This is a genomic window from Pantoea sp. 1.19 (assembly GCF_001922585.1).
GTDB lineage: Bacteria > Pseudomonadota > Gammaproteobacteria > Enterobacterales > Enterobacteriaceae > 1-19.
Map to the genome: position 1 here is coordinate 1 of NZ_MRBS01000007.1, position 57,671 is coordinate 57,671.

Annotated in this window: 46 protein-coding genes, 4 pseudogenes and 1 riboswitch (1 of these 51 running past the window's edge); of the genes and pseudogenes, 22 read left to right on the forward strand and 28 right to left on the reverse strand. The window is 59.0% G+C overall.

From position 1 onward, the window contains the following. Positions 1–111 precede the first annotated feature (111 nt). Positions 112–327, reverse strand: a complete 216-nt coding sequence (locus BS626_RS12960) for a hypothetical protein (RefSeq protein WP_075182821.1) — start codon at positions 325–327, stop codon at positions 112–114. Between the two features lie 328 nt (positions 328–655). On the opposite strand from BS626_RS12960, the gene BS626_RS12965 reads away from it, so the two are divergent. The 5 genes from BS626_RS12965 (at position 656) to aceK (ending at position 7,898) form a co-directional block, all read left to right on the forward strand. Continuing rightward, complete coding sequence (locus BS626_RS12965) at positions 656–1,810, forward strand: porin (protein ID WP_075182822.1); 1,155 nt, start codon at positions 656–658, stop codon at positions 1,808–1,810. Between the two features lie 150 nt (positions 1,811–1,960). Continuing rightward, the gene (gene metA / locus BS626_RS12970) at positions 1,961–2,890 is read left to right on the forward strand and encodes a homoserine O-succinyltransferase (RefSeq protein WP_075182823.1); all 930 of its coding nucleotides are present in this window, start codon (positions 1,961–1,963) and stop codon (positions 2,888–2,890) included. 261 nt (positions 2,891–3,151) lie between these two features. Next, positions 3,152–4,747: a malate synthase A gene (aceB, locus tag BS626_RS12975; protein WP_075182824.1), complete on the forward strand. Its 1,596-nt coding sequence runs from the start codon at positions 3,152–3,154 to the stop codon at positions 4,745–4,747. A 16-nt stretch (positions 4,748–4,763) separates the two neighbouring features. Then, on the forward strand, positions 4,764–6,068 hold the full coding sequence (gene aceA, locus BS626_RS12980; RefSeq protein ID WP_075182825.1) for an isocitrate lyase: 1,305 nt from the start codon (positions 4,764–4,766) through the stop codon (positions 6,066–6,068). 84 nt (positions 6,069–6,152) lie between these two features. Then, a complete protein-coding gene (gene aceK / locus BS626_RS12985) occupies positions 6,153–7,898 on the forward strand; it encodes a bifunctional isocitrate dehydrogenase kinase/phosphatase (protein WP_075182826.1) in 1,746 nt (581 codons plus the stop codon). Here the strand turns inward: aceK and iclR are convergent. Beyond that, a complete protein-coding gene (gene iclR / locus BS626_RS12990; RefSeq protein WP_075182827.1) occupies positions 7,895–8,728 on the reverse strand; it encodes a glyoxylate bypass operon transcriptional repressor IclR in 834 nt (277 codons plus the stop codon). The genes aceK and iclR overlap by 4 nt on opposite strands. 194 nt (positions 8,729–8,922) lie before the next feature. Between iclR and metH the strand changes: the two genes are divergently transcribed. Next, a complete protein-coding gene (gene metH / locus BS626_RS12995; RefSeq protein ID WP_075182828.1) occupies positions 8,923–12,606 on the forward strand; it encodes a methionine synthase in 3,684 nt (1,227 codons plus the stop codon). Positions 12,607–12,609: 3 nt separating this feature from the next. Here the strand turns inward: metH and BS626_RS13000 are convergent, their stop codons facing one another. Further along, complete coding sequence (locus BS626_RS13000) at positions 12,610–13,539, reverse strand: fimbrial protein (RefSeq protein WP_170870465.1); 930 nt, start codon at positions 13,537–13,539, stop codon at positions 12,610–12,612. A 912-nt stretch (positions 13,540–14,451) separates the two neighbouring features. Between BS626_RS13000 and BS626_RS13005 the strand changes: the two genes are divergently transcribed. Beyond that, positions 14,452–16,083: a Na/Pi cotransporter family protein gene (locus BS626_RS13005; RefSeq protein ID WP_075182830.1), complete on the forward strand. Its 1,632-nt coding sequence runs from the start codon at positions 14,452–14,454 to the stop codon at positions 16,081–16,083. Positions 16,084–16,104: 21 nt separating this feature from the next. Here the strand turns inward: BS626_RS13005 and BS626_RS13010 are convergent, their stop codons facing one another. The 8 genes from BS626_RS13010 to BS626_RS13045 all read right to left on the reverse strand — a co-directional run bounded on the left by BS626_RS13010 (position 16,105) and on the right by BS626_RS13045 (position 26,079). Further along, positions 16,105–16,701, reverse strand: coding sequence for a fimbrial protein (locus tag BS626_RS13010; RefSeq protein WP_075182831.1), 597 nt, complete (start codon positions 16,699–16,701; stop codon positions 16,105–16,107). Continuing rightward, entirely contained in the window at positions 16,698–17,150 is a 453-nt protein-coding gene (locus BS626_RS13015) for a hypothetical protein (protein ID WP_075182832.1), read from the reverse strand. The genes BS626_RS13010 and BS626_RS13015 overlap by 4 nt, the downstream gene beginning before the upstream one ends. Beyond that, on the reverse strand, positions 17,150–19,648 hold the full coding sequence (locus BS626_RS13020; RefSeq protein WP_075182833.1) for a fimbria/pilus outer membrane usher protein: 2,499 nt from the start codon (positions 19,646–19,648) through the stop codon (positions 17,150–17,152). Before BS626_RS13020 ends, BS626_RS13015 begins: the two co-directional genes overlap by 1 nt. A 22-nt stretch (positions 19,649–19,670) precedes the next feature. Continuing rightward, positions 19,671–20,402, reverse strand: a complete 732-nt coding sequence (locus tag BS626_RS13025) for a molecular chaperone (protein ID WP_075182834.1) — start codon at positions 20,400–20,402, stop codon at positions 19,671–19,673. A gap of 105 nt (positions 20,403–20,507) precedes the next feature. Next, the gene (locus BS626_RS13030) at positions 20,508–21,059 is read right to left on the reverse strand and encodes a fimbrial protein (protein WP_075182835.1); all 552 of its coding nucleotides are present in this window, start codon (positions 21,057–21,059) and stop codon (positions 20,508–20,510) included. 359 nt (positions 21,060–21,418) lie between these two features. Beyond that, positions 21,419–22,336: a ketopantoate/pantoate/pantothenate transporter PanS gene (gene panS, locus BS626_RS13035; protein WP_075182836.1), complete on the reverse strand. Its 918-nt coding sequence runs from the start codon at positions 22,334–22,336 to the stop codon at positions 21,419–21,421. A 175-nt stretch (positions 22,337–22,511) separates the two neighbouring features. Beyond that, positions 22,512–23,867, reverse strand: coding sequence for a lysine-sensitive aspartokinase 3 (gene lysC, locus BS626_RS13040; RefSeq protein ID WP_075182837.1), 1,356 nt, complete (start codon positions 23,865–23,867; stop codon positions 22,512–22,514). A gap of 127 nt (positions 23,868–23,994) precedes the next feature. Next, positions 23,995–24,190, reverse strand: a riboswitch (Lysine riboswitch). A gap of 29 nt (positions 24,191–24,219) precedes the next feature. Next, the gene (locus BS626_RS13045; protein WP_083615966.1) at positions 24,220–26,079 is read right to left on the reverse strand and encodes a sodium:proton antiporter; all 1,860 of its coding nucleotides are present in this window, start codon (positions 26,077–26,079) and stop codon (positions 24,220–24,222) included. 205 nt (positions 26,080–26,284) lie between these two features. On the opposite strand from BS626_RS13045, the gene pgi reads away from it, so the two are divergent. Beyond that, on the forward strand, positions 26,285–27,931 hold the full coding sequence (pgi, locus tag BS626_RS13050) for a glucose-6-phosphate isomerase (RefSeq protein WP_075182838.1): 1,647 nt from the start codon (positions 26,285–26,287) through the stop codon (positions 27,929–27,931). Positions 27,932–27,987: 56 nt separating this feature from the next. Here pgi and pitA read toward each other — a convergent pair whose 3' ends face one another. Next, complete coding sequence (gene pitA, locus BS626_RS13055; protein ID WP_075182839.1) at positions 27,988–29,493, reverse strand: inorganic phosphate transporter PitA; 1,506 nt, start codon at positions 29,491–29,493, stop codon at positions 27,988–27,990. A gap of 239 nt (positions 29,494–29,732) precedes the next feature. Here pitA and BS626_RS13060 point away from each other — a divergent pair, with 239 nt between their 5' ends. The 6 genes from BS626_RS13060 (at position 29,733) to BS626_RS13085 (ending at position 34,476) form a co-directional block, all read left to right on the forward strand. After that, positions 29,733–30,917, forward strand: a complete 1,185-nt coding sequence (locus BS626_RS13060) for an NAD(P)/FAD-dependent oxidoreductase (protein ID WP_075183031.1) — start codon at positions 29,733–29,735, stop codon at positions 30,915–30,917. A gap of 648 nt (positions 30,918–31,565) precedes the next feature. After that, positions 31,566–32,207: a LuxR C-terminal-related transcriptional regulator gene (locus tag BS626_RS13065; RefSeq protein WP_083615967.1), complete on the forward strand. Its 642-nt coding sequence runs from the start codon at positions 31,566–31,568 to the stop codon at positions 32,205–32,207. Positions 32,208–32,564: 357 nt separating this feature from the next. Continuing rightward, on the forward strand, positions 32,565–32,747 hold the full coding sequence (locus BS626_RS13070) for a hypothetical protein (RefSeq protein WP_139308831.1): 183 nt from the start codon (positions 32,565–32,567) through the stop codon (positions 32,745–32,747). A gap of 45 nt (positions 32,748–32,792) precedes the next feature. Further along, a complete protein-coding gene (locus BS626_RS13075; protein ID WP_075182842.1) occupies positions 32,793–33,695 on the forward strand; it encodes a hypothetical protein in 903 nt (300 codons plus the stop codon). Beyond that, positions 33,674–34,219: a methyl-accepting chemotaxis protein gene (locus BS626_RS19020; protein WP_075182843.1), complete on the forward strand. Its 546-nt coding sequence runs from the start codon at positions 33,674–33,676 to the stop codon at positions 34,217–34,219. The genes BS626_RS13075 and BS626_RS19020 overlap by 22 nt, the downstream gene beginning before the upstream one ends. After that, positions 34,216–34,476, forward strand: coding sequence for a hypothetical protein (locus BS626_RS13085; protein ID WP_075182844.1), 261 nt, complete (start codon positions 34,216–34,218; stop codon positions 34,474–34,476). The genes BS626_RS19020 and BS626_RS13085 overlap by 4 nt, the downstream gene beginning before the upstream one ends. A gap of 25 nt (positions 34,477–34,501) precedes the next feature. Here BS626_RS13085 and BS626_RS13090 read toward each other — a convergent pair whose 3' ends face one another. Beyond that, positions 34,502–36,346: a bifunctional diguanylate cyclase/phosphodiesterase gene (locus tag BS626_RS13090; protein WP_075182845.1), complete on the reverse strand. Its 1,845-nt coding sequence runs from the start codon at positions 36,344–36,346 to the stop codon at positions 34,502–34,504. A 449-nt stretch (positions 36,347–36,795) separates the two neighbouring features. On the opposite strand from BS626_RS13090, the gene BS626_RS13095 reads away from it, so the two are divergent. Further along, the gene (locus tag BS626_RS13095) at positions 36,796–37,011 is read left to right on the forward strand and encodes a hypothetical protein (RefSeq protein WP_075182846.1); all 216 of its coding nucleotides are present in this window, start codon (positions 36,796–36,798) and stop codon (positions 37,009–37,011) included. On the opposite strand, the gene BS626_RS13100 is transcribed toward BS626_RS13095, so the two are convergent. After that, positions 37,012–37,872: a LysR family transcriptional regulator gene (locus tag BS626_RS13100; protein WP_075182847.1), complete on the reverse strand. Its 861-nt coding sequence runs from the start codon at positions 37,870–37,872 to the stop codon at positions 37,012–37,014. A gap of 114 nt (positions 37,873–37,986) precedes the next feature. Between BS626_RS13100 and BS626_RS13105 the strand changes: the two genes are divergently transcribed. Continuing rightward, the gene (locus BS626_RS13105; protein WP_075182848.1) at positions 37,987–39,375 is read left to right on the forward strand and encodes an aldehyde dehydrogenase family protein; all 1,389 of its coding nucleotides are present in this window, start codon (positions 37,987–37,989) and stop codon (positions 39,373–39,375) included. On the opposite strand, the pseudogene BS626_RS13110 reads toward BS626_RS13105, so the two are convergent. Next, positions 39,372–39,799 (reverse strand): annotated as a pseudogene (locus BS626_RS13110) (helix-turn-helix domain-containing protein); the annotation flags it as partial. The gene BS626_RS13105 and the pseudogene BS626_RS13110 overlap by 4 nt on opposite strands. 113 nt (positions 39,800–39,912) lie before the next feature. Between BS626_RS13110 and BS626_RS19070 the strand changes: the two are divergent. Continuing rightward, entirely contained in the window at positions 39,913–40,101 is a 189-nt protein-coding gene (locus tag BS626_RS19070; protein WP_371328501.1) for a cytochrome b562, read from the forward strand. Between the two features lie 27 nt (positions 40,102–40,128). Next, positions 40,129–40,278 (forward strand): annotated as a pseudogene (locus tag BS626_RS19075) (cytochrome b562); the annotation flags it as partial. A 182-nt stretch (positions 40,279–40,460) separates the two neighbouring features. Here BS626_RS19075 and BS626_RS18860 read toward each other — a convergent pair. After that, positions 40,461–40,863: pseudogene (locus BS626_RS18860) on the reverse strand (MFS transporter); the annotation flags it as partial. Here BS626_RS18860 and BS626_RS13125 point away from each other — a divergent pair. Continuing rightward, a pseudogene (locus BS626_RS13125) lies at positions 40,807–41,313 on the forward strand (DUF4311 domain-containing protein); the annotation flags it as partial. The pseudogenes BS626_RS18860 and BS626_RS13125 overlap by 57 nt on opposite strands. A 69-nt stretch (positions 41,314–41,382) precedes the next feature. On the opposite strand, the gene BS626_RS13130 reads toward BS626_RS13125, so the two are convergent. After that, entirely contained in the window at positions 41,383–42,444 is a 1,062-nt protein-coding gene (locus BS626_RS13130) for an acyltransferase (RefSeq protein ID WP_075182851.1), read from the reverse strand. Positions 42,445–42,667: 223 nt separating this feature from the next. Next, positions 42,668–43,570: a LysR family transcriptional regulator gene (locus tag BS626_RS13135; protein WP_075182852.1), complete on the reverse strand. Its 903-nt coding sequence runs from the start codon at positions 43,568–43,570 to the stop codon at positions 42,668–42,670. 201 nt (positions 43,571–43,771) lie between these two features. Between BS626_RS13135 and BS626_RS13140 the strand changes: the two genes are divergently transcribed. Then, on the forward strand, positions 43,772–45,070 hold the full coding sequence (locus tag BS626_RS13140) for an aconitase/3-isopropylmalate dehydratase large subunit family protein (protein WP_075182853.1): 1,299 nt from the start codon (positions 43,772–43,774) through the stop codon (positions 45,068–45,070). Further along, complete coding sequence (locus BS626_RS13145) at positions 45,067–45,603, forward strand: 3-isopropylmalate dehydratase (RefSeq protein ID WP_075182854.1); 537 nt, start codon at positions 45,067–45,069, stop codon at positions 45,601–45,603. Before BS626_RS13140 ends, BS626_RS13145 begins: the two co-directional genes overlap by 4 nt. 7 nt (positions 45,604–45,610) lie before the next feature. On the opposite strand, the gene BS626_RS13150 is transcribed toward BS626_RS13145, so the two are convergent. From BS626_RS13150 to BS626_RS13185, 8 genes are all read right to left on the reverse strand, one after another. After that, positions 45,611–46,435, reverse strand: a complete 825-nt coding sequence (locus BS626_RS13150) for an alpha/beta fold hydrolase (protein ID WP_075182855.1) — start codon at positions 46,433–46,435, stop codon at positions 45,611–45,613. Positions 46,436–46,584: 149 nt separating this feature from the next. Then, a complete protein-coding gene (locus BS626_RS13155; RefSeq protein WP_075182856.1) occupies positions 46,585–47,364 on the reverse strand; it encodes an L-threonylcarbamoyladenylate synthase in 780 nt (259 codons plus the stop codon). 32 nt (positions 47,365–47,396) lie between these two features. Beyond that, positions 47,397–47,882, reverse strand: a complete 486-nt coding sequence (locus BS626_RS13160) for a YbhB/YbcL family Raf kinase inhibitor-like protein (RefSeq protein WP_075182857.1) — start codon at positions 47,880–47,882, stop codon at positions 47,397–47,399. A gap of 125 nt (positions 47,883–48,007) precedes the next feature. Beyond that, on the reverse strand, positions 48,008–48,172 hold the full coding sequence (locus BS626_RS18635) for a hypothetical protein (protein WP_170870466.1): 165 nt from the start codon (positions 48,170–48,172) through the stop codon (positions 48,008–48,010). A 98-nt stretch (positions 48,173–48,270) separates the two neighbouring features. Then, positions 48,271–49,614 carry a carbohydrate porin gene (locus BS626_RS13170; RefSeq protein ID WP_075182859.1) on the reverse strand — a complete coding sequence of 448 codons (1,344 nt, stop codon included), beginning with the start codon at positions 49,612–49,614 and terminating at the stop codon, positions 48,271–48,273. 167 nt (positions 49,615–49,781) lie between these two features. Further along, positions 49,782–50,516 carry a GNAT family N-acetyltransferase gene (locus BS626_RS13175; RefSeq protein ID WP_075182860.1) on the reverse strand — a complete coding sequence of 245 codons (735 nt, stop codon included), beginning with the start codon at positions 50,514–50,516 and terminating at the stop codon, positions 49,782–49,784. Between the two features lie 61 nt (positions 50,517–50,577). After that, positions 50,578–52,167, reverse strand: a complete 1,590-nt coding sequence (locus BS626_RS13180) for an EAL domain-containing protein (RefSeq protein WP_170870467.1) — start codon at positions 52,165–52,167, stop codon at positions 50,578–50,580. Positions 52,168–52,307: 140 nt separating this feature from the next. Then, entirely contained in the window at positions 52,308–53,354 is a 1,047-nt protein-coding gene (locus tag BS626_RS13185; protein ID WP_075182862.1) for an AI-2E family transporter, read from the reverse strand. A gap of 306 nt (positions 53,355–53,660) precedes the next feature. Between BS626_RS13185 and BS626_RS13190 the strand changes: the two genes are divergently transcribed. Further along, positions 53,661–56,063, forward strand: coding sequence for a polysaccharide lyase 8 family protein (locus BS626_RS13190; RefSeq protein ID WP_075182863.1), 2,403 nt, complete (start codon positions 53,661–53,663; stop codon positions 56,061–56,063). 917 nt (positions 56,064–56,980) lie between these two features. Here the strand turns inward: BS626_RS13190 and BS626_RS13200 are convergent. Then, positions 56,981–57,538, reverse strand: a complete 558-nt coding sequence (locus BS626_RS13200) for a DcrB family lipoprotein (RefSeq protein ID WP_075182865.1) — start codon at positions 57,536–57,538, stop codon at positions 56,981–56,983. 91 nt (positions 57,539–57,629) lie between these two features. Next, positions 57,630–57,671, reverse strand: the end of a protein-coding gene (locus BS626_RS13205) for a 7-cyano-7-deazaguanine/7-aminomethyl-7-deazaguanine transporter (protein WP_075182866.1). The gene runs 624 nt beyond the window's last position; 42 of the gene's 666 nt are visible here — the last part of the coding sequence; its start codon lies beyond the right edge, outside the window; its stop codon occupies positions 57,630–57,632.

Here is a 57,671-nt window from a genome sequence, read left to right on the forward strand (position 1 = left end):
AAGACCGGGCCTTTTGTTTTGCGCGCGGTTTGCGGCGGGCGCCCCGGCCCGACGGTCGGGTTTTTTTGCGTTCAGGCGCCCCGCGCGGCCGCCACCCCGACGCGCCGCGCATCAGCGCCCCTCCCCGCTATCCAGCAGCGCCGCGGGCGTATTGATATTGGCAAAAGCGGCGGGCGTATCAAACTCAACCGCCAGCCCTCCGCACTGACTGAAAAAAGCCAGTACGCGCCGTTCGTTGCGCGCCAGAAAGGCGGCCAGCGGTGCGGCCAGCGTGGCGTGCAGCAGGGCGTGGGTCGGGCGATCGCGGCCGCCGGCGCGGGCCCACACGGCGCGTCGATCGCCCCTGGCCCGCTAGAGGTCCCGGGCCAGGGTCAGTGGAATGGCGGGGGCATCGCAGGCGGCAAACAGATACCAGGGGCTGAGCGGATGCTGCAGGGGCGCTAACTATTTCCCTACTTTCCTGCGGTGACGACCTGACTATCTCCAAGCCGTGCAGGATATTTTTCCGCAAATTACGCTTTTTTATACAGCAATAGACTAAAAAAGCGGTTCATGCCTGCTTAGCACAAAAATCCCAGTAATCCCCGCCCGGCTCTTTCAAAATCACCAGCCGCTTAAAAGAACGTAGCTGAACAACTGCATCACGGAGTGAGTAATGGCAAAACAGGGCACAAAGGGAAGAGGGGCGGCGCAGGCTATCGTATGGGGCAGCGTGTTGTGGAGCAGCGCTGCGCTGGCAGAAGTCACCCTGCTGCAGCAGGATCGGGACAATCCCGACTGGCTTAGCCGTTTGAATCTGGCGGTTGGCGGCAGTATTCGCCCGCAATTCAATAACATGACCGGCAGCGGCGATAAAGGATCGTTTAAGCGTAACGGTTTTGATGGCGGCACGCGGTTCCGCTTCAGCGCCGATTACGCCCTGCGCGATGGCGTTAGCTGGATTACCTACTACGAAGTGGGGGTCAATGTCCCTAAAGTGTTTAACTGGGAGCCGCACTACGCGCCGGGTGCCCCTAATACCACAAAACGGATGCTCTATACCGGCCTGAAGGCCGGAGAGATGGGGACACTGACCCTTGGCCAGCAGAACAGCGTTTACTACGATGTGGTGGGGGCGAAAACCGATATCTGGGACGATGATATGCTGGGCCAGGCGCCGGGAAATGGCATCAGCGGTGACTACGACGGTTCTTACCGCGCCCGTAAGCAGATGAAGTTCAAAAACCGCTATGGTCAGACCGAGCTGTACGGGGCCTGGCTGTTTCCCGACAGCGAATACCTGCCCGGTGACGGTACGCGCTATCGGCGTAAGGGCGGCGGATCGCTGGGTGTCGACTATCACTTCTCTCCGGACCTGGTGTGGGGCATTGCGTGGAATGAGACGCGCGCGGAGATCAAGCGGCCCGCTGGCGGCGATGCCAAACGCTACGATCAGCACATTATTGGCACCGCACTGAGCTGGACGCCGGCGCAATGGACCTTTGCTGCCGGCGGCGGCTGGTATAAAAACTTCCTGAAGACGGCCAGTCATCGACCGGACAGCTACTTTGCTGGCGATGCCTGGGGCATTGAATATTTTGCCGGTTATAAGGTGCCTGTGGGGCGGGCGGCGCTGAAAAGCGTACAGCCCTATATCATGGGGGACCGACTGCAATACACCACGGGGCGTGACTATCATCGCATTGATAACGGCCTTGGGATCACCTTTCAGTTCGACTACGGCTTTCGCGTGGATTATGAGCACGTATTTACTTCCAGCAGCGACAACCTCGGCGATATGAATCTGGTGCGTCTGCGCTACGACTTCTGATCGACAAGCGGCCGGCTACAGGCCGGCCGGATCGGCAGCCTGAAACATCTTCATCCATCGCCTCATCACTCGACAGCGCCGGAGATTCGGGGTATCTTCAGGCATCTGGATGTCTAAACGGTTATAGTGTTATGAGTGAGGAAGTGGGCAATGCCAATCAGGGTTCCCGATGATTTACCCGCCGTGAGCTTTTTGCGCAAAGAGAACGTCTTTGTGATGACCAGCTCACGCGCCAGCACGCAGGAGATCCGTCCGCTGAAGGTGCTGGTGCTGAATCTGATGCCAAAAAAAATTGAAACGGAAAATCAGTTTCTACGGCTGCTGTCGAATTCTCCGTTACAGATCGACATCCAGCTGCTGCGCATCGATAGTCGGGAATCACGGAACACCCCCAGCGAACATTTGAACAACTTCTACTGTAACTTCGAAGATATCCAGCATGACAATTACGACGGGCTGATCGTAACCGGCGCACCGCTGGGCCTGGTTGACTTTTGCGACGTTGCTTACTGGCCACAAATTGAAAGGGTGCTGCACTGGGCAAAAGAGCACGTGACCTCGACGCTGTTCGTCTGCTGGGCGGTGCAGGCGGCACTGAATATTCTGTACGGTATCCCCAAACAAACGCGAGAAACCAAACTGTCAGGCGTATTTGAACACACGATAAGTCATCCGCATGCGCTGCTGACGCGGGGCTTTGACGACACCTTCCTGGCACCGCATTCACGCTACGCCGATTTTCCTGCTCACCTGATTCGCCAGTATACCGATCTGGAGATCTTCGCTGAGTCGGCGGAGGGGGACGCCTACCTGTTTGCCAGCCCGGATAAGCGGATAGCCTTCGTTACCGGTCATCCCGAATATGATGCGTTCACGCTGGCGAATGAGTATCTCCGCGATGTTGAGGCCGGACTGGCGCCGCCGGTGCCGGAAAACTACTTTCCGAACGATGATCCCCAGCGACCGCCGCGCGCCAGCTGGCGCAGTCATGGCAATCTCCTGTTCACTAACTGGCTGAACTACTACGTTTATCAGATTACGCCGTACGATCTGCGTCAGATGAATCCAACCCTCGAGTAAAGCGACTCTCCTCCCTGGGGCCGCACTGGCGGCCCTTTTTTTGCCTCTGTTAAATAACAAAATCGAAAACCATTATTTTGATTATAAAAATACTAATTTAATCAGTTAGTTATTTAATTTTGTTCAATTAAATGGAAATAGGTTTTGATTTTAATTTTTCGATCGTTATAGTGAGGATCGACAGGCGAAAAAACAGGCGATAGCGTGTTCCATGACGGATCGCGATCGCAGGGTAAGATCTTCACGATGAGGGCGGCGCCAATGCAGCAGACATTAACCGATGAATTTGTTTTTAATCATGAGGATGGAAAAAAAAACCGGCAAATTCTGACCGATGATGCCGTCGCTTTTCTCCGTGAACTGGTGGTGCGCTTTGCACCAAAACGTACCGCACTGTTGGCGGAACGTACGCTGTGCCAGCGCGAGTATGATGCGGGAAAATGCCCATCTTTCTCTTCGGAAATGGATTCCATTAAAAAAAGTGACTGGACGATACGCGGCATCCCCCGCGATCTGCAGGATCGCCGGGTCGAGATTACCGGGCCGGTGGATCGCAAAATGGTCATTAATGCACTTAATGCTAACGTCAACGTGTTCATGGCTGACTTTGAGGACTCCCTTGCACCGGAATGGGACAAATTGATCGACGGGCAGATTAATTTGCGCGATGCGGTGCGCGGCACAATCAGTTACACCAATGAGGCGGGAAAAATTTATCAGCTACAGCCGAATCCGGCGGTGCTGATCTGTCGCGTGCGCGGCCTGCATCTTCCGGAAAAGCACGTGACCTGGCGCAGTGAACCGATTCCCGGTTGCCTGTTTGACTTCGCCCTGTACTTTTTCCACAACGCGGAAGCGCTGCTGGCGAAGGGTAGCGGTCCCTATTTTTATTTGCCTAAGACGCAATCGTGGCGCGAAGCGGCCTGGTGGAGCGAAGTCTTCAGCTACGCTGAAGACCGCTTTAATATGCCGCGCGGCACCATCAAGGCCACGCTGCTGATTGAAACCCTGCCAGCGGTGTTCCAGATGGACGAGATCCTGTGGAGCCTGCGTGATCATATTGTCGGACTCAATTGTGGGCGCTGGGACTACATCTTTAGCTACATCAAAACGCTCAGGCAGCATCCCGATCGGGTACTGCCAGATCGTCAGTCGGTGACCATGGATAAAGGTTTTCTGGATGCTTACTCACGACTGCTGATCAGAACCTGCCACCGGCGCGGCGCTTTTGCGATGGGGGGAATGGCGGCGTTTATTCCCAGCAAGGATCGCGAACGTAATGCCTGGGTACTGAATAAAGTGCGTGCGGACAAGGAGCGTGAGGCGGCTAACGGCCATGACGGCACCTGGATTGCGCATCCCGGCCTGGCCGATACCGTGCGCGAGGTGTTCGATCAGGCGCTGGGCGAGCGGCACAACCAGCTGGATGTGCGGCGCGATGAAGATGCTCCGATTACGGCCGACATGCTGCTGGCACCCTGTGACGGTGAGCGCACCGAAGCCGGAATGCGGGCCAACATCCGCGTGGCGGTGCAATACATCGAAGCGTGGATTAGCGGAAACGGCTGCGTGCCGATTTACGGATTAATGGAAGATGCCGCCACCGCCGAGATCGCCCGTACCTCGATCTGGCAATGGATACGTCATCAAAAAACCCTGAGCAACGGTGAAGTGGTCACCGTTGCGCTATTCCGGCGCATGCTGGGCGAAGAGCTGCGGGTGATCCAGGAAGAGCTGGGCGATCAGCGGTTTAGTCAGGGACGCTTTGAGGAGGCTACCCGCCTGATGGAGCGCATCACCACCGAATCTGAACTGGTTGAATTCTTAACCCTGCCGGGTTACCGCTTACTGGCCTGATAATAAGGAGCATCCCATGACTTCTCGTACCCAACAAATTGAGCAGCTGCAACAGCAGTGGCGCGATGCGCGCTGGCAGGGCATTACCCGTTCATACACGGCGGAAGAGGTCATCAAGCTGCGGGGGTCGGTCAATCCGGCCTGCACGCTGGCGCAGCGCGGTGCTGAAAAACTGTGGAGCCTGCTCAACGGCGGGGCAAAAAAAGGCTATATCAACAGCCTCGGGGCGTTGACCGGGGGGCAGGCGCTGCAGCAGGCGAAAGCCGGCGTAGAAGCGATTTATTTGTCGGGCTGGCAGGTGGCGGCGGACGCCAACCTGGCCGGCAGCATGTACCCGGATCAGTCGCTCTATCCGGTCAACTCCGTCCCGGCGGTGGTGGATCGGATCAACAACACGTTCCGCCGCGCCGATCAGATCCAGTGGGCCGGCGGTATCGATCGTGACGATCCGCGGTATATCGACTATTTTCTGCCGATCGTCGCGGATGCTGAAGCAGGATTCGGCGGGGTACTTAACGCCTTTGAGCTGATGAAGGCGATGATTACCGCGGGGGCGGCGGCGGTTCACTTTGAAGACCAGCTGGCCGCGGTGAAAAAATGCGGTCATATGGGCGGTAAAGTTCTGGTGCCGACCCAGGAAGCGATTCAAAAGCTGATCGCCGCGCGACTGGCGGCGGACGTAATGGACGTACCGACGGTGCTGATTGCCCGTACCGATGCCGATGCCGCCGATTTGCTGACCTCGGATTGCGACCCCTACGACAGCGCGTTTGTGACCGGCGAACGCACGGCGGAAGGTTTCTTTCGCACCCGCGCCGGGATTGATCAGGCCATTAGCCGCGGTCTGGCCTATGCGCCCTGGGCTGACGTACTGTGGTGCGAAACTTCCACGCCGGACCTGGTGCTGGCGAAACGCTTTGCCGATGCCATTCATGCGCGCTTTCCCGGTAAGCTGCTGGCCTATAACTGCTCACCGTCATTTAACTGGAAGAAAAATCTCGATGACCATACCATCGCGCACTTTCAGCAGTCGCTGGCGGAGATGGGCTATGCCTTTCAGTTCATTACCCTGGCGGGCATCCACAGCATGTGGTTCAACATGTTCGATCTGGCGCACGCTTACGCGCAGGGCGAGGGAATGCGTCACTATGTGGAAAAAGTGCAGCAGCCGGAGTTTGCCGCCCGCGATCGGGGTTATACCTTCTCCGCGCATCAGCAGGAGGTGGGTACCGGCTACTTCGACAGCGTCACGACGATCATTCAGGGTGGCGCCTCATCGGTCACGGCGCTGACCGGGTCGACGGAGGAGCAGCAATTCTGATCGCCCGTCCGGGCCATCCGACCCTCCCGCCGCTATCGGTGGGAGGGCATCCGTCACCGTTGCGTTCGATCGGGAGATTATCCGATGCCCCCTCTGGAATCGCTGATAGCGCACACCATTCTGCAGGGCTTTGACGCCCAGTATGGTCGCTTCCTGGAGATCACCGCCGGGGCGCAGCAACGTTTTGAACAGGCTGACTGGCCGGCAGTGCAGCAGGCGATGAAAGCCCGTATCCATCTCTACGATCATCACGTCGGGCTGGTTGTGGAACAGTTGCGCTGCATGACCGGCGGCCGGCAAACCGATCCGGCGCTGCTGGCGCGGATTAAAAGCCTGTATACCGGGATGCTGGCCGAATACCCGCGCTTCGAAATTGCCGAAAGCTTTTTCAACTCGGTCTACTGCCGGTTATTTAATCATCAGGCTCTCACCCCGGAGCGGCTGTTTATCTTCAGCGCCCAGCCGGAGCGCCGCTTCAAATCGTTCCCTCGTCCGCTGGCGCGGCGCTTTACGCCAGGCGACAAGGGGTGGCCGGCGATGCTCTCCCGGATGCTGACCGAGCTGCCGCTGCGCCTGCCGTGGCAAAACGTCGCGCGCGATGCCGACTACATTTACGCCCACCTGCAGGAAAACTTTGCCGCCGACCAGCTGGCCGCGGGATATTTGCAGGTGGCGAATGAGCTGTTTTATCGGAACAAAGCCGCCTGGCTGGTGGGCAAGCTGTGCCTGCCGTCCGGCGTATTTGCGTTTCTCCTGCCGATCCACCGTAGCGATGAGGGGGAGCTGGTGGTCGATACCTGCCTGACCCGGCGGCGCGAAGCCAGCATTGTCTTCGGCTTTGCCCGCTCCTACTTCATGGTCTATGCTCCGCTGCCGGCGGCGCTGGTCGAGTGGCTACGCGAGATCCTGCCGGGTAAAAGCACTGCCGAGCTGTACATGGCGATCGGCTGTCAAAAGCACGGTAAAACCGAAAGCTATCGCGAATTTCTACACTATATACGCCAGACGGATGAGCCGTATGTCATTGCTCCGGGCGTCAAAGGGATGGTCATGCTGGTGTTCACGCTACCGGGATTCGATCGGGTGTTTAAAGTGATCAAAGATCGTTTTGCGCCGCAGAAAGAGGTGACGGCAGAGCGGGTGCGCGAATGCTATCAGCTGGTCAAAGAGCATGATCGGGTTGGGCGCATGGCCGATACCCAGGAGTTTGAAAACTTTGCGCTGGAAAAGGCGCGAATCAGCCCGGCGCTGCTGGCCGATCTGCTGCGGGAAGTGCCGGAGAAGCTAAGCGAGCGTGACGGTATGCTGATCATCAGCCACCTCTACCTGGAGCGGCGGATGACCCCGCTCAACATCTGGCTGGCCCGGGCGAACGACCGGGAACGGCGTGAGGCGATCGAAGAGTACGGCAACGCCATCCGTCAGCTGGCGGCGGCAAATATTTTTCCCGGCGATATGCTGTACAAAAACTTCGGTGTCACCCGTCACGGGCGGGTGGTGTTTTACGACTACGATGAAATCAGCTATATGACTGAGATGTGCTTTCGCGATATCCCTGCCGCCCGCTATCCGGAGGACGAACTCAGTCACGACCCCTGGTACAGCGTCTCACCGCAGGATGTTTTCCCGGAGGAGTTCCGCCACTACCTGTGCGCCGATCCGGCCATTGCGGCGCTGTTTGATGAGATGCACGGTGAACTGTTTCAGGCCAGCTACTGGCGCGGGCTGCAGCAGCGCATTCGCGATGGACACATTGAAGACGTCTATGCCTACCGGCGGCGGCAGCGCTTCTGCGTACGCTTTGCCGCCGCCACCGCGCGTCCGGCTTAGCGTCCGCCGCCGTATTCGCGGGTGATCTCTTTGGCGGCCTTAATCACCAGCGCCCCCAGCTCGGTTACCCGGTCGTCGGTAATGCGCGACAGCGGGCCGGAGATGGAAATCGCAGCGAAGGGCTGGTGGTGTTCGTCATAAATACAGGCGGCGACGCAGCGCAGGCCGAGGGCGTGCTCCTCATCATCAAATGAAAAGCCTGCCTTGCGGATTTGTGCCAGATTCTCCTTCAGGCCCTGCGGAGCCATCAGCGTTCGTGGCGTGTAGTGATGCAGTCCCTTGCGATGCAGCAGCTCGCTGACCTGCTCATCGTTCAGGTTGGCGAGAAAGGCTTTGCCGGCTCCGGAGGCGTGCATCGGCAGTTTGCCGCCAATCGGCGCCGACATGCGCATCAGCTGGGTACACTGCACCTGATCGATGATCACCGCCTGGTGATCGCTCAAATCCAGCACCGCCAGATTCACCGTTTCGCCAGAATCCTCCATCAGCTTGCGCAGCATCGGGTGCACCATCGCCAGCAGGTTGCGGCTCTGCAGAAAGCTGCTGCCAACCACAAAAGCGTGGGCGCCGATGGTCCAGTAGCCGAGGTCGCCCACCTGACGTACAAAGCCTTGCTGCTGCATGGTGGTCAGCAGACGATGCGTGGTGGAGTTCGGTAAACCAGCCTGCTGGGCCAGCTCGGTCAGCGCCACGCTGCCGTGCGATTCGGCAATCAGCTCCAGCAGCGTCAGGCCGCGGGTCAGCGACTGCACTTGGCCGGTGGGCACGGCGCTTTTATCGGCGGCGGCGCGGGGTTTTTTACCGCGTTTGGCGGGAGCGGGGGTAGCCATACGAACTCCTGTAAATTTCACTATATGGAAATCATTTTCGTTTTATTGGCGCACAATGCAACTGCTGTGAGTCTGGTCGGATCTGTCGGCTAACTGGCCTGAAGATGTCTCAGCATGGTTAGCTTTTACCCACGCAGAAGATATGCCAGTATGTCCTGCTGGCAGCGTGCCAGCGGACGCAGGAAGGGATTGACGTGAGCAACAGAATCGACGCACTGTACCAGCAGCTGGCCAACCGTATCCTGGTGCTGGACGGCGGCATGGGGACGATGATCCAACGCTACCGGCTGGAGGAGCAGGAGTATCGCGGGGCGCGCTTCGCCGACTGGCCGTGCGATCTGAAGGGCAACAACGATCTGCTGGTGCTGACGCAGCCGGCGATCATTCGCGAAATCCATCACGGCTACCTCGAGGCCGGTGCCGATATTCTGGAAACCAACACCTTCAACGCCACGTCAATCGCCATGGCGGATTATCAAATGGGCGCGCTGTCGGCGGAGATGAACCTCGCCGCGGCCAGGCTGGCGCGCGAATGCTGCGATGCCTGGACGGCGCGCACACCCGAGCGGCCACGCTATGTTGCTGGCGTACTGGGCCCTACCAACCGCACCTGTTCTCTCTCGCCGGACGTGAACGATCCCGCCTTTCGTAACATCACCTTTATGGAGCTGGTCGCAGCTTACCGGGAGTCGACCCGCGCGCTGATCGCCGGCGGTGCAGACCTCATTATGATTGAGACGGTGTTCGATACGCTGAACGCCAAGGCGGCCATTTTTGCCGTCCAGACGGAATTTGATGCGCTGGGGGTGACGCTGCCGCTGATGATTTCCGGCACCATCACCGACGCCTCCGGGCGGACCCTCTCCGGGCAAACGACCGAAGCGTTTTACAACTCGCTGCGCCACGCGCAGCCGCTCTCCTTTGGTCTGAACTGCGCACTGGGGCCGGATGAGCTGCGGATGTACGTTGCCGAACTGTCGCGCATTGCCGAAGGCTACGTCACCGCTCACCCTAACGCCGGGCTGCCGAACGCCTTTGGGGAATACGATCTCGATGCCGATGTCATGGCCGGGCAGATTGGCGAATGGGCGCGCGCCGGCTTTTTAAACATTGTCGGCGGCTGCTGCGGTACCACGCCGGCGCACATTGCGGCGATGGTGCGCGCGGTGGAAAACGTACCGCCGCGCCCGCTGCCAACCCTGCCGATCGCCTGCCGGCTCTCCGGGCTGGAACCGCTCAACATCGGTGCAGATACCCTGTTTGTGAACGTCGGGGAACGCACCAACGTTACCGGATCCGCGAAGTTTAAGCGGCTGATTAAAGAAGAAAAGTACAACGAAGCGCTGGAGGTTGCGCTGCAGCAGGTGCAAAGTGGCGCGCAACTCATTGATATCAATATGGATGAGGGCATGCTCGACGCCGAGGCGGCGATGGTGCGCTTCCTCAACCTGATTGCCGGCGAGCCGGATATCGCCCGCGTGCCAATCATGATCGACTCCTCGCGCTGGGAGGTTATCGAGAAAGGGCTGCAGTGTATTCAGGGTAAAGGCATCGTCAACTCGATCTCGATGAAAGAGGGCGAGGCGCAGTTTCTCGATCATGCGCGGCGGATACGCCGCTACGGCGCGGCGGTAGTGGTGATGGCGTTTGATGAGGTCGGCCAGGCCGACACCCGCGCGCGCAAAATTGAGATCTGCCGCCGCGCCTATCGGCTGCTGACTGAAGACGTCGGGTTTCCGCCGGAGGACATCATCTTTGACCCGAACATTTTTGCCGTGGCCACCGGTATTGAAGAGCACAATCACTACGCCATGGATTTTATCGGCGCCTGCGAAGACATTAAGCGCGAACTGCCGCACGCGCTGATTTCCGGCGGTGTTTCCAACGTTTCGTTTTCGTTTCGCGGCAATGATCCGGTGCGCGAAGCGATCCACGCGGTGTTTCTCTACTACGCCATCCGCAACGGGATGGACATGGGCATCGTTAACGCCGGTCAGCTGGCGATCTATGACGATTTACCCGCTGAATTACGCGAGGCCGTGGAGGACGTGATCCTCCATCGTCGCGATGACGGCACCGAGCGGCTGCTGGCGCTGGCAGAACGCTATCGCGGCAGCAAAAACGACGATGACAGCAGCAAGCTGCAGGCCGAGTGGCGAAGCTGGGCGGTCGAAAAACGCCTTGAATATGCGCTGGTTAAGGGCATCACTGAATTTATTGAGGAAGATACGGAAGCCGCGCGGCTGAACGCCAGCCGGCCCATTGAGGTGATTGAAGGTCCGCTCATGGCCGGGATGAATGTGGTCGGCGATCTGTTTGGCGAGGGTAAAATGTTCCTGCCGCAGGTGGTCAAATCGGCGCGGGTCATGAAGCAGGCGGTCGCCTATCTGGAACCGTTTATCAAGGCCAGCAAAGCGCAGGGCAGCAGCAACGGCAAAATCGTGCTGGCCACGGTCAAAGGGGATGTGCACGACATCGGCAAGAATATCGTTGGCGTTGTTTTACAGTGCAACAACTACGAGATCATTGACCTTGGCGTTATGGTGCCCAGCGATAAGATTTTGAAAACTGCCATCGAGCAACAGGCGGATATCATTGGTCTGTCCGGACTGATTACGCCGTCGCTGGATGAGATGGTTAACGTGGCGAAAGAGATGGAACGCCAGGGGTTGACACTGCCGTTGCTGATTGGCGGCGCCACCACCTCGAAGGCACACACGGCGGTAAAAATCGAGCAGCACTACAGCGGTCCGACGGTCTACGTACAAAACGCGTCGCGTACTGTTGGCGTGGTATCGGCGCTGCTGTCAGCCAGCCAGCGCGACGCGTTTGTCGCCCGCACGCGCCGGGAGTATGACACGGTGCGCATCCAGCACGGGCGTAAGAAGCCGCGCACTCCACCGGTGACGCTAAAAACGGCGCGCGATAATGATTTTGCCTGGGACTGGGCGGGCTATACGCCGCCGGTTGCGCACCGCCCCGGCGTCAGCCCGGTGCAGGCCAGCATTGCGACGTTACGCAACTACATCGACTGGACGCCGTTTTTTATGACCTGGTCGCTGGCCGGAAAATATCCGCGCATCCTTGAGGATGACGTGGTGGGTGAAGAAGCGCAGCGGCTGTTTACCGATGCCAATGCGCTGCTCGACAGCCTGGCGGCGGCAGGTTCGCTGACGCCTCGCGGCGTTGTGGGGATTTTTCCGGCTAATCGGGTCGGCGATGACATCGAGATTTACGCCGATGAATCGCGCTCTCAGGTTATTGAAGTAAGTCATCACTTACGTCAGCAGACAGAAAAATCCGGCTTTGCTAACTACTGCCTGGCAGATTTTATCGCGCCCAAAAGCAGTGGTAAGGCCGATTATCTCGGCGCGTTTGCCGTGACCGGCGGGCTGGAAGAAGATGCGCTGGCCGAGGCGTTTGACCGCCAGCATGATGATTACAACAAGATCATGGTGAAAGCGGTGGCTGACCGACTGGCCGAAGCGTTCGCCGAATACCTGCATGAGCGGGTGCGCAAGGTCATCTGGGGCTATGCCGCCCACGAAAATCTCAGTAATGACGAGCTGATCCGCGAAAACTATCAGGGCATTCGCCCGGCTCCGGGCTATCCGGCCTGTCCGGAGCACACGGAAAAAGCGCAAATCTGGCGGCTGCTTGACGTTGAACACCATACCGGTATGCGCCTGACCGAGTCGTTTGCCATGTGGCCGGGCGCGTCGGTTGCCGGCTGGTACTTCAGCCATCCCGAGAGTAAATACTTTGCCGTAGCGCAGCTGCAGCGCGATCAGATTGAGGATTACGCCGTGCGCAAGGGCATGGCGATCGGCGAGGTGGAGCGCTGGCTGGCACCGAATCTGGGCTATGACGCCGACTGAAACTCATTTATAGCTAACGGTAAAATTGACTTTGGCATTGGCGCGGCCAGCTTGCGGACTGTCCGCCGTTTTAATGTAGCGCGCATAAAAGTTCAGTACCGTTTCGCCGCGCGTGATGGCACCCGCCGGCGTGGCGGTACCGAGCGGAAAGGCCGTAACGCCATCCTCCCGCAAGATCTGAACTCCCACGCCCTTCGCCGTAGAGGTGCTGTCCAGGCCTGTGATGCCGTTGACGGCGTCGACTATCGTCGAGCCATTGACGGGCGTGAAGGTGACATTGACGATATTGTTCAGGCTGCTACCGGTTGCGCAATTGGTCAATGGAATTTGAAAGCGCTGCGGTTTACTCGTCGGGTGAAGGGTGCTGATGGAGACATTCCCCATCGGGACCGAGGTGACCGCGCCGGCGTTCGCTACCGTACAACTCTCTGCGGTCAGCGTGATGGAGAAGTCTGAGGTCAGAAAGGTGTTGTTCAGCGTGGTCAGCGACGACTTTCCCTTCACCACGTGCGTACCCGGCTCAATGTCACCGATTTTCACCAGCAGGACGCCGAGGGTAGGCGTATAAGTGTAGCTACCAGCAGGAACCTGCTGATTAAGCGGGAAAAAAAGGGAGTCTTTAATGTTACCGAACGTTTTTATTCGCGTTAAGACGCCCACACCGGGGATGTTAGTCGGAAAGACCCTGCCGGCCGATGTGGGATAGCCGTTAGCGACCACATCCACCGGAGCGGCGGCTGAGGTATTGATGGCCGTAACGATAATCGGATTAGAGTAACAGTATAAGTAGGCGTAGCCACTCCAGTTAATATACAGCGTTTTTTCATCGCCAATAATGCTGCCGATGGGGGCCGATCGCGCCACGCTGATACCGCTGAATGTTCCACTGACATTGATCGTATCATCGTAGATATTCCACGCCGTAGACCACATGCAGGTATGTGATGGCTGTACGACCGTGTTGGCAGAGCGTGCATGCACTGAAAAAAAACAGAGTAGCAGGAACATTAATAATGATGCTGATTTCATTTTTTATTTTCCGGGAAGAATATCCAGTAAGTTATTGTGGTTTTTTCTCACTGCGTCGTTAATCATTTCCGTGATTATAGGCAAGCACCAGGTGGTGACTGCGCCTGTGAATAATGCATGAGGATGCGAAAGCGGCCTGACGCATTGTGATCATTAATGGATAAAGCAGCTTACCGTCCGCGGGCGGAACAGTATTGTCACTCATCCCCGTCAGGGAAAAAGACTGGCGGGTTCTGGCGCTGTTTAAAAGGGTGCCCGATATTGGATTATTCAATGTGGCGTCGCAGAGAACCGCGTGCCAATGACCCGGCTCCGTGACTGCGCCCCGAGCCGGGAATACCGCGACGCACGGTATGACAGGGTTGTACTATGCTGACAAGCCGCAGGGGCACGGCGTGTTGATAACGCACCTAAAATCATACCGTGAAGAAGAATAAAGTGTAAATAATTAGTTAACGCAGCCGATGGGTAAAGTTTTAAGTACCGGATTACAATTTTTTGCGATTAATAGTATCGCTATTTATTTTTTTCTGGGTTTTTTTACGATTATTCACTCTGTATTCCGCATACATATTAACAGCCGGATGCGATCGGCGCGGCAGCGCTTCCCCGCCCGGCAGGGGATCGGGACGTGCCACTCCTCAGGCCGTGAAGGCGGACCACGTGATATCCGTACGGCGACAGGAGGGAAGAGGATACCGGCGCGCGGTCACGATGAACATCGCACCCTGCTCGCCAACATGCTGTTATTATCTACTATTAAGACGGCGCGCCGCGCGCGTTGCCGGTAAGCATTAAGGGCCAGGAGAGATACAGGTGTTAACGCTGCTGAATTTACTGTCTGCCGTCGCCATGCTGGTATGGGGAACCCATATCGTACGCAGCGGCGTCATGCGCGTCTGGGGGGCCGATTTGCGCCGGATACTGAGCCGCAGCGTAGAGCGTAAGCCGATGGCGTTTCTCGCCGGACTGGGCGTGACGGCGCTGGTGCAAAGCAGTAACGCCACGGCGATGCTGGTGACGTCATTCGTGGCTCAGGGACTGATGGGACTCACCCCGGCGCTGGTGATGATTCTGGGGGCCGATGTTGGCACGGCGCTGATGGCGAGGGTGCTGACCTTTGATCTCTCGTGGCTCTCACCGCTGTTTATCTTCTTTGGCGTGATCTTCTTTCTGGGGCGCAAACAGACCCGTGCCGGACAGCTGGGGCGCGCGGCGATTGGGCTGGGGCTGATTCTGCTGGCGCTGCAGCTGATTGTTGCCGCCGCGGCCCCCATCACGCAGGCCTCGGGGGTAAAAGTTATTTTTTCCTCCCTGACCGGTGACATCATGATGGATGCGCTGATTGGGGCGGTCTTTGCCATCATCAGCTATTCAAGCCTCGCGGCGGTACTGATCGCAGCAACGTTAACCGCTACCGGTGTGATCTCCTTTAAGGTTGCTCTCTGTCTGGTGGTAGGGGCCAATCTTGGCAGCGGACTGGTCGCTATGCTAAATACCAGCGCCTCCAACGCCGCAGGTAAACGCGTGGCGCTTGGCAGCCTGCTGTTTAAATTTATCGGCAGTCTCGCAGTACTGCCGTTTATTGATTCGCTGGCATCCTGGCTGGATCGACTGCCGATGAACGACGAAGAGCTGGTGATTTTCTTCCACCTGTTCTACAACCTGATTCGTTGCCTGATCATGGTACCGTTTGCCGCCCCGATGGCGGCGCTGTGTCAGCGGCTGATTGCCGAAGAGCCGGAAACGGAGTCGCGGCTTAAGCCGCGCCATCTGGACAGCAGCGCGCTGGATACACCCACGCTGGCGCTGGCCAACGCCGCGCGTGAGACCCTGCGTATTGGCGACGTGGTGGAACAGATGGTGATGGGGCTGAGCCGCGTGGTGCACGGCGAGCCGCGCGCCGAGCGCGAAGTGCGTAAGCTGGACGACGATGTCGATGTGCTCTATACCGCCATCAAACTCTACCTGGCGCAGATGCCCAAGGAGGATCTGGCGCAGGAGGATTCCCGCCGCTGGGCGGAGATTATCGAAACGGCGATGAACCTCGAGATGGCGGGCGATATCATTGAGCGGATGGGGGGCGATGTGGCAGATAAATCGCTGGCGGCGCGGCGGGCATTTTCTGCCGAGGGGCTTCAGGAGCTGGATACGTTACTTGAACAGCTGCTCGGCAACCTGCGACTCAGCCTGTCGGTGTTTCTCTCGCGTGACATCACCAGTGCCCGACGACTGCGCCGCGCCAAACACCGCTTTCGCATCACCAACCGCCGTTATGCCCACGATCATGTCGAGCGCCTGCATCAGCACAACGTACAAAGCCTGGAAACCAGTTCTCTGCATCTCGGGCTGCTGGGCGATATGAAGCGCTTAAACTCGCTGTTTTGCGCCGTCGCCTACAGCGTGCTGGAGCAGCCCGACGATGACGACAGACGCGGCGGGGAATAATCCACACCGCCTCGCGCGGGGTCATTTATAGCTTAGGGTAAAGTTTACCGCAGCGTTGGCGGAGCCGGAAAGCGTCACCGGCTGGGTTTGTACGTAGCGCGCCTGAAAATCCAGCGTCATCTCTCCCGGCCGCACCGGCGCCGCCGGCGTAAAAACCCCCAGTGGGACAGGCGTGCTGCCGTTTTCGCGTAAAATTTGGATGCCAATTCCCTGCGCGGTGGCACCATTTTTTAGCCCCAGAACGCCCTGTTCAGGCCCAACGCTGGCGGAGCCCGCCGCGCCGTCAAACTTAATGTTAACCATGTTGCTTAAGGCGCTACCGATCGCGCACTGGGTCAGTGGAATGTGGAAGGCGCTTAACGGGGCGCCGGTCACGCCGGGGGGACGGATGGCATCCCTGGCAACATGGCCCATGTTGACCGTTTTACTGCCGGCGTCGGCGGGGACAGTACAGCTGTCGGCCTGAACGGAAAAGGTCATCGAACCGCGCAAAAAAGTATAGCCCCCGGCGCTGAGCTCCATGGTGGTCGTCACCTGATGCGGCCCCGGTTCGACATCCCCCGTTTTAATCAGGAAGACGCCAAAGCCGTAATACTGCGGGGGGAGTGATGCACTCATATTGGCGGCGTCAAACGTTGTCGGAAAAAAAACGCATCGTAGGCGCCCCCGCTCAGCTTAAATTTTACCAGTACGCCGATTCCGGGCACATTCGTGGAATGGACCTTGCCGTCGCTATTGTCGACGCCCGGGACGCGAATATCGGGCAGCAGCGCACCGTTAGTAATACGGCTGATGATTTGGGCGGATTTTCCGCACGTCAGTCCCTCGTAACTGCCAAAATTTACCGGATCGGTGCGCGTTTCGGTTTCAATTACGGTTCCCGGCGTCCAGCTGCGGCGAATATCTTGCGCGCCGAGCGTTCGGGATGCCTGAAGGGTCGCATCACTGTAAGTTTTTATCCCCAGCCACCCCTTGGTGTAATACTGACATTTCGTGGCGGTGGGAGCGGCTCCGGCAGCCGAAGTAAAAAACAATAGCAGGAGAAAAATGGGTTTTATATTGATCATCAGGGCTGTTCACTCACTTGGCCACGACACGCGGCGGTACTGTAATTCAAACCATCAGCGTGTGCAGCACCGTCTACCGTGATGTCAGCTGCGCAGCGCTGCGAAGCGCTTATTCCCCAGCTGGCGGTGATCCGCACGCGCTTTTCCGCTTCGGGCAAATTAATGAGCGCCTGTCCTGCCTGCCCGACTAACGTCAATTCGTTACCTTTTTCATCCGATATTGCGGCACCAAACGGAACATAGCTGCCATCCTGACGTTTGAGCTGGGCCAGCAAACGCTGATTTTTCGTCACCCGATAGCGCAGGGCCACAATCGCGCCTTGTCGTGGATAAACTTGCTGAACGCGTCCATCAATATCGACGCGGTTATCCACATTGCGCGTATCCAGCAGCACGCGGTTAGCGCGATAGGGGCGGAGATAAGGCACCAGCGCATAGCCGCGGCTGTTGGTTACCGCCGTGGGGGCATTTTGTAACCGTACGCCGGGCGTGTGATCGACTTCAACCAGTCCGACGGTGTCGCCCAGGCGCTGGCTGAACTCTACCCCGCCGGCGTGCATCAGTAGCGAACCACTGGCACTCATATTTCCGCTATGGTATTGCGGGCCGCGGGACACGCCGGCGTTAAGCTGCGCCCAGGACGTCAGCCAGCCTCCGGAGGCCGCATATTCCGTGCTCTTTTGCTGCTGCTGGTGCTGCAGGTTCAGGTTGTAGCTGAACTGACTGTGTTGGCCAGCGGAGCCGTTAAGGCCCACATTTTCACTGTAATCTCCGTCGCCATGACGACTCCCCGAAGCGGTAACGTTCATGCGGCCGAGCGGCACTGAAAGCGTCAGCGATAATTCAGTATCCTGTTCCTTCAGATTCTGGCTCTTATGAAATGTCCGGCTGAGGTACATGCCTACGTTCAGGATGCCCAGCATGGTTGTGAATCCAGACTGTATCTGTCGGCTCTTCCGGGCGCTGTGCCACCAGGTCTGTTGATAGACGTTCATATAGAAGGCGCTGCCTTCACCAAGATTCTGCGTCAGTGACACTTCCAGCCGGTTGCGTTCATTGTCCGCCGTGCCGCCCAGCAGATGGAGAGCGTGGCGCTCATTGACCGCTTCAGTAAAAGAGCGATAGCCCTCCGTGGAGTGGCGGTAGCTGGCGAAGCGTACGTTGGTTCCACTGTCAAACGCCTTCCCGTAGCGCAGACTGTAACTTTGACCGGCTTTATGCAGCTCACGATAGTGTGTCCGTGACCAGGCCGTTTCCAGCGCAACGGCGCCCCATTGGCCAAGATTCTTACCGAGGCTAATTTGCGCCTTCTGAAACATGTCGCTGATCGTCGCGCCGGCGGCCAGTGTGATGTCATGCCCCATCCCCCGCGCGCCCGACAGCTGGCCAAATACGGGTTGTACAAAATCACCGCCACCGGAATGGGATTGATATTTGCCCATCGCGATGTTGTAGCGCCATGTTCCCTGACGCAGCAGATTACCCAGCGTGGCAAATGGCTGAGTAAATTGACGAACCGAACCGTCGGCCTCGGTGATGGTCACTTCAAGATCGCCATTGCCGGATGCCGTATTCAGATCGCGAATTTCAAACGGCCCGGGTGGCACCCAGGTGGTGTAAAGAGAGTAGCCGTGCTGCTTAATTTCCACTTTCGCCTGCGAATTTGCCACGCCGCGAATCACCGGCGAATAGCCTTGCATCGAGTCGGGTAGCATTTGCACCACGGAACCAAATTGCACACCGCGAAAAGGCACGCTTTCCATCACGTCTCCGCCGGTAAATAGCTCTCCGGCCTGCGCGCTGCCGAGCGTGCCGGGCAAATCTTTTTCCACGTAAGTGTTATAAGTCTGCCAATGGCGCTGATCATTCCATGAGGCTGAGGAGCGTAAGTGGAAGCCATAAAAATTGAAGCCACCGTCAAGATAGGCGCTCTTATTCTCGCTACTGCGGCTGTTTTTGGCTGATACCCGGGCCGCAGCCAGCTGATAATTCACTAACAGGGCGTTAATGCCATCGTCCCACGCGGCGGGATCGATGTAGCCTCTGGCCGTGGTGTCCAGAAAACGCTGCGGGATCTGCAGCATCAGCTTGAGCTTTTGACTGTCAAAAGCGATCGTAGCCCCGGCAATGTGTTCAGTGAGCGACGCGCAGTGTGCGTCTGCGAAGGTGTCCAGCGCGGAGCGACTCAGGCCGGCCTCTTGCAGCAGCGACGTCGGCAGGCAAGGTACCAGCTTGCCTGCCTGCAGGCGAAAGTCCAGCATATACTGTCCCAGTTCGTCGCGGTTCACCCAGACGGAGACCAGGTACTGTCCGGGCGGCATCTCCCGCTTTTGCAGGACCGCATTCAGGTCCAGCCGATCGCTACTACCGGCCGGAGAGGGGTTCATAAAGTCCTGATCAAACTCCTCACTGCCGGCGGCCTGCGGTGGCATTCCCCACGCGATGCCAATCGCCAGGGTCAGTAACGAAGCGCGAAACTGAGGTGACTGTCTGTTCATCGTGTCATCCGTGCGCCGTCGCTCAGTCCAGTGTCACATCCGGTTTTGGTGAGATGCCACCGTAGTCATTGATAATCGAAAAGTGGACAGTGCCCTGGCGGGAAGCCGTTTTGCCAGACAGCGCATAATCGTGGTGGCTAAAGGGCTTCAGCATCACGGGATCGCTCACGTTAAAGGTATGACCGCCGCTGGAGAAGCGTATCTCAGAGAAGCTCAGGTTCCACGGCGAGGGGTTAGTGACCCGCAGGTGTGCCTGACCGCCCTGATCGACTCGCGCCCACTTGAGCGTTGCCGCGGCCTGGTCCGGCGAGCCGGCTAACCCGGTTGGGCGGTAAAAGAGTTTCAGCCGGGTACGAATCGCGACGGTCAGCTGATTGCTGGCGCCGGTTTTACTGACCGTGGGAATCTCCTGTGCATTAAAGTAATACACGCTCTCCCGATCGGTGGGCAGCGCCGGGCGAGGCAGCGGGATAATCTTAACGATTTGCTCCTCAGAAGGCGCGACGCGAAAAAGCGTTGGCGTAACGATAAACGGAATTTCTTCATCGCTGCGTTCGCTCTCGCCGTTGATCCAGACCTGTACGGCATAATTATCTTTAGAGACGTTGCTCAGAGTGGCGGTGGCGCTGTTATCATTCTGATTAAATATGATCCGGGTCTTATTGACCATAATACCAGCGCGGGCAGCGGAGAGAGAGATCGTTGATAAAAGCGCAATGAGCAGCATTTTTTTGATAAAAGTGCGCAGGGACATAGCGTATCCAAATAAGTTTTTTGTCGAGGAAATACAATCCATCCTGGTCTGCATTTTTTCCGGCGCAGTGCTGCGCCGGTCATAAGCTTTATGAGGGATAACGTATTATTTATAGCTGATGATAAAGCCGACTTTGCCATCAGCCGAGCCCGCTTGCGCCTGGCCTAAAGCAACATATTGCGCCTGAAAGCTGAGTGGTTTTTCCAGACTGTACTCAGGGGAATCTTTGCCCATCAGCAATTCAGCGTTGTTACTGTCCAGCAGGCGAATGGCCACGTTCTTCGCTTCTTTGCCGCCGTCGGCTTTTAACTTAATATATTGCTGATTATCACCCGCCGTGCCGCTCATGGACGTAAAGCGAACGGAACCGGTCTTCCCCGTCAGATCACAGTTGCCGGCACCGCCCGAGGCGCTGTCGGTTACGGAAATCGTAAAGGTTGCCCCTCCCGCCGTATCATTTGCATTTTGCAGGCTGCTGGTTTGCACCGAGCCCATTTGAACGGTCTTATTATTGCCATTACCGTCCGTCACGGAAGCTGAACAGGTGCTGTCTTCGACGCTCCCCTCAAAGTTGATGGTGCCATCGATGGCCTGCGCGAAGATCGGCGTAAAGCTGATAACCGTGGTCAGGAAAAGGGCGATAAGCGATTTTTTCATTTTCTCTTCCTTCTATTTTCTATCAATAAAAATTAATAGGCTGAGCGGTTTTTGCCCAGCTTTAATCGTCGTCATTGCGAACTGACAGTATTTTTTAATGAACTATAAGCGACGTATTCTAATTAACAGGTAGAGAAAATAAACACAGAAACATTCATTAATATTACTTTCGATATTTTATATCGCAAGTATTTGTTTTGTTAATCTAAACGATTTATTTAGACTAGTTAATCGACAGTTAACGGGCATGGCATGAAGAATATTAAGTTATGTGATGTGTTTGTCGGAGGCGTTCAGCGTGGAGTGCGGCGCCGAGCGGCCCGGCAACGCGTCCGGGCCGCTCGGCGGAGGCAGAGAGGTTAATCTTTATGCGTAGGGCGGCCGGACCACCAGCCCGCCAGCAGCGAGCCGGACAGGTTATGCCAGACGGAGAACAGGGCGCCGGGCAGGGCCGCCAGCGGAGAGAAGTAGAGTTTGCCGAGCGTAGCGGCCAGACCGGAGTTTTGCATCCCGACCTCCAGCGCCAGCGTGCGGCAGGTGGATTCGTCAAAGCCAAACAGCTTACCGCCCCAGTAGCCGCCGAGCAGACCGATAGTGTTATGCAGGATCACCGCGGCAATCACCACCAGCCCCACGGAGCCAATAAAACCCTGGCTGCCGGCAACCACGGCGCTGATGATAAGCAGAATACAGATCATGGAAAAGGCGGGGAGATAGGGTTCTATCCGCTTTACCAGTGGGTTCAGGGTGTGGTGCACCATCAGCCCGAGGGTGATTGGAATCAGCACGATTTTCACAATGCTCAACAACATGCCCACCACGTCAACCGTGATATGGGTATCGACATATAAGCGCGTCAGCAGTGGAGTCGCCACCACCCCAACCAGCGCTGACACTGAGGAGATGGTCACCGACAGCGCCACGTCACCCTTTGCCAGATAGATCATCACGTTGGAGGCGGTGCCGCTGGCCACGCTGCCGACCAGAATCATACCGGCGGCGAGGTCCGGCGGCATGTGAAACAGTTTTGCCAGCCCCCATGCCGCCAGCGGCATCACCAGATAGTGTAAAAAAGTGCCGGCAATCACCGGCGCCGGACGCAGCAACACCCGTTTAAAATCATCTATATGCAGCGTCACGCCCATGCCAAACATGATCAGCATCAGCAGGGTACTGATCCAGGGGCCGACGGCCAGAAAGGGGGTGGGTGCAGTGAAAGCGGCGAAGGAGAGCAGCAGCGCCCACAGTGGGAAAAGCCGGGTAAAAATGGCAAGCATGTCCAGTAGTCCTTAAGCAGTCGAAGAGAAACAGACGTCTTTTCTGGCCGGAACCGGGCGCAGACGTCCGCCCGATCATAGCATCAACGCGTAAGAGGCTGGGCGAGGTAAGCACGGGAAAAATCAGCAGAAAACCCCACCTGAGTGGGGTTTTGCCAGTCGAATCGCAGGTGTGTTATTCGAACAGATTGCGGTGCAGCGTTTGTACCACCTGCTCGGCATCCTGTCCGGGTACCAGGAAGCAGAGGTTATAGCTGCTGGCGCCGTAGCAGATCATCCGCAGGTTAAAAGGCTCCAGCACGCCAAATACCTCTTTACCCACGCCGCAGGCCTGCGACAGGTTATTGCCGATCAGGGCCACCAGCGCCAGATTTTCTTCCACTTCTACCCGGCACAGCGAAGAGAGTTCGGTCAGCAGCGCCTGGGTCAGCAGGGTATCCCCGGTAGAGGTCGAGCCGGTGGTATCCAGCGTCAGCGCCACGCTCACCTCCGATGTGGTGATCAAGTCAACCGACATATTGTGACGGGCGAGGATATTAAACACTTCCGCAAGGAAGCCGCGCGCATGGAGCATGTTCAGGCTGTGTAGCGTCAGCAGCGTCTGGCGGCGCCGCAGTGCCAGCGCACGAAACAGCGGCGGATTCTGCGTTTCATTGCACACGCGGGTGCCGCCGGCGGCCGGATCTTTGCTGGAGCCGACGAACACCGGAATGTCACTGCGCACCGCCGGCAGCAGGGTCGCCGGATGCAGTACTTTGGCGCCAAAGGTCGCCATTTCGGCCGCTTCTTCAAAGGTAATTTCATCTATACGCTTGGCCGTTGGCACCACGCGCGGATCAGTAGTGTAAATACCGGGCACATCCGTCCAGATATCGACGCGGCCGGCGTGCAGCGCTTCGCCCAGCAGGGCGGCGGTGTAGTCGCTGCCGCCGCGGCCCAGGGTCGTGGTACGGCCTTTGGCCTCGCTGCCGATAAAGCCCTGCGTCACCACCAGTGCCTCGCGCAGACGCGGCTGCAGCTGGTTTTTGGCCAGTTCCGCCAGTGCGGCGACATCTGGTTCGGCGCGGCCAAAGCGATCGTTAGTGTGCATCACTTTGCGCACGTCGAACCATTCGGCATTGATCCCGCGCTGGCGCAGGATTTCGACGAACAGCAGGGTAGACATCAGTTCGCCATGGCTGACCAGCTCGTCGGTGAGTGCCGTAGAATTGGCCAGCGCGGCCGCCTCAGACAGCACGGTAATGTTGTCCAGTATCCGATCAATCTCTTCACGGATCACCGCGGGCTGCGATAGCTTATCAATGATGGCGTACTGAATTCGGCGGATTTCGTCGAGCAGGCGCGCGCGCGGTTCCTGCTCCTGCCCCTCCGCCAGGCTCACCAGCAGGTTGGTCACGCCGGCGGAGGCAGACAGCACCACCAGGCGGGTATTGTCGTCGGCCAGCACCACGTCGGCGCTGCGGTTCATCGCTGCGAAATCAGCGACGCTGGTGCCGCCGAACTTGGCGACGATTAATGCAGATTGGGACATACTATTTACAACCTCGTGTCAGCTTCTCCCGGGGCGTAAGGCGGCCGCTCGGGAAGCGAATATTCTGTCAGCATTGGCACAAGGGAAGAGCAGAGACGGGGGAGCGTAGAGCGGTATTCGCTACGGGTCACCCAGAAGCGCCCCACCTTGCGGTACGTTCGCCGGGCGAACGTATCGGGTGACAACCCAGAGGATTCAGCCCCTGCGGTCGATGATCCCCGCTACCGCGGCGGGAATCACCTCGGCGTCGATCCCCCTGATGTGTTTTCACCGGATACGGTTCCTCCAACACACTGCCTGGTCGACGCGCCTCTTCTGGCTTGCGCACGCATGCGCAAGTAGTGCATTACATTTAACGGGTTATCAGGGGTGTGTCAATGGCAGATGGATGAACGTCTTTCACATTGTCCACGCTTTCCCCCGCGCCGGCAGGCGGCGGTACCAGCGCAATCAGCGTGCAGGGCGGTTGCGGTGGGGACTCCGCGCTCACCGGCAGCAGGCCTTCTTCTTCGCGCAGGCTAAACAGCGGGATAGCCGCAGGGTTTTTCTCCAGATAGTCCAGCCAGCCAAAATTCTCATTCAGCCGGGTGCTCTTAACGGTGGCGCCGCGGGCAATCAGTCCGCTCAGGCGCGCCCAGTTTTGCTCGGGGCCGAACAGCACCTCGTGGCGGCGAAAGCGCGGGCTTTCGGCATCGCCTCGGCCGCGCAGCACCGAACCGGAGCGGATTGCGCGTACCTTATCCTCGCCGAACAGATGGCTGAAGTGATACACCGCCAGCGCGTTTTGGTGACGGTTAGGCGACAGCGCCAGCACCTGTGCGGTGTCGCTCAGGTCGAGATAGTTCTCGGCGTGCTCTGACCACGCGTGGCCATAGTAGGCTGCGAGCCCCTCCATGCGCGCCTGGCGGTAATACTCCCAGCTGCTGTCGGTAAGCTGCACCGGCAGGCCCTGCTTGTGTAGCGCCTGAGCCAGAGCCCGCGCCACGCTGTTAGCACCGATAATCAGGACGCCGCGCGGCTCGCGACGCTGCACGCGCAGCCAGCGCGCCAGCGGGCGGCTGGTGAGACTCTGCAGCACCACCGTACCAATAATCACCGCGAAGACTACCGTCACCAGCCGGCCGGCGCCCTGGTAGCCATTCTGCTCAAGCGTCAGGGCAAACAGCGAGCTGACGGCAGCGGCCACGATACCGCGCGGGGCGATCCAGCTGAGTAGCAATTTATCCCGCCAGTGCAGGCTACCGCCGAGGGTAGAGGCCAGCACGCACAGCGGCCGGGCGATAAACTGTACCACCAGCAGCAGCGCCAGTAGTGGCCAGCCGAGTGCCAGTAGCGCGTGCAGATCCAGGCGGGCGGCCAGAATAATAAACAGCCCGGAGATCAGCAGCGCTGATAGCTCTTCTTTAAAGGCGATGATATCGCTGAGGTCGATATCGCGCATGTTGGCCAGCCAGATACCCATTACCGTGACCGTCAGCAGGCCGGACTCGTGCGCCAACGCATTGGACATGCCAAAGGCGGTCAGCACGATGGCCAACACGGCGAAGTTTTGCAGGTAGCCCGGTATCAGCACTCGGCGCAATATCTGCCCGGTCAGCCAGCCAAACAGCACACCGGCCAGCAGCCCCACGCCGAGGGTCAGACCAAAGGTCCAGAACAGGTGGGTCAATGACTCGGCTTTCTGATGTAGCACAATAAATTCAAACACCAGCAGGGTGAAAATGGCGCCGACGGGATCGATAACGATCCCTTCCCAGCGCAAAATCTGGTTAATGGCGGCGTTTGGACGCACGACCCGCATCAGCGGCGCGATCACCGTCGGGCCGGTGACCACGGTGACGGCACCCACCAGTGCCGCAAGCTCAGGAGGGAAATTCAGCAGCCACCAGCAGGCGCCGCTGATCACCAGGAAAGTTACCAGCATGCCGACGGTGACCAGATTTCGCACCACGCCGCCCAGGCCGCGCACCTCATCGATGCGCAGGGTCAGGGCACCTTCAAACAGGATGATCGCAACCGACAGGGAAACCAGCGGAAACAGCAGATCACCAAAAAGCGCATCGGGCTGCAAAACGTGGCTTACTGGCCCGAGTAGAATGCCAAAAATCAGTAGCGGTAAAATGGCCGGTAAGCGTAACAACCACGCCAGCCACTGCGCCGCCAGCGAACTGAAGCCGATGACCACCAATAACAGGGGGGCGGATAACGTCATAAAACTTTTCCTTTCTTCGAGGGGAATGGCGCATACTGAAACGTGATGCGGACCTCATGTCCGCAACAACATCTTCAGGGTCAGGACACATAACAGCGTGGCAGGGCCACGCTTACTTAGCATAAAAGCTTTGTGCTAAAGCGGCAAAGCGAACACCCGGTCCGACCCGATCGACGGTTCCTGTAAAAACTAAAAGAGTGTTGTTATGAAGAATATTAATCCGACACAAACCGCCGCCTGGCAGGCTCTGCAGACCCATTATGAACAGATGAAAGACGTGACGATTGCCGATCTGTTTGCCGAAGATAGCGATCGTTTTTCCCGTTTTTCTGCCACATTTGATGATCAGATGCTGGTGGATTTCTCTAAAAACCGCCTTAACCAGCAGACGCTGGACGCGCTGCAGGCGCTGGCGCGGGAAACCGACCTCAGCGGTGCCATTCGCGCCATGTTCAGCGGTGAAAAGATCAACCGTACAGAAGACCGCGCCGTGCTGCACGTTGCGCTGCGCAATCGTAGCAACAGCCCGATTGTGGTCGACGGTAAAGACGTGATGCCGGAAGTCAACCGCGTGCTGGCGAAGATGAAAGCCTTCTCCGGGCGGATCATTAGCGGTGAGTGGAAAGGGTACACCGGTAAAGCGATTACCGACGTGGTGAACATCGGTATCGGCGGCTCCGATCTGGGACCCTACATGGTGACCGAAGCGCTGCGTCCGTATAAAAACCACCTCACTATGCACTATGTGTCCAACGTCGACGGTACCCACATCGCGGAAACCCTGAAGCAGGTCAATCCGGAGACCACGCTGTTTTTGGTGGCGTCGAAAACGTTCACTACGCAGGAAACCATGACGAACGCCCACAGCGCGCGCGACTGGTTCCTGCACAGCGCGGGTGATGTGGCCCACGTGGCGAAGCATTTTGCCGCACTCTCTACCAACGCGAAAGCGGTCGGTGAGTTCGGCATCGATACCGACAATATGTTTGAGTTCTGGGACTGGGTTGGCGGGCGCTACTCACTGTGGTCGGCAATCGGGCTGTCCATCATCCTCTCCGTGGGGTTCGAACATTTTGAACAGCTGCTTTCCGGCGCTCACGCGATGGACAAGCACTTCGCCAATACCGCGCCGGAGGAGAATCTGCCGGTGCTGCTGGCGCTGATCGGTATCTGGTACAACAATTTCTTCGGTGCGGAAACCGAAGCGATTCTGCCTTACGACCAGTACATGCACCGTTTTCCCGCTTACTTCCAGCAGGGCAACATGGAATCAAACGGCAAGTACGTTGACCGTAACGGCCAGCCGGTGGACTATCAGACCGGCCCGATCATCTGGGGGGAGCCGGGCACCAACGGTCAGCACGCTTTCTATCAGCTGATTCACCAGGGCACCAAGCTGATTCCCTGCGACTTTATCGCGCCGGCGAAAAGCCACAATCCGCTGGCGGACCACCACAGTAAGCTGCTGTCTAACTTCTTTGCCCAGACTGAAGCGTTGGCGTTTGGCAAATCGCGAGAGGTGGTTGAGAAAGAGTTTGCTGATGCCGGCAAGGATGCGGCGTCCGTCGCGCATATCGTGCCGTTCAAGGTGTTTGAGGGCAACCGTCCGACCAACTCGATCCTGCTGCGTGAGATAACCCCGTACAGCCTGGGCGCGCTGATCGCGCTGTATGAGCATAAAATCTTCACTCAGGGCGCTATCCTGAACATCTTCACCTTCGACCAGTGGGGCGTGGAGCTGGGCAAACAGCTGGCCAGCCGGATCCTGCCGGAGCTGGAGGACGCGGGTGAGATTGGCAGCCACGATAGCTCAACCAATGGCCTGATTAACCGCTATAAAGCCTGGCGCTAAGTCACCGGGATAAAAAAGGGGAAGCCTCGGCTTCCCCTTTTTTTGGCGCATCAGGCTTAAATCAGCTTCAGCGCTATCCAGTACAGGCTACCGGACAACACGATAGAAATTGGCAGGGTGAACACCCAGGCCAGCAGGATATTCTTGATGGTACGCCCCTGCACGCCACCGCCGTCCACCAGCATGGTACCGGCAACCGACGAGGAGAGGATGTGGGTGGTGGAAACCGGCATCCCGGTATAGCTCGCCACGCCAATCGACACTGCGGCCGTCACCTGCGCGGACATCCCCTGAGCATAGGTCATGCCATTACGGCCGATCTTCTCACCGATGGTCACTGCCACCCGGCGCCAGCCCACCATGGTACCCAGCGACAAGGCCAGCGCGACGGCAATGATTATCCAGACCGGCGCGTACTCAATGGTATTCAACAGATCGCCTTTCAGCTTGCTGAGGAAACGCTTATCTTCGGCGCTGGTATCCGGTAACTTCGCCACTTTATCTGCGGTATCCGAGATGCACATCATCAGGCGACGCAGCTGGTTACGCTGCTCTACGCCCAGCGCATCATAGCTCTGCAGATCCCCCAGCAGTTGCTGCGCGTGGTTAATGGCCGGCATCACGCGATCGCTATTGCAGTGAAACTCCGTCTCCGGCGTGGAGACCAGGTTTTCCTGCGGTGCCGGAATGGCCGGCGGCGCCATCTTCACGATGTGCGTCAGCTTATCGCTATTTTGCTGATAATACTGCTCAAGGTGGTTCACCGCGTCCCGGGTACGGGTAATGTCATACCCGGAGGCATTCATGTTCACCACAAAACCGGCCGGGGCCACGCCAATTAGCACCAGCATAATCAGGCCGATGCCCTTCTGGCCGTCGTTGGCGCCGTGTGAATAGCTCACGCCAATCGCGGAGATAATCAGCGCGATCCGCGTCCAGAATGGCGGCTTTTTCTTGCCATCAATCTTTTCGCGATCGGCCGGCGTCATATGGATGCGTGCCCGCTTCTTGGTGCCGCTCCAGTAGCGACGCAGCAGAAACACCAGGCCACCGGCGACAATCAGGCCGATGATGGGTGACACAATCAGCGAGGTAAAGACGCCAATCACCTTCGGCAGGTTCAGCGCCTCGACGACCGAGGTGCCGGTCACCAGCGCATTGGTCAGGCCAACGCCAATAATGGCGCCAATCAGCGTGTGGGAACTGGAGGCCGGTAAACCAAAGTACCAGGTACCGAGGTTCCAGATGATGGCGGCCAGCAGCATGGAAAATACCATTGCCAGGCCGTGGGTAGACCCCACATTTAACAGCAGGTCGGTGGGCAGCAGGTGGACGATGGCATACGCCACGCTGAGTCCGCCCAACAGCACGCCAAAGAAGTTAAACACCCCGGCCATGACCACAGCGAGCTGTGAGCGCATTGCGCGGGTGTAGATAACCGTAGCCACGGCATTCGCCGTGTCGTGAAACCCGTTGATCGCTTCATAAAAGAGGACGAACAGCAGGGCGATGACCAAGAACAGGCCGGTGTGAAAATCAAGACCAGCAAACAGATGCAGCATAACGTTACGCCATTTTTGAGGACATGAACGCGGCGCATTATCTGCGACAAATCACGCTGCGGCAAAGCGAAATCTGGCTTTTTTTAGCAGAAGTTGGCGGATTAGTACATTTAATGGCCGAAATTATGCGAAAAATGAGCGAGTTACGGCCGCCGCTTTCGATGACGCTTTGGTTACGCTGGTATCCCCCTGGCGGACTCACTACAATCAGCCTCTTTTGCTGGCTGCAGGGTGGTGCGGTGGAAAGGTTTGACGTCATTATCATTGGGGCCGGCGCCGCCGGCATGTTTTGCGCTGCGCAGGCCGGCCAGGCCGGGCGCCGCGTGCTGCTGCTCGACAACGGTAAAAAACCGGGACGTAAAATCCTGATGTCCGGCGGTGGCCGCTGTAATTTTACCAATCTGTATACCGATCCGGCGGCCTATCTGTCGCACAATCCCCACTTCTGTAAGTCCGCGCTGGCCCGCTACACCCAGTGGGACTTTATCGATCTGGTCAACCGCCACGGTATTGCCTGGCACGAAAAAACACTGGGTCAGCTGTTTTGTGATGACTCCGCCCAGCAGATTGTCGATCTGCTGGTGAACGAGTGCCAGCGGGGCGGCGTGCAGCTGCGTCTGCGCAGCGAAGTGCTCAGCGTCAGCCGCGATGCGCGTGGTTTTCAGCTGCAGCTGAACGGTACCACGGTGGCGGCGGATAAGCTGGTGATTGCGACCGGCGGCCTGTCGATGCCCGGGCTGGGAGCTTCCCCCTTTGGCTATAAAGTGGCGGAGCAGTTTGGCCTGCGGGTCTATCCGACGCGCGCCGGCCTGGTGCCGTTTACGCTGCACAAGCCGCTGTTGGCGCAGCTGCACACGCTGTCCGGCGTCGCGCTGGATACCGCCATCACCGCCCAGGATGGGACGCGCTTTAAGGAGGCTATGCTATTCACGCACCGCGGGCTCTCCGGTCCGGCGGTGCTGCAGATCTCCAGTTTCTGGCAGCCGGGGGAATACGTCACCGTCGATCTCTCACCGGATCGGGATCTGGCGGAGCTGCTTGATAATGTTCGCGACGCACATCCGAATCAAAGCCTGAAAACCACACTGGCCAAAGTGCTACCGCGGCGACTGGTCGATATACTTCAGGCGCTGGGGCAAATCCCCGACCTCACGCTAAAGCAACTCAACGCCAGGCAGCAGGCGGCGCTGGTGGCCGGGCTGCACGCCTGGCAGGTCCAGCCCAATGGCACAGAGGGCTATCGTACCGCCGAGGTGACGCTGGGCGGCGTCGATACCGATCAGCTCTCCTCGAAAACCCTCGCGGTCCGCGATGTCCCCGGCCTCTACTTTATTGGCGAGGTGGTCGACGTTACCGGCTGGCTGGGCGGCTATAACTTCCAGTGGGCGTGGAGCTCAGCGTGGGCCTGTGCGCAGGATCTGTAATCTGGCTGCGCCGCCCGTCGCTGCGCAGGCGGCCAAAGGGCCCGGCAGGCGGAAGGGGGGCTTTTCCCTGTATCGGGCGTCATGCATTCAGGGCGCGCATTCAGCACCACGGCGGGTGGAAAAAACCGGAATACAGTTATAGTAAATATCTTAAAAAAAGATCAATCAGATAAAAAAAACTGCCCGTTTTTTATCTGACCGGCAGTTTTTTACGCTGATTTCGCGGCTTATGTAAAAAAAAAGATAAGATACTATTAATGCTTTCGAGGTTCTTAAGTATGCTTTTTGGGTGTCTTCAGGAAACGAATGTGGGTGTAATGTCTGATAAAGGTGCTAAAAAACGGTCTGTGCTCACATGATTTTTTTGATCCACAGGCGAGTTCTGTTACCAGCCTTATGAATTATAAATAAAAAATATTTTCTACTAATAAAGCGGTAGTGACGGTAAAAACAGTAAAGTATAAAAATCATAATTAAGGGTGTTGCCATAAGAATTTCCATAAAGCATCAATCCTTTTTTTACTGGGGGTGAACAACTAAAAACATAAAAAGAAAGTGTTTTCAAGATGCACGATTTGGCCGCCGGGAGCGCGGATTGATTGATGAAATCCACCTGCGTATATTTACTGTATTTATGGAGGTGGCGTAATGGAACTACGTACCAGATCAGCAATTGGAAAAGAAGTCATTTTTGTTACCGACGACAGTTTCTTTTCTACGGGAGTATTAGAGAGTCAGGTGGGTGTTGGCAACATATCTGCCATCCGATGGCATGACTTTTTGCATTGCCAGGCGGATAAAAACAATGTTCATTACGTTCTGGATATCTTTTATCACGGTCGATTAAGTCTGGAAATGTACATGCATTTTAAAATGCTGCACACTAAGCGTAGCGCATCTCGATTTTTTATTCTCTACACAGATAAACAACAGGAAGCGATACTGGATATCATTGGCGTCGATATGGAACGCATCGACCGCCGGCTAAGTCTGCGGGCCATGCTGGATATCAGTTGCAAAAAGTCCAGGCATCAATACCGCATCTCCTGCGGATGTTTCGGACGACGGGTTAATTTTACCCGTCGGGAGCTGCAGGTGGTCGTACACATCATTCAGGGGAACTCAGAGAATAAGATTGCCGAGCTGCTGGGAATAAAACCGAAGACGGTGCTGGTCTATAAAAATAAAATTTTCAATAAAATCGGCTGCCGAAGCCTGTGCCAGTTCTATTTTATTGTGCATCCGGTAAAAGACATTCTCATTCACGTGAGCCAGTTGTCCCTGTGCTGAAGGCGCGCGGCGTGGGGGGTACTCCGCAGGGTCAGCCTTGCCCTGCTGCCCCTGGTGCCTAACCTCACGCTGCCGGATGATGGGGAGGTGCCGCTCGCGAGCCGCTGGCCTCCTCCCGGATGAAACGTTTGTCTTCTGGATTTACCCTGGTGAAAACCGGCTTTGCCCGCCAGCGGGTTGCGAAACATCCTGGCAGGACGCAATGTGAGTTCGGAAGGCTATTTGACTTAACACGTATGGTTTAAAAGATTTCGCCCTCTCTCGCCAGGCGAGTTAATCCATACTCTCTATACTGGCCCTGTGCTCTCCAGGGTAATTAACGCCTTTTATAATTATAAAATGCTGGCAAGTCATACCGTGACTGCGTGGTTAAATCGTATCAATCGTCCCCTCAAGTTTACTCCTTGGGCATTGGCGTCCCTGCTGTTTATCGTTCCCACGGCGCGGGTGGTGATCGCGAATAAACAGGCGATTGCCATTAAGGAGACCGAGCTGGCTGGCGTGCCGGATGAGCGAGCGGTGATGCGCCCGCTGGCGTAGCTGCAGCGCCGCGAGCGTCGTGCACCGCAGGCGGAGATCGGCGAGGTGCTCAGCGCGGATCGGTTCCCGCTTTCCCCCTCTTCCGGCAGCAGGCAGTACTGCCCGCATAACAGCACATGGCAAAACCTGAGCCGCGCGATTGCCGCCGGCCAGTATGATGCCAGCGGCAGTATGAAAGTGCATGAGCAGCTGATTGGCCAGCTGCTGACGGCGAATCAGGATATTTTTGATGCCTGGGGGCTGCCGCTCGACAGCGATCTGAGCAGCTGTGCCCTGTTGTCCAGCGGCTGGATTGCGCTGCCGGAGCTGACCGGGAGTCTGGGTAAGTGGCGTGCGTGGGGATCCATGATGCTGGCGCGCGATGAGCCATCCAGCAGCGAGGACAGCAACCAAATCGGTTTCTATCTCGATGCGGTGCGTCAGCAGCGTCAGCGACTTGACGCCGATCTGACCCGGGCCTTTGGTGCGGATCCGGCGCTGAAGGGCGTGCTGCGCGGGGTGCTTACTGAGACGCCGGCCGCCATCGCTGCCCTGACCGAGCGCACCGAGACGATGTTTGCCGGCGCGGCCACCCGCGCGACGCCGACGCAGCACATCGCGGCCTGGAGTGCGGTGATTGACCAGGGATTTGTATTGAGAGAGGCCGTGAGCCGCGCGCTGGCGTCGGTGCGGACTATGACGAAAACCAGATCATCACCGATGCCCGTGAGCCGCGCGCTGGCGTCGGTGCAGCAGCAGCAAATAGCGGAAAAAAGGCTGTCGCTCTGGTTACTGCCTGGCACGTTGCTGATCATCTGCCTGCTGATTCTCGCCTGCGGGGGGCGGTGGTGCTCAGCGTCACGCGCTCACTGCGTCAGACCGTGTCCTTCGCCGGGGAGGTCGCCGCGGATAATCTGTCGCTGTCGGTACGCGGCAATAACGAGACCATGCAGCTGCTGCAGGCGCTGAATACCATGAGCCAGCAGCTGTCGCGGCTGGTGCTGACGGTGAAACAGCATGCGCAGCAGATTCGCCAGTCATCGGAGGAGATTGCGCAGGGGCATGCGCACCTGTCGGCGCGCACTGAGGAGCAGGCTTCTTCGCGGGTCGGGACGGCTGCCAGCATGGATCAGCTTGCGGCAATTGTGCAGCACAATGTCGCAGGAACTGCCGAAGTTTCACGGCTCGCGACGTCGGCTTCCGATATCGCGCTGCGCAGCGGTGAGGCGATGAATGATGTCTTGCAAAGCATGCGTGACATCAGCCACGGCGCCGGCCAGATTCGCGACATGACTGCCGTGATTGACGGCATTGCTTTTCAGACCAACATTCTGGCCCTGAACGCCGCGGTGGAAGGCGCCCGCGCCGGTGAGGCCGGCAAGGGGGTTGCGGTGATTGCCACCGAGGTTCGGGTGCTGGCGCTGCGCTCGGCGCTGTCGGCCAAAGAGATCAGGACCCTGATCGATACCGCGGTCGCCAGGGGATCCGCATGACGGATGAGGCGGGTGACAGGAGGCGCCCGTCGGTGGCAGCGATTCAGCAGACCTCGCTGATGATGAGTGACATTCTGACCGCCTCAAATGCGCAGAGCCAGGGGATTCACCTGGTGAATAGTGCGGTAAATCAGATGGACAACGTTACCCAGCAAAACGCCATTCTGGTTGAGCAATCGGCCGCGGCGGCGACCTCGCTGGCCAATCAGGCCCGCGCGCTGGAAAATACCGTTGCGCTATTTCGCCTGACGGCCTGAGCCCGCGGCAGGCGGCGCGCCGGCATCAGCGTACCGGCCGGGTGCGCCGGATCGGGCGCACCGCCGCGGGTGGGGGGGCATCAGCAATCCGTGCATCACCGTTTGGCAGCCCCGTATGCAGCCACTTCCGCAGCGCGCCGGCAGGTAGCGCGGGCGAATAATAGAAGCCCTGCGCCTGATCGCAGCCATAAGACTGGAGCAGCGTCTGGGTGACCGCATCCTCTACGCCTTCCGCCAGCACCTGATAATTCAGCGCCTTCAGCATGTTGATGATACTGTGGGCAATAATGCGTGAGGCTTCGTCGGAGGCGAGCTCGCTGATCAATGATTTATCCAGCTTGATCACGTCCAGTGGCATATGGCGGAGGTAGCTGATATTGCTGTAGCCGGTGCCAAAATCATCCAGCGACAGGCAGAATCCCTTTTGACTGAGTTTTTTCAGCCCGTCGAGCGCCGCCGGGCTTTCCAGAATGCTTTGTGTTTCCATGCACTCAATCCCCAGCAGCGCGCGCGGCAGTCCGGCACTGTGCATCAGCAGATCAACGCGCGAAGCAAATCCCTCGCGAGAAAAATCACATTCGCTGACATTAATCGAGACCGGCAGCATCTGTCCGTCATCGCGCCACGCGCAGAGTTGAACCACCGTCTGTTGCAGTACCCAGTCGGTCAGCGCCGACATCAGGTTAGTTTGCTCGGCCAGCGGAACAAATATGCCCGGCGGCAGCTCACCGCGCAGGGGGTGGCGCCAGCGCAGCAGCGCCTCCAGGCCGATAGTCTCCCCGCTGTGCAGACAAACTTTCGGCTGATAAACCAGGTAGAGACCGTGGTTATGGCGCAGCGCTTCAGCCAGGTCATTCATCAGCATCAGATCGCTGGTCCGGCGGCGGTCCGTCGCGGCATCAAAATGCACCGCCAGCAGATCGCGATCGGTGGCTTCATGCAGCGCACTGATCGCCCGGCGCAGCCCCTCCTGCGGTGACAGCTCGCCCGCCGTATACCGGGTTTCTCCCACCCGCGGCGTCAGCGCAACGGCAATGCCGTCGCCCAGATCGGCGTTGATCCCCTGCAGCGCGGCGGCAATCGCCGTGATGCTCACCGGCGCCTCCGGCGGAGCAAGGATCGCGAAGCGACCGGTGGCGACGGTATACAGCTTGATCCTGGTTGCGTGACTGAGCCGCTGCGGCAGCAGCGTGGCCATGTGCTTGAGCAGGCGCTCCATTGGGAGCATGCCCCACGCGCGGGCCAAATCATAAATGCGTGCAATGTCCATGCACTCCATCACCACCAGTTGATGAACGCGTCCCGCCGCTTCGTCCTCCAGCGATTGCAGGTCGCGCATCAGTCGCTGGCGATTAGGCAGCCCGGTGATGACATCGAGGAAACTGGCGGCGTGCCAGGCGTCGAGAAACGCCGTCACCAGTTCGGCCAGCAGGGTGAGCGTCGCCAGCTGCGTGCTGGAGAACGCGTGCGGGTGAGTGTCGGTGACGCACAGGGTGCCAAGAATGTGGTTATGGCGATTTTTCAGCGGGATGCCGGCGTAAAAACGGATCCCCGGTGTGCCGACAGCCAACGGGTGCTGCGCAAATCGCGGATCGTCAAACGTGTCCGGGATGACCATCGGCGCATCGTCGTCTACCACATAGCGACAAAAAGAGAGGTCGCGCGAGGAGTTGGTGAGGGGAAATGCGTGGGCGACGGGGATCGTCTGGCGCTCCTGATCCAGCACCGATATAAAACTGCCCGGAATGGCCAGCGCCTGGCTGGCCAGCTCGACAAAGCGCTTAAGTACCCTGTCGCGACTCTCATCCGGCGTTCGCAACAACTGCGCGGCCTGGGCCGCGTCATCATCGCTGTTCAGCGTAATCAACATGGTCTCCTCCGCTCCGGGGATCTGCGGAGGGACAGTCAGGAAAAGGGGCGACGGAACAGTACAGATGCGATTTCGCCAATGGCGCGCCAAAAAAACGCCTTATTTGATGATAGGCGGGGGGCGCGAGCTTGTCATGTCTATTTGCTAAAGATTATTCCGTAGCGATGCGTTGGTAATATATCGGACAGGGGATAAAAAGGGCCTTAACCGACGCGCGGTTCGCTAGCGTGCTCACCATTAGCCCGGTAGTTATTTTATGTCTTTGTTTATCGCGTAACTGGAGAATAGTTGGCTTAATTAACGGTCATCATTTAGCAAAATAATCGAATGTGTCAGCGTGACAAATATTGACAGCTTTGCTCACGGGTGAGCGCACAGCTTTAATGTTTACTGACGTCGGCTGACCCAATCCGCGGCACACTGCGGTCCTGGGTTAAAAGGAGACGGTTATGCGAAAAACACGCGGCTGCGCCTGGCTGTTATTACTGATTTCACTGGCGGCCTGCAGCGTCCCCCCGGCGGCATCCGTGCTGCCCCATGGCGGCACGCATCAGCTGTCCACCCACGGTGGCGTAACGGACAGCGCCGAGCTTCCGGATGAACACATTGATGCACCGCGATCGCGTCCCGCCTGTTACGCCGGAGATCGCCCGATGCGCGTCTGATCACTGCTGGCCGACCAGCAGCTGGCGTAGCGCTGTCAGATTGACCGAGCGCGCCTCTTTTCGCCATACCAGCCAGGTGGGTACATTGCGCAGCGTCGGTGAGATCGGCCAGATGCTGATGGTTTTTGCCCCGGGCAGGTGATCAAGCAGGCTGCGCGGGGCCAGCGCCAGTCCAGCGCCAGCGCTGACGCAGGCCAGCATGCCGTGGTAAGACTCCATTTCGTAGATGCGTCCCGGCGTCGCACCATCGTCCTGAAACCACTGTTCAAAGCGGCGGCGATAGGCGCAGGTGCGGCGAAAGGCATACAGCGGTGCCCCGGCCACGTCGCGAGCACGGCGCACCGGCGGGTGATCGCCTGCGGCCACCAACACCATCTCCTCCTGCCACACCGCCATCCCGGTGAGCACATCGGTATCAATCGGGCCATCAATAAAGATCGCGTCCAGTTTACCCGCCAGCAGGGCAGCGGTCAGATCGTCCGACGGGCCGGTAGTGAACTCCAGCGCCACCTGGTCGTAGAGCTGATGATAGCGGGCCAGCAGCGGTGGGATCCGCACCGCCGCGGTACTCTCCAGCGCGCCGAGGGCAAAGCGGCCGCGCGGTTCGCCCCCCGATAGCACGCTTTTCGCTTCCTCCAGCTTCGCGAGGATCTGGCTGGCATACTGCCAGAACAGGTGGCCATCCGCGGAGAGACGCAGGCGCAACTTCTCGCGAATAAACAGCTCACAATCCAGCTCTTGCTCCAGCTGTTTAATGCGCGTCGATAAATTGGAGGGCACCCGGTGCAGGCGCGCTGCCGCCTGGCTGATCGATCCACATTCGGCTACCGTACAAAACATATTCAGCTGACTGATATCCATAACCTTTCTCAATTAGTGAAGGATGGATTCATTATAATTCACTTTAAAAGATGGTTTCACTGACCTACAGTAAAAAACGTACAGTATCCGTTCACCCACTTTGGGAGTGTGATAATGAGTAACGCAGTAAATGATGGCGCCCTGTCGCGCAATCCGGCGACCGGCGAAGAGCTGGCCCGCTATCCTTACGACGATGCGGCGGCGTTAGAAAAGGCGCTGGTCCGCAGCCAGCGCGCGTTTACCCAGTGGCGGACGACTCCGCTCAGTGAGCGGGCGGCGCAGCTGACCCGTATCGCGCAGGCCTTGCGCCAGCAGGCGGAGTCGCTGGCGCAGATGATGACCCGCGAGATGGGGAAACCGATTGTCCAGGCGCGCGCCGAAGTTGAAAAGAGCGCTTCGCTCTGTGACTGGTACGCCGAACACGGCCCGGCGATGCTGGCGCCGCAGGCCACTCAGGTGCCGGATAACAAAGCGGTGGTTGCCTATCGTCCACTGGGGACGGTGCTGGCGGTGATGCCGTGGAACTTTCCGCTGTGGCAGGTGCTTCGCGGCGCCGTACCGGCGATCCTGGGCGGTAACCCCTATCTGCTCAAGCACGCGCCCAACGTCATGGGCAGCGCCAAACTGATCGAAAAAGTGCTGCTTGATGCCGGATTACCCGACGGGGTGTTCAGTGCGATCAATGTCACTAACGACGGCGTTTCCGCGGCGATCGCCGATGCGCGCATCGCGACGGTGGCGGTCACCGGCAGCGTGCGTGCCGGTCAGGCGATTGCTGAACAGGCCGGACGCGCGCTGAAGAAAAGCGTGCTGGAGCTGGGCGGCGCCGATGCGTTTATCGTGCTGAACGATGCCGATCTGGATGAGGCGGTTAAGGCGGCGGTGGTTGGCCGCTTCCAGAACAGCGGACAGGTGTGCATTGCCGCCAAGCGCATCATTGTTGAAGCCGGAGTGGCGGCGACGTTTGAAGCGAAATTTATCGCCGCGGTGCAGGCGCTGAAGGTTGGCGATCCGCAGGACGAGGAGACTTACATTGGTCCGATGGCGCGCGCCGACCTGCGCGATGAGCTGCACGCTCAGGTGCAGGCGTCACTGGCTGAAGGCGCGCGACTGGTGCTGGGCGGCGAAAAGCTACCCGGTCCCGGTAACTACTACGCGCCCACGGTCCTTGCCGACGTGACGCCGGCGATGACCGCCTTCCGCCAGGAACTGTTTGGCCCGGTGGCTTCGCTGATTGTGGCTCGCGACGCGGAGCACGCCGTTGAGCTGGCTAATGACAGCGATTTCGGCCTTGGCGGCACTATCTGGAGCGCCGACGAATCGACCGCGCTGGAGATGGCCGCGCGGCTGGAGACCGGTGGGGTCTTTATCAATGGCTATACCGCTTCCGATCCGCGCGTACCGATCGGCGGGGTGAAGAAGAGCGGCTACGGACGCGAGCTGTCGAGCTTCGGTCTGCATGAGTTCTGCAATGTGCAGACCGTGTGGCGGGATCGCCGCTAATACGGCGTGGCGTTTTTGCGCCACTGACGCGGGTTGATGCCAAACCCGCGGCGGCAGGCCGGTAAAAATGCACTCACATTCGGGTAGCCCAGCAGCAGCGCCATCTCCGAGACGGGCTGCTGCTGTCGCATATAGTGCCCAGCCAGATAGCAGCGCACCTCCCGTGCCCGTTGAGTCAAGCGGGTGCCCGCATCGCGCAGCCGCCGCTGCAGCGAACAGCCTGACAGCCCGATTTTATCCGCTATCGTCTCAAGCGTTGGCTCGCCCTGCATCAGCGTCAGCTGTACCTGACTGCGCGCCTCGCCCACCAGTCCCTGCTGCGGAAGGCGGCATTGAGCCGTCGAATGGCATCCTGCCTCACCCGCAGCAGCATGGGGTCGCTGTCCGGCATCGCCCGGCTCAGGTCTCGCCTGGGCAGCGGCAAATAGCAGGACAGTCATGCGCTGAATTGCGCGAATGCTAACAGGGCGGCGGTGAAAACAGCCGCCTTTTTTATAACAATAAGGAGTGAAGCAATGCGTAAAAATTTTGATAGCAATGTTGAGTAGCACCCTGTTGTTGTCCAGCTATACCGCGCTGGCGCAGGACCTGGAAGGCGATATGGATATCCTGAAAGGGGCCTATCGTACCGTACAAAAAAGCAATGATAAGGGCGAAGTGGTCAAAGCATTAATCGATATGCGTGCCGCAGCGGAAGATGCCAAAAGCCATATGCCGGATAAATGACAAGGCCAGCCCGCTGACAGCGCGCAGGTCAAAGACTATCATGCCGGGTTAGATACGCTGATTGGGCAGATTGACAGCAGCCTTAAACTGGCCAACAGCGGCGATTTGGTCGGTGCCAAAAAAGAAGCAGAAGGCTTTGCCGCCAGGCGCGGTGCAAACCACAGGCCGTTCCGTTAATCGCATTTAACGTGGTGGGTTCTTTCCCCCCGAGATTAAAGGCGCTCGCCGTTTGCTAACGCCTGTTCGCTGCCTGGCTGACTCAGCCGCGTCATTAAATCCAGAAGTACCGAGATATCCTCTTCCCTTGTGCGCCAGGATGACACGCTGATGCGCAGTGCTGGTTGCCCCTGTCAGACCGTTGCGCCAATCACCGTGTGAGAAAACAAAAACGGAGGCTGGCTGAGGGGCAGAACCATCGCGCTCCAGAAAATGTTAAAAACCGCAAACATCAGCATGGCGAGCACGCCGCGCACCTGTAATACACGATCGTCGCAAAAGCAGGGACAGCATTGAGCGGAGCAGGGCGGAATAAGAGGATGTTGGCGCAGTGGCCGGGGCCGCAGGCAGCTGCCGCCACAGCGGTAAGGCCAGCGCCAGCCTCATCGCGGCGGCACAGAGATACACCGCCTGCCAGCCTGCCAGGTCGCTGCTGCTGCCGGCAAACACGGGCGCCAGCAGCAGGCCGATAAATACGCCGCCCTGTGCCGCGCCCACCATGCGCCCACCACGCAAGGCATGGGCGCATTTCGTACACTGGGCGAGCTCAACTCCTGCGAGGGTGACCCCGCCTCTCACTTCTCCTTTGGTTTAGGCTTCTTCTTCAACGCCTGGGCTTCCTCCGTGGCCGCCGGGTCCTTCACCCAAGACCTCGACCACCGCATTATCCTCAACTGGGGCGCGGCAGCGCTGATGATCAAAAACCACAACGTTGCCGACACGCTGCATAACCCGAAGAAGATGGCGATTGCCTGCGGCATTATCGGCATGATCGTGTTGGCGTTCCTGAACTCTACCGCCTCGGCGGTGCCGGCGGCGCTCCAGGTCACGGCGGTGAAAGTGCTGGTGCCGGCGGCGAACCTGCTGGTTAACACGGTGATACCGGTTATCTTCTGGCTGGCCGCGATTGATGCCGGGAAAAAATCGGGCTTCTGGGCCACCATTTTTGGCGGTCTGGCGCCGCTGATTATGGGCAATGCGGTGCCGGGGCTGGTGGGGCGCTGGATCGCTGCCTCGCCCGGTGCGCGTGAGTCAGCCGGCCCTCCGTCGGGAGGACCGCGAAGTTTAACCGGTAAACACCGTTTTAATCAGGCCGTTCACGCGCGGCCAGCGGCTGCGGGTCAGGACGGCGACCAGCTGGCGCTGAGCCAGCACCACCAGCACCGGCAGCGTGTAGGCCAGCCAATACTTCAGCATGACCGACGGGGTCACCTCCACGCGGCGGAACACTTCCACGATCGGAATATGCCAGAAGTAGATCCAGATGGTATTGCTGGAGATAAACACTACCGCCTGCTTCAGCTTACCTTCCCTCACGTGCTGCAGTTTTAGCCAGGAGGCAAGGGCGCAGAGTGCGGCGCAGGCCACAATCCCCCACGAGAGGTAGAACAGGGTAGGCGGGTATTTAAAATCCTGGGGCCACAGAAGCGCGCCGTGGCCCCGACTCAGGGACCACGCCTCCATCGTCATCATCACCAGCAGCGAAAAGCCGCCCCAGGCATACAGATCGCGGCGTCCGGTTTTATACAAATAGCCGAGGCAAAACATCACGCCATAAGAGAGCAGGGGAAAAGCCACCTGCCAAATCAGCTTGCCAATCGGGCTCTCTTTGTTCACTCCATCGCCAAACTGATAAAACACCAGTGACAGCCCCACTTCGGTAAGCAGATAGAGGCCAAACAGCGCCAGAGGAGAGAGGCGATCAAGCAGAAATTTATACACCACCGAAAACAGGGAAATCAGCAGGAATACGCGGATCACCCAGAAATAGCCAAATCCCTGTAATTTATAGCTCGATAGCTGTTGCTGGTGGGTGGCAATATCGTCAAACAGACCGCCGCTGAGGGGAAAAATTACGAAGTAAAGCAGGGTGATAAAGGCCCAGGCGGGCAGCACCATGCGTTTAAATCGGGAGAAAAAATAGTGAATGATATTAGCCTGGCCCCCCCTGGAAACGCAAAACGCCATACCGGAGACAAACACCATCAGCGGCACGTCAAAAGTGCGAAACTGAAACAGTCCGTTAGGGGGAAAAACGTGCGCCAGAATAATCAGCGACAGTCCGAGAAAGCGAAACAGATCGATAACGAAATCGCGCTGACCGGGTTGCGGGGGGTGCACACTCATAAGATTTATATCCGCCATAGAAAACCATCAACAAGGCTGCCTCATCGCGGGCAGCCGGCCTACGTTAACACCGGGTCAGGCGAGATGAATGTCATTCTTTCGGGCTCATCCGGTGGTTCAGGGTCGATGGAGATACAGGTGGCTGATTTACCGTAATAAAAATACAGACTGAGGAAACTCTGAAAACGTCGCACGCGGCCGAAATGGGAATTGTCCGCCTCACTTATCCCAGCTCGCGGTGCAGCTGCTGCTGCAGGTCATCGGCAAAATGACGCACCCGGGACGACAGCGTGTGCTCTGACTGAAACAGCATCCACGCATGGTAGGTATCCATTCGCCACTCCGGCAGCAGGCGTACCAGCTGGCCGCTGGCCTGCGCATCGCGGGCGATATAGTTCGGTAAATAGGCAATCCCGCTGCCGGCCAGGGCAGACTGCATTAATGCCACGCTGTTATTGGCGCGGAATCGACTGCGGACGTTAATGTCCACTTTCTGTTTATCTTTACGAAAGGGTAATGAGATTGTGTGGGCCGGGCCGCGAAACAATATATAATCATAGCGCGGCAGGTCATCCGGGGTCTCAATATTCCCCAGCGGCTGAAGATAATCCGGGGTGGCATATAATCCCCAGGTGACGTCAATTAACGGTTTAACCAGCGGGTGTTCGGGTGGCTCGCGGTCGATAACAATTGCAATATCATACTGGTCTTCCAGCATATTGACGGGTTTGTCCGTCAGGTCTAAATCAATATTTACGTGAATATTATTAGCAATAAAACGATTCAGCGCCGGTACAATACACTGACAGCCGAAGGTTACCGGTGAAATAAGATGCAGGCTGCCAACCGGCTCTTCATGAAAATGGCGAATAAAGCGTTCGGCATTTTTTACCTCGCTTAATATACGCGTACAATAGTCGTAGTAGCTCAGTCCAACTTCGGTCACGGTGATCTTGCGGGTAGTGCGATTCAGCAGCTGCGCCCCCAGACGTATCTCCAGCTGCGAGATTTCCCGGCTCACGGACGATTTTGATAACTGCAGGCTTTTGGCGGCTTCGGTAAAACTCAGCGTATCAACCACGCGGGCAAATACCACCATGGAGGTCACATTATCAATTGGGTTCATCCTGGATTCCAGTCAGACGCAGCGGGATCAGAGGCACACCATAGCATATTCGGACCCCGCCTGCGGTAGCCCGCGCACCGTTATGCTGTGGCGCACTGTTGTTCGCACAGGAGGACAATCGCCGCTGCCGCACGGTTTTGGTTGCGCGAACGGCGTCAGGGGGGTTGGATAGAGGCCTGAGGATTGCCGGAGAAACAGGAAATGGGGTACACGCTGACGCAAAAAATTCTGGCCCGCGCCAGTGGACGCGACGTCGTCCACGATGGCGAGATGTTGTGGGTAAATATCGACTGCCTGATGTCTCACGATCCCTGTTTGCCAGGAGTGGCCAGCGTTTTTCACCAGCAGTTTGGTGCGCAGGCGCGGGTATGGGATCCCGAGCGCGTGGTGCTGATACCGGACCATTTTGTCTGGTCGGCGGACGCGCAGGCGAATGAGAACATTCGCGTAATGCGCGACTTTGCCGCCCGGCAGGGCATCGTCCATTTTTACGATCCCGGTACGCCCGCCTACAAAGGGGTGTGCCATATCGGTCTGGCAGAAGGGGGCCATGCGCGCCCCGGCGAGGTCCTGCTGGGGACCGACTCGCACACCGTCACCGCCGGGGCTTTTGGCGCATTTGCCGTCGGGGTGGGAATTACCGATGCCGCCTATGCCATGGGCACCGGGCAGCTGCCGCTGAAAGTGCCGGCCACCACGCGCGTTAATCTGGTTGGAACACCCCCGCCGACGCTGATGGCCAAAGACATGATCCTCGCGCTGCTGGGGCAGCTGCGGGTAGATGGTGCCACCTATGAAACTCTGGAATTTGGCGGCAGCGTAGTGGAGGCAATGAGCGTGGATGAACGCATGACCCTGTGCAATATGGTGGTTGAATGCGGCGCCAAAAACGGCATCATGGCGCCAAACGCGGCGACGCTGGCCTGGCTGGCGGCGCGGGGCGTAGCGCCGGGCGAGATACTGCACGCCGACGAAGATGCGCTCTACCGACGCACGCTGACCCTGGATGTCAGCACGCTCAGGCCGCAGGTAGCGCGCCCGGGCTCACCGGATAACGTGGTGCCGGTTGATACACTCTCCCGGGTGGCGCTCGGGCAGGCGTATATCGGCTCCTGCACCGGCGGCAAGCGAGAGGATTTTATCGCCGCGGCCCGGGTTCTCAAGGGACATCGGGTCGCAATTCCGACCTTTGCGGTGCCGGCCACCAAAGCCGTCTTTCATCAGCTGATCGTCACCACGATCGCGGGCCAGTCGATCTATCAGATCCTCTGTGATGCCGGGGTGATGCTGACCGCCGAGGCGGGCTGTGCCGCCTGCTGCGGTGGGCCGGCGGATACCTTTGGTCGGGTTAACGATCCGATTTCAGTGATCTCCACCACGAACCGCAATTTTGTTGGCCGCATGGGACATAAGCAGGCGCAAATTTATCTTGCCTCGCCCGCCACCGTCGCGGCCAGCGCGATCGCCGGACACATTATCGCCCCGGAGGCAGTAGCATGAGTACGATCATTCGCGGCACCGTTTACGTGCTGGGTGACAACGTGGATACCGATCAGATCCTGAGCGCGAAATACCTTAAGGTGAATCCGGCGACCGCCGCGGGGCGGGCGCAGCTGGGCGCGCTGGCGATGTGCGGATTACCGCCCGGAGCGGCGCCGTTTTTACAGGACGCTGGCCAGGCGCGGCACGCTATCCTGGTGGCGGGGCGCAATATGGGCTGCGGATCGTCACGGGAGCACGCGGTGGTCGCGCTGGGCGCAGCGGGCGTAAAAGCGGTGCTGGCGGAGTCGTTTGCGCGGATCTTTTTTCGTAACTGCGTGGCGACCGGCGAGCTGCTGCCGCTGACCTGCACCCACCGGCTGGCTGACTGGCTCTGTACCGGGGATGAGGTAGTGATTGACGTGGCCAGGCAGCTGGTGACGCGGGTGCGGCAGCAGGCGGTGCTACCCCTTGAGCCGGCTGGCGAACTGGCCAACATCATTGATGCGGGCGGCCTGTTTGCCTTTGCCCGCGCCAGTGGACGTATTGCCTGACGGACCGCTACTGTAGCCCCTGCAAAAAGGCCAGCAGATCGGCGTTCAGCTGCTGTTGATGCGTGACGGTAAAGCCGTGCGGGCCATTGTCGTACACGGTTAGCTGCGCGCCGGCAATCTGCGCCGCCGTCAGTTTACCGGTGGCGGCAAAAGGCACGATCTGGTCGTTATCACCGTGGATAACCAGGGTCGGTACGTCCACTTTGGCCAGGTCGGCGCGGAAGTCGGCTTCCGCAAAGGCGGTAACGCAGTCCAGCGTACCTTTCAGCGAGGCCAGCAGCGCCATGTTCAGCGTCTGGCTCAGCACGCCCTCAGAGACCTGCTGTCCGGCATTCAAACCGTAAAACGGCGTAGCGAAATCGCGGATAAACTGCGCGCGGTCGTTCCGCACGCCCTGGAGAATATCCTCAAACGCCTGGCGCGCCACTCCGTCAGGGTGATCGTCGCTTTTCGCCATCAGCGGGGTGACTGCCCCCAGCAGCACCAGCGCTTTGACGCGCGTCGTGCCGTAGCGGCCAATGTAGCGGGTGATGTCGCCGCCGCCCATCGAGAAGCCCACCAGCGTTACCTCGTGCAGATCCAGATGGCCGATCAGCGCATGGATATCCTGCGCAAAGGTATCGTAATCATGACCGTTCCAGGGCTGATCGGATCGGCCAAATCCGCGCCGGTCGAAGGCGATCGCCCGATAGCCGTTCTCCGCCAGATGAGTCAGCTGGCTGTCCCACATGTCGGCATTTAACGGCCAGCCGTGACTGAACAGCACTGGCTGACCGCTGCCCCAGTCTTTAAACCAGATGTTAACGCCATCGGCAGTGGTAAAGGTCGCCATATTGTCTCCTGTCCTGAAAGGGATAAAGGGGGGAGGCTTAAGGATAGGCACGTGGAGGGGAAAACAACAGCCCCCTGTCACCGCAGGGCGGGAAGGGGGAGGAAAATACATCGCGTTATCTCGCGCGGCTCAGCGCGCGCGACAGGGGATCAGTAGTAGTCGCCGTGGCGGTAGTCCCAGGTGGTGAAAATATCGGACATCATCGCCATGATCTTGTCCACGTCGAGGCCCTTGCGGATCAGCACCGGACAGGGGAAAACTTTGCGCTCGCCTTTCTGTTCCGGCACCAGCTTGCCGTCGCCGTCCACCATTGACACCATCACGCCCTGCTCATAGCGGGTTTTTTCGCTGTCGTTGGGCTGAATGGATTTCACGTAGTCGTTAGCGCCGATAATCAGGTCTGCGCGTGCTTCAATGCGCTCACCGATGCCTTCCACCAGGCCGCGATTGCCTTTACCTGACGGATTCGCCGAGCTGGCGAAGGAGAATTTACCGTGCGCCTCCCACAGCGTTTTTGCCAGAATTTCACCTGGCTTGCCGAATTTAATCACGAAGCAGCTGGTCTGGCGGCCGTCCATCATCAGCTCTTTTGAGCCGTCATCCGGAATGCGCGCGATGGCCTCTTCTTTCCACGGCAGGATGCAGCCGAGCAGCACGTCCGCGTCCCAGTGCTGCTGATACAGCTGTTCAATTTCCGGATTGAGCTGTGCCAGCGATTTCAGCTGCTCCAGCGAGCCGCACAGCACCACGCCGGGCTTATTACGGTTACGCTGCTTGGCCTCGAATTTACGCTCCAGGCCGGCTTTGTCTGAGGTCATGATGATGTAGCCGACTTTGGTCGGACAGACGATCATGCCACCGTCTTTCGATAAAATCTCAACGGCTTCCGGCTGTAAGCCTCCATTCCACTGAACTTTTTTGCTGCTCATAGCGATACCTTTCACTTAAATCGAAGAAGTCATTAACGTTGGTAGAGACCCGTCACCGATGCTTTTGCCAGGGTGTGGGCTTCAATCATAAAGCGGGCGACGGCGTTGGTGGCGCTGGCGTCCAGCGCAAGGGACGGCACCGACAGCGCATGCACGCTGAAAACATAGCGATGCGGTTTATCCCCTTCCGGCGGACAGGCGCCGCCAAAGCCGGCGAGACCATAATCATTGATGCTTTGCACGCTGCCGGCAGGCATCTGCTCACCGCTGGCGATGCCGGCGTTGGCCGCCAGCGCAGACACCGTGGCCGGAATATTAAACGCCACCCAGTGCCAGAAGCCGCTGCCGGTCGGCGCGTCCGGGTCATAGCAGGTGATGGCAAAGCTGGCAGTGCCGGCCGGTGCATCCTGCCAGCTCAGCGCCGGAGAGCGGTTTTCGCCGCTGCCGCCGAAGCCGTCAAACTCCTGGGCTTTGGCTAAAAAGGCGTTATCCGTAAAGTCGGTCGATACGATTTTCATCAGCTACTCCTGCGGCGTTAAGCATACATGCATCCTACCGCAGTTTTTCTCTGCGGCAAGACGCCAGAGAGAAAAGGGGGCATTGTTTCACTACGGCAACAATTGGTGCCCGGCCGGCACCGGGACTACAGCTCAAATCCCGGCGCAGAATACGTTTTTTTGCACGCGCTGGCTTCCGGCGTGGTTTGGCAGTCAGGGGCAAAGGGATTCAGGCTGGCGCGGTTACAGTAAGCCAGCAGCAAAACAATGACCGCCAGCACCAGCCAGCGTTTTTTGGGTTTGAATCTCATGATTCCGGGATCGCTCATTGAAAAAGGGGCACCTTAGCGCCCCATGGATCAAATTGCAAAATCCGGACCGGTGCCGGCCCCTCGCTTGGCGAGCATCATCAGAAGTTGATGTTGGCGCTGATGCCGCCGACAAAGGCATCTTTCACCTGGCTTACCGCACCGGGTGACGCAACGTATTGCAGGCTGGGGCGCACCGACAGCCACGGCGTGGCGTGCAGGTTATAGTACAGCTCGTAGTTGTACTCAGAGCCTTTCTGCACCGGCAGATACGTTGGGTTGCGGTAGTCATGCACCTGGTTTTCATTGTTGACCTGGCGCTGCATACGGCCATAGTCGTCGTTGACGTGGATACGGGCAGCGCCCAGCCCAATCTCATCCTCTGACCGGCTGGCGAACGGCCCTTTCCAGACCAGAGAGATGGACTGATAGTTGTCGGTTTTTGACGTTTTGTGATCGTTCATCACCGCCTGCACGGCCAGCGTCAGACCGCGGGTATTATCGCCGTCCATCGCAAACAGTTGCTGCTGTGCCAGCACGTAGCCGCCATAGGCGTGAGCGCTTTGCCCATAATCACCGCGGTCATAGCTGTGCCAGACGTCGCCGTCGACGGAGGAGTAGTAGAAGCCCAGGCGGTAATTCCCCGGCAGCTTATTGGCCCCCAGCAGCGGCTTCCAGCCCAGCTCGACCGGCACCAGATTGCCCAGCGTCGGGCTGCCATCGAGATAGAAACCATTTCCGCGATCGTAGTTATTACGGTTTTGATTATAGAACCCGACCTGGAAGAAGACCTCAGGGGTGATATTCAGCTTCACGCGGCCGCCCCACTGGGAGACCGGCCAGTTAAACCAGCGATCGCCGCGCCAGTTGCCCGCCTGACCGCCGCCAAACGCCAGGTTCTCGAATTTGCTGTCGAGCGAATCAAAATCCTCGCCGACGGTAACGCGGCCGGCCTTCACCTCCAGCAGGTTGTCAAACAGTCCCTTATTCAGCCAGAACTGGGTCAGACGCCAGGTTTGCCCGCGCCCCCACACTTCCTGCACTGATGAGAGGCCGCCGCTGCGCGGATCGTTGAGGTAGGGGGTGAGATCCTGGCCGTTACGCGAAGTGATAGTGAATTGAAATTGCGTATCCTGCCAGTTCAGCAGTTTATCCAGGTCCAGCGTCGTGCCAAAGGCCCACTGGTCGGTATAGCGCATCGTGGTGGCACTGTGATAGCCCCCGGCAAGGTTCGCGGCGGATTCCAGGGTGTAATTTACCTGAAAATCGACGCCGTCCTGCTGAAGCTGGCTGCGGTAGCCGCCCCAGTCGCCAAGCAGCCAGGGGGAGTCGGGATCAAACGGAGCCCGATCGGCCAACGCCGCGCCGCTCAGCAGTAAAGTGGCTATGCCTGTTAATCGGGCACACTGTTTGATGCGCCACGCTGCCTCTGTTTTCCTTTCCATGAAAGTGACCTTTTATTGTTGTTTTACGCTGTCCTGCCGGCAGGACGCACGGATGCCCGGGGCCGTCAGCGGCTCACGGTAAGCATTTTCGGCATAAAACACCAAATTCATGACAACAGGGTTATGAATTCGTGCGGAAACCCAGGTTGAAAATCAAATTTAACACGTTATGCCTGTTTGTCAGGGAACGATTCGTCGTTTCTGAAGTCGCGCAGGGGGCGCCGCTGCTGACCTTCCGCATCCCGATTATCCTCCGCCAGCCAGCTCAGCAGGGCGGTACGGTTGGCCGGCCATTCACTGTCCAGGAGAGACAGCCAGTCGGTATCGCGGCTGCGGCCCTTGTAAACCAGCGCCTGGCGAAACGTGCCCTCATAGCGAAAACCCAGCCGCTCGGCGGCGCGCCGGGAGGGACGATTCAGACTGTCACATTTCCACTCAACGCGGCGATAGCCCAGCGTATCGAATGCGTACTGCATCAGCAGAAAATGGGCCTCTGTGGCCATCCATGTGCGCTGCAGCACGGGCGTGAAGGCCACATGGCCCACCTCCATCACGCCACTGGCGGTATCAATACGCATCAGCGCCAGCGTGCCCAACGGCCGGGAAGACGTCTGGCAGATAACGGTAAAATGCTGCGCATCGCGGCAGCTCTCCAGTCGCGCGGCGTAAGCGATAAAGTCCGCTTCGCGCAGGAAAGGGCCATCAGACATCCAGCTCCAGCCCCGACCATCGTCGGTTTCAGACCACGTCTGATACAGCGCCGCCGCGTGGGCGTCGGCCCGCAGCGGAACCAGCCGGCAGTGCTTACCCTGCAGGACTACCGCCTGCGGCCATGGGCGCGGCGTCCAGAGGGGCAGTTCGGGCCCCACCGGTTGGCCCCAGGCATTGAAGTGAATAGACATGCGACGCTCCCTGCTTAGCAAAATGGTCAGCGGTATACTCTGCGGGGGAGGCGGTGAAAAATCAATGTCCGGGGGCGGGCTGTTCGGCGTGCAGACCCAGCCAGTCCATCAGGGCCTGACTGCCCATCGGCCGGGCGTAGAAATAGCCCTGTATAAAGCGCACCTGATGGTGACACAGCCAGTGAAACTGTGCGGCGGTCTCTACTCCCTCGGCCACCACCTGCAGCTCAAGCGTATGGCCAAGGTGAATAATCGCTTCCAGAATCGGCGTCTCCCCACCTTTGTCCTCAATAGCGTGAACAAAGCCGCGATCGATTTTCAGGTAATCCAACGGAAAGCGTTGCAGGTAGGAGAGGGCGCAATGGCCGGTGCCAAAGTCATCAATCGCGACGCGGATGCCTGCCTGACGCAGCTGGCGAAGGTGCGCGGTGGCGAGGGCATCGTCACCAATCAGGCTGCGCTCGGTCAGCTCCAGCACGATCGTCAGTCGGTGACGGGACAGCTGCGAGGCAACATGCTGAATGTCATCGACAAACTGCGCATCCTGCAGGTGCGCGGCGGCGATATTGATGCTCAGATGAAAGCCATCCGGCAGCTGCCAGCGCTGGCTGTCACGCACGATAAGCCTCAGCAAATGATGGGTGAGGGAAACGATGCAGCCCTCGCGTTCGGCGAGGGTAATAAAGCTATCCGGCGCCATCTCGCTGCCGTCGCGCCGCCGCCAGCGCAGTAGCGCTTCGACACCGTAGCAGCGCCGGTGGCGCGCGTCGTACAGCGGCTGGTAATGCACGTAGAATTCCTCGCGGGCGATGGCCCGACGCAGCTCATCGGCAAAAGCACGCTTGCGCTTGATAAACACGTTGGCCAGCGCGGCTAACAGCAGGGTGAGGATCAGCGTCACCGGCAGGAAGGTGAAGAAATTTTGCCGCCACGCATCGGCGACACTGGCGCCGGGAACGGTGATCGTGACGTGAATGGGAAAGCGCGCTGAACTCTGTTGCCAGACGCGGGGCGCCAACCAGCTTGGCTCTGCCGGCATATCATCATCGGTTTCAATACGATAGCCGTTATCAACGCGCAGCGACAGGTGATTACCGCGCTGGTCATGGATGGCGCGCATCACGTCCAACAGGTATTGCGCTTCGACCAGGGCATAGGCACCATAGCCCTGCGTTCCCCGGCGGATAAACAGCACCGCCGGGCGATTTGGGACGCCCCAGGTGCCGGCGACGGAGAGGCTCCACCAGGCGCGATTTACCTCCGGCAGCGGCCCCAGAATCATCTGCTGCAGCGAGCCGTTTTCATTGCCAAACGCCGAGGAGCAGGTCACCAGGTCGCTGGCGGTCATCCCGATGGAGCGGAAATAGGCATACTGCGCACTGTAACGCTGCAGCATCGTTTCTATCTCATCACACGACTGCCTCTCCAGCGGGCGCAGCCGGTCAATCATATCCCAGGCTTCATCGCTGATGCTCTCGGCCTGGGCGATCAGCAGGCTGGCATCGGCCTGCTGCTGACGCAGAATTTGCTGCTGCGCCAGGTACAGACTGAAACCTGTCGCCAGCGTCAGCGGCAGCAGGATAACCCACAGCAGCAGCATGACGTTTTTTACGCGTTGGCTAATCCCCATCCCCCCACCTGTGCTCTCCACTGTTGTCTCCCCTGCAGGGTGACCATCGTTACGGATCCTTCCGGCTGACAGGGCAGACTGCGCGACCGGCGCAGCGGCGGCGTCGCTTCTGTTCGGCATTTGATAACAGTGTAGCCAGCGCGTCGCAGATTGCGCAGCGGTTATAGTCGCCGCTCCCGCGGGCGGCCATGGCCGAGCAGAATGGCCAGCTTGCTACCGCCGGGGGTGGTCTCCATCAAAATTTTGGCCACGCTGGTCAGCGGTACCGACAGCAGCATGCCTACCGGGCCAAACAGGGCGCCCCAGAAGATGAGCGACAGGAAGACCACCAGCGTGGATAAACCCAGCCCCCGCCCCATCAGTCGCGGCTCCAGCATATTACCAATCAGCATATGGATAGCCATAAACAACGCGCCGACCAGCGCCGCGTCCACCACGCTGTTCAGCAGCAACGCCTGTAATACCGGAGGAATACCGGCAACGATCGGGCCAATATTAGGGATAAAGTTCAGCAAAAAAGCCAACACGCCCCACAGCAAAGCGAAGCGAATGTCCAGCAGCAGCAGCGCCAGCCAGACGGCGACGCCGGTCAGCAGGCCGATCGCCGTTTTCAGTGCCAGATAGTGGGTTACTCCTTTCAGTGCGCGGTGTAACCCGGCGATGTGGATCTGCGGATTTTGCAGGGCATAGCGCAGCTTGTAGGGAAGATGGTGCACTTCAAACAGCATAAAAATCACCGTCATGACCACCAGTACCAGGTTGGTCATTGCGTGAGAAAAATGGGTCAGAACCGCGGTAGCGACGTCCATCATGGCGCCCGGATCGAGGCGTGAGGCAAGCGCGGAGGTGGATAAATTCATGTGCAGACGCCGGGCAACGTGCTGCACTACCGCCAGCTTCTGCTCCATCATCGCCTGCAGCTGGGGATAGAGGCTGTTAAATTCATCGATCGAACTGGCGAGCATCGCCAGCAGCAGCGAAATGGCCAGCATGATCACCACCACCACCAGGCTGATGGCCACTCCCCGCCGCAGGCCGCGGCGCATCAGCATCGCCACCAGCGGATTCAGTACAATGGCGAGGAACAGCGCCAGTAAAAACGGCACCAGCCAGGCAGCCGCAGCGTGCAAACCAGCCAGAATGACCACCAGTGATGCCATTTTTAGCAGCATATTCTGCCCCATCTTCTCCGTTTCCCGCTGTGTCATACCGGCTCCCGTCAGGCGTTTATGCAGTGAGTCTGTTTTTTTCTGCTTACTTATTGTTTTATATCGTTGATTTAACGGCGGTGCCGTGCGGCCACGCCGCCGTGCTGCTGTCAGTGTAACGTGAATTGTCCGGTTTACTTATGCCATTACTCCGGAATGCGCGGTGTCCGGGCCGATCGCAGCGCTCCGTGGTCCGGTGGGCATCGGGTAGCACTCTGAAAATACGCCACAGGCCGTCTTTTGGGGCGGCATGCGATACGCGGGAGTGCGATACTGCGCGCTGGCCCCCGGCAGAAGGAGTCCGTATTGCCCGTCTCTCGTCGTTCCCTGCTTCGCCACATCACCGCCTGTGCGGCCGGACTGGCGCTGCCCGTGCGGTTGCCCGCCGCGTCCGCGCCCGCGCCCGTCGCAATGCAGGCCAGGCTTATCGCCCGACGGCGGGCGTGGCTGACCGGTGGTGACGCCGCGGCGCATCCTGCTCTGGACGCTGCGCGCGCCGCGCTAGTGATACGTGCTACGCCTCTGCTGCTCTCTCGTGAACGGTCGGCGCCGCGTCGACAGCTGTGGCCGGACATTTCGGTAGCGCGCTTTGGCGACAGGCGTCGTGATACCGGCGGGCTGGCCATTGCCTTTCAGCGACTCTATCTGATGGCGCTGGCGTGGTGCGTGCCCGGCAGCTCGCTGAGCGGCGATCCCGGCCTGAAAGCCGCGCTACTGCAGGACGTTGAACTGGCCTGCGCGCTGTTTGCCCGCCGCAGGACGGTGGGTAACTGGTGGCAGTTTGAAATTGGCATTCCTCGCGATGGCATGAACATTCTGTTTTTACTGTACGACGAGATACCGGCCGCGACCCGGGAAACGTTTCTGGCTGCCTGCCGCTGGTATGCACCGGATGCTAACACCCGTGGACGACGGGGGACCACGCCGGAAACCGGCGCTAACCGTGCGGATAAAGCCTTGATGACCTTTATGCGCGGTCTGCTGTCTGCCGATTGGGCGGAGATGAACGCGGCCGCGCTGGCGCTGGCGGATGAGGCTGGACAGGGGCGGCATTCGCTGTTTCGTCTGGTGACCGACGGCGATGGCTATTATCGCGACGGATCATTTATTCAGCATGACACGCTGCCGTACGCCGGAGGATACGGGCTGGTGCTGCTGACCAGCCTCGCGGAGATGTTGCACCTGATGGCCGGCACCCCCTGGACGCGCCCGGAAGCGGAGCGCACGTTTATTGCTGAACGCCTACGCCACGCCTATGCGCCTTTTATGTGGCAGGGGAGGATGATGGACAGCGTGCGCGGACGCAATGTGGCGCGTGAGTTTCAAAAAGATTATCAGGCCGGTTTTGATCTGATCAGTGCAACGGTCGGACTGGCGGCGGCACTGCCCCCGGCGCTGGCGTGGGAGATGCAGCAGCTGGCGCGTCGCTGGCTGGCGCAGAATCCGCATTCGCTGTTCGATGATGCCACGCGCAAAATTGGCGATAAGGCCAGGGTATTGCTGCTGCAGCAGCGCCTGCGGGCGCAGACTGAGCCGCATGCCTTTACCCGGGTTTTTAACGCGCAGGCGCGGGTGGTCCACCAGCGTCCGACATGGGCCTTTGCCCTTAATCTCGCCTCCACGCGCATCGCCCGCTACGAATACATCAATCGTGAAAATCGCCATGGTTGGTATCAGGGTGACGGTATGCAGTTTCTTTACCTGGCGCGCGACAGCGGGCAGTTCAGCGATAACTTCTGGCCCACGGTCGATCCTGCGCGCCTGCCGGGGATTACCGTCGATGCCAGCGGTCAGCACACTGCGCCGGGGCAGACAGATCAGGGGGCGCCGCTGGGCGGCAGCGAGGTGGCCGGCGGCGTCACGCTGTGCGGACGGCAGGGCGTGGCGGGATTAGCGCTGGTCTCGGCTTCCGGCGCGACCACGGCGCTGAAATCCTGGTTTCTGCTTGAGGATGCGGTGTTGTGCCTCGGCTCCGCGATTAGTGGACGCAGCGGTACGCCAGTCACCACGGTGATCGACAACCGCTGGCTGGATGACCCGGCGACGGCGGTAACGGTTGATGGACGGCCGCCGCATCCGGCGGCGGCGAGCGATGGCGGCTGGGCGCAAACCCTGCACGTGGCGGGCGTCGGCGGTTACGTGTTGCTGACGGATACGCCGGCCCGCGCGGCCTGGGTGGCGCGCGAGGGCAGCTGGCATGATATTTTCAGCGACGCGAATGCGGTCAGCCTGCGGCGCTGGCACAAAAACTACCTGACCCTCACCCTTGAGCACGGTAGCGATCCGCAGGCGGTGCGTTACGGCTGGTTGCTACTGCCTGGTGCGACGCCGGCGGAAACTGCCGCCCGGTATCGCCATCCCGGCGTTGAGATACTGGCGCAGAACGCGATCGCCCACGTGGTGGCGGTGGCCGCGCAGCAGGCGACGCTGGCGCTATTTTTTCACCGCGGTACCGCCGCGGGGATCGCCTGCGATGGCCCGGCTGCGCTGGCCTACCGCGACAGCGGCGACGCAGTGACGCTCTGCCTCGCTGCCATCGCCGGTCAGTTAGCGCTGCGGGTGACGCTGCCGCTCTCCTGTGCCGGTGCGACCATCGTGCAGTGCGATCCCGGCGTGACGGTGGTGAGTCACCAGCCGCTGACGCTGCAGATCGACAGCCGCGGCGGCAGTGAACAGTGCCTGACTCTTCGGCGCGGATGTCGACCCTGAAAAGCGGATCGGCCTGGCCGAAAAAGCCGACTGCCGGCGGTATGGGAGTGCTCAATCCGCAGGCCGGAACGCTGCCGGCCGCCGCCGCTGCTCCCGTTCGCGGGCGGCCCGGTGGCGATACCTGTTGCCCAGGGGGCCCAGTGGGCGTGGTGCCATCCCGCTGCTCCCCCGGCAGAATCATCTGCGCAGCAGTGGGTGCCGTGCTTACGATCGCTATTCCAGACTGCCAGTAGCATCGCATCCTGCCATTCGCGCAGCGCCAGCGGGGCGTGTGGAGGGTAAAAATCCCGGCGCGTTACTCCGGACGTCAGCGGGCAGGCGATCCGCCGCGCGCCCCGATCGCCGGGATCACGGCAAGGCGATCGCGAGCCGGGTGGGTCCCATCGGGCGGCCCATCCCCCACTCCCCGCACCGGTAATGGCGTGCAGCGCCGGCTTCGCGCTCAGGCCGGGATGCCGACAATGATCAGGGCCTCAGCGCGGCCGGTCACTTTCCGGGATATGATTCGCAAAGCCTGCATCCGGCGGCGAGCGGTCCGTTGCGGGAAGGCGCTGACAATGAGCGGCGGGGGCTGCGCAGGATACTGGTCACGGAGACGACGCGAATGCCGCGCAGCAGAAGAGGCTGGCGAAGCCTGGCGGTGGGTGGCGCGCGTCCACGGGCCCGTTAAAAAACGCAGGTGATGATCGGCGCTGGCCGGGCGCGAGCGGCTGAGCTTTTGAGCCGGCGGGTGGCGCTGCGGCGGGAGCGTATCCGGCGACGGAAGGGAGATTCTGGCCGGTGCTCTCACGGCGGCAGGGGCGATGACACCGAAGCCGCCGCGCATCAGTCCGTTCCGGGATGCGCTAAGGCGGGGGCCGGGATACGGCAGGGCGGTTCACACAGCGGGCCGCGGCGGCGGACCCGCTGCGGGGCGATTACTTCACTCTGATGCTGCTGACCACACTTTCAGCGTCGGTTTGCGCCTGCTGCTGGTTATCCGCCGGCAGGGTGATTTGCAGCGTCACCAGTTTGCCATCCACCTTGCCCAGTACGACCGTTGACCACGCCGACTGGCCATTAGCGCTCATTACCGTATCCAGCTGCTGCATCGGCTGGCCGCCGATCTCAATCGCTTTATTGCTCACGACCTGCAGGTTGGCATCGCGGTTGCGCTGCTGCTGCTCCAGGCGGCCGGTCAGCGTATCCAGGCTTTCGCTGGTGGCGTCGCCGGCAATCACGATGATTGCACGCTGGCCGGTGCCGTCAGCGTAGACGTGCATGTTGTTAGACTGGGTGCCCAGTTTACCGCTTTGGTCGGACATTCCCGGCGGCAGGGCAAAAGTAAACTTGCCATCCAGCAGGCTAACGCTCTGTGCGGCCTGGCTGCTGGCGCCGGCGCTGTCGGCCGCCGGGGCGCTATCCTCTTTACCATCGCAGGCGGCAAGCGTAGAGACGAACAGCGCAACGGCGGCATATTTCAACAATTTTTGCATGGGATTCCCTATGTGCATTCCGTGACGTTTATCAGGCTCTCATAGAACCTGAAAGCCGGGGCAAAAGCAACCTTGCCCCGGTGACAGAATGTTAGCCGAAATGGAGGCGTGCGTGCGCCTGTCGTCGCGCCAG

Excerpts from the sequence above, each read along its gene's own strand:
- aceK (WP_075182826.1), top strand. The coding sequence starts at position 6,153 with ATGCCCCCTCTGGAATCGCTGATAGCGCACACCATTCTGCAGGGCTTT.
- pgi (WP_075182838.1), top strand. The coding sequence starts at position 26,285 with ATGAAGAATATTAATCCGACACAAACCGCCGCCTGGCAGGCTCTGCAG.
- lysC (WP_075182837.1), bottom strand. The coding sequence starts at position 23,867 with ATGTCCCAATCTGCATTAATCGTCGCCAAGTTCGGCGGCACCAGCGTC.
- BS626_RS13065 (WP_083615967.1), top strand. The coding sequence starts at position 31,566 with ATGGAACTACGTACCAGATCAGCAATTGGAAAAGAAGTCATTTTTGTT.
- BS626_RS13015 (WP_075182832.1), bottom strand. The coding sequence starts at position 17,150 with ATGATCAATATAAAACCCATTTTTCTCCTGCTATTGTTTTTTACTTCG.
- BS626_RS13105 (WP_075182848.1), top strand. The coding sequence starts at position 37,987 with ATGAGTAACGCAGTAAATGATGGCGCCCTGTCGCGCAATCCGGCGACC.
- BS626_RS13150 (WP_075182855.1), bottom strand. The coding sequence starts at position 46,435 with ATGGCGACCTTTACCACTGCCGATGGCGTTAACATCTGGTTTAAAGAC.
- iclR (WP_075182827.1), bottom strand. The coding sequence starts at position 8,728 with ATGGCTACCCCCGCTCCCGCCAAACGCGGTAAAAAACCCCGCGCCGCC.
- BS626_RS13030 (WP_075182835.1), bottom strand. The coding sequence starts at position 21,059 with ATGAAAAAATCGCTTATCGCCCTTTTCCTGACCACGGTTATCAGCTTT.
- BS626_RS13090 (WP_075182845.1), bottom strand. The coding sequence starts at position 36,346 with ATGTTGATTACGCTGAACAGCGATGATGACGCGGCCCAGGCCGCGCAG.
- BS626_RS13100 (WP_075182847.1), bottom strand. The coding sequence starts at position 37,872 with ATGGATATCAGTCAGCTGAATATGTTTTGTACGGTAGCCGAATGTGGA.
- BS626_RS13135 (WP_075182852.1), bottom strand. The coding sequence starts at position 43,570 with ATGAACCCAATTGATAATGTGACCTCCATGGTGGTATTTGCCCGCGTG.
- BS626_RS13095 (WP_075182846.1), top strand. The coding sequence starts at position 36,796 with ATGCGAAAAACACGCGGCTGCGCCTGGCTGTTATTACTGATTTCACTG.
- BS626_RS13000 (WP_170870465.1), bottom strand. The coding sequence starts at position 13,539 with ATGTGGTCTACGGCGTGGAATATCTACGATGATACGATCAATGTCAGT.
- BS626_RS13140 (WP_075182853.1), top strand. The coding sequence starts at position 43,772 with ATGGGGTACACGCTGACGCAAAAAATTCTGGCCCGCGCCAGTGGACGC.
- pitA (WP_075182839.1), bottom strand. The coding sequence starts at position 29,493 with ATGCTGCATCTGTTTGCTGGTCTTGATTTTCACACCGGCCTGTTCTTG.
- BS626_RS13160 (WP_075182857.1), bottom strand. The coding sequence starts at position 47,882 with ATGAAAATCGTATCGACCGACTTTACGGATAACGCCTTTTTAGCCAAA.
- BS626_RS13085 (WP_075182844.1), top strand. The coding sequence starts at position 34,216 with ATGACGGATGAGGCGGGTGACAGGAGGCGCCCGTCGGTGGCAGCGATT.
- metA (WP_075182823.1), top strand. The coding sequence starts at position 1,961 with ATGCCAATCAGGGTTCCCGATGATTTACCCGCCGTGAGCTTTTTGCGC.
- BS626_RS13175 (WP_075182860.1), bottom strand. The coding sequence starts at position 50,516 with ATGTCTATTCACTTCAATGCCTGGGGCCAACCGGTGGGGCCCGAACTG.
- BS626_RS13020 (WP_075182833.1), bottom strand. The coding sequence starts at position 19,648 with ATGAACAGACAGTCACCTCAGTTTCGCGCTTCGTTACTGACCCTGGCG.
- BS626_RS18635 (WP_170870466.1), bottom strand. The coding sequence starts at position 48,172 with ATGAGATTCAAACCCAAAAAACGCTGGCTGGTGCTGGCGGTCATTGTT.
- BS626_RS13010 (WP_075182831.1), bottom strand. The coding sequence starts at position 16,701 with ATGAGTGCATCACTCCCCCCGCAGTATTACGGCTTTGGCGTCTTCCTG.
- BS626_RS13155 (WP_075182856.1), bottom strand. The coding sequence starts at position 47,364 with ATGAGCAGCAAAAAAGTTCAGTGGAATGGAGGCTTACAGCCGGAAGCC.
- BS626_RS13185 (WP_075182862.1), bottom strand. The coding sequence starts at position 53,354 with ATGACACAGCGGGAAACGGAGAAGATGGGGCAGAATATGCTGCTAAAA.
- aceB (WP_075182824.1), top strand. The coding sequence starts at position 3,152 with ATGCAGCAGACATTAACCGATGAATTTGTTTTTAATCATGAGGATGGA.
- BS626_RS19020 (WP_075182843.1), top strand. The coding sequence starts at position 33,674 with ATGCAGCTGCTGCAGGCGCTGAATACCATGAGCCAGCAGCTGTCGCGG.
- BS626_RS13145 (WP_075182854.1), top strand. The coding sequence starts at position 45,067 with ATGAGTACGATCATTCGCGGCACCGTTTACGTGCTGGGTGACAACGTG.
- BS626_RS13130 (WP_075182851.1), bottom strand. The coding sequence starts at position 42,444 with ATGAGTGTGCACCCCCCGCAACCCGGTCAGCGCGATTTCGTTATCGAT.
- BS626_RS13025 (WP_075182834.1), bottom strand. The coding sequence starts at position 20,402 with ATGTCCCTGCGCACTTTTATCAAAAAAATGCTGCTCATTGCGCTTTTA.
- BS626_RS12965 (WP_075182822.1), top strand. The coding sequence starts at position 656 with ATGGCAAAACAGGGCACAAAGGGAAGAGGGGCGGCGCAGGCTATCGTA.
- BS626_RS19070 (WP_371328501.1), top strand. The coding sequence starts at position 39,913 with ATGTTGAGTAGCACCCTGTTGTTGTCCAGCTATACCGCGCTGGCGCAG.
- BS626_RS13200 (WP_075182865.1), bottom strand. The coding sequence starts at position 57,538 with ATGCAAAAATTGTTGAAATATGCCGCCGTTGCGCTGTTCGTCTCTACG.
- aceA (WP_075182825.1), top strand. The coding sequence starts at position 4,764 with ATGACTTCTCGTACCCAACAAATTGAGCAGCTGCAACAGCAGTGGCGC.
- panS (WP_075182836.1), bottom strand. The coding sequence starts at position 22,336 with ATGCTTGCCATTTTTACCCGGCTTTTCCCACTGTGGGCGCTGCTGCTC.
- BS626_RS13045 (WP_083615966.1), bottom strand. The coding sequence starts at position 26,079 with ATGACGTTATCCGCCCCCCTGTTATTGGTGGTCATCGGCTTCAGTTCG.
- BS626_RS13170 (WP_075182859.1), bottom strand. The coding sequence starts at position 49,614 with ATGGAAAGGAAAACAGAGGCAGCGTGGCGCATCAAACAGTGTGCCCGA.